Raw genomic sequence first — 41,803 nt, 5'->3', positions numbered from 1 at the left:
CCCGGGCCTGTCCGGCATCACCACGCTGAGCTTCAACTACAACTCCGCCGGTGTCCGCGTGATCGAGGCCATCAAGAACAACCAGCTGCACGAGGTGTACAGCGCCTCCGACGGCTGGCACGACGGCGTGATCCCCGGTGTCGGCGGCAACATCACCGCCCTCTCGGGCAAGATCGCCCCGGGCGGTGACCGCGTGATCCAGGCCATCGAGGACGGCAAGCTGCACGAGGTGCACAGCGCCGACGGCAACTGGTTCGACGGCCTGCTGCCGGTCAACAGCACTAACGTGACGGCCCTGTCGCTGGCGCTCCACTAGGACGACGCGCTCAGGAACCCGTGAAAGGGGCCTCCCGGCCGCTCGCACCGCGAGCGGCCGGGAGGCCTCCGGCGTTTCCGGGCACCGGCGCGCCCCGACGAAGACGAAGGGGCCCTACGGGTGCGGGCGGGTGCGCTGCGCCGGGAGGCTGGGGGCCTCGGTGCGGCGGGCGAGGTCCGCGAGGGTGTGGAAGAGGACGTCACCGAGCAGGACCGGGTCGCGCGAGGTGTCGGGCGCGTCCGGGCCGCAGGGGCCGGGACGGACGGTCGGGGGCGGCTGGTCACGGAGCTGGCGAGTGGGCATGGCTCTTCCTGCCGACGGGGTGGCCGTGGGCAGTGCCTGCCCGCCGTACGGTGCCGGGACACCCCGGGCGGGGGCGGATCGGCCGGAAACGGCGTACGAAGGGCCGGATCGGGCCGCGCCCGGCCCCCTGGGCACCTCGGGCCCCGGCCCCGACCGCGGCGGTGACCGGGCGGCGCCGATGGGCGAAGATGGACCGGTGACCGAACCCCGTAGCGCTCCGCGCCTCATCGCCACCGACCTGGACGGCACGCTGCTCTGCTCCGGCGGCACCGTCACCGACCGCACCGCCGCGGCGCTGGCGGCGGCCGAGGCGGCCGGGGTGCAGGTGGTGTTCGTGACCGGGCGGCCGCCGCGCTGGATGCAGCAGGTGAGCCCGCACATCGGCGGCCACGGGGTGGCGATCTGCTCGAACGGCGGCGCGGTGGTGGACGTGCGGCGCGGCGAGCTGCTGGAGTCCTTCCCGCTGCCGGTGGAGACCACGCTGGCGGTGGTCGAGGTGCTGCGGGCCAAGCTGCCCGGCACCGCGTTCGCCTTCGAGTACCCGGGCGGCTGGGCCCGCGAGGCCGACTACGCGGTGCCGATGTGGGGCGACGACCTGGGGCAGGCGGTCGGCTCGGCGGAGGAGCTGCTGGGGGCCGACGGGCCGGTCCGGGGCCTGTTCAAGCTGCTCGCCAAGCACCCGGAACTCGACCCGGACACCTTCCTCACCCAGGCCCGGTCGGCGGCCGGGCACCTGGCCGAGATCACCCGCTCGGCGCCGATCCCGCTGCTGGAGATCAGCGCACCCGGCGTCACCAAGGCCAGCACGCTGGCCCGTTGGTGCGCCGGACACGGGATCGACCGGAGCGAGGTGGTGGCCTTCGGCGACATGCCGAACGACCTGGAGATGCTGGCCTGGGCCGGCACCGCGTACGCCGTCGCCAACGCCCACCCGCAGGTACTGGCGGCGGTGCCGCTGCACACGGTGAGCAACGAGCAGGACGGCGTCGCGGCGGTGCTGGAGGAGCTGCTCGGACTCGGCCGGCCGAGCAGCCCCACGCGATAACGCCGTCCGCACGCCGACGCCGAGCGGTCTGCCGTTGGCGGCGCGCAGCACCCAGCCGACGCAGCGGTCGGCCGCCGGCACGATCAGCAGCCGCGGACCGCGCCGCTCAGCGGCCATCGGTGCGTCTCGGCGGCACTGCGCGCTCGGGAAGGTCGCGCGGTGGCTGCTTGGCGAGCAGCACCACGAACCGCCGGAAGGCGTTCTGGCAGGTCGCGTACCGTTCGTACGCGCGGCTGGAACGCACCTCGGGGAGGTTGCGCGACCCGGGGATGACCCAGACCCAGCCGATGCCGTCCCGGACGTGGGTGATGCGGGCGGTCAGTTCGGCCGCCCCGACCCGCAGGCCGTCGAACCCGCGCTCGGCCTCGCCGGCCGTCTCGAACGCGGCAGGGGTGATCGCGACCACCCGGCCGTTGGGCGCCTTCAGTTGCCAGCGGTAGCGCCCGTCCGCGGCCCGTTCGGCGCGGAACCCCCCTCGAATTGCCCCTGCTGCGGTGTGACCGCGGCCGGAAGCGTCCACTGCCCCTCCGTCCGGTTACCTTCCGGTTTCCCCTCCGAGACGGAGCAAAGCTATGTGTGCACACAGAGCCGCCGAAAGCCCAGAACGTTCACAACTTGCGCTGTTGGTCGGGAAGTTCTCTCTCGTTTAACTTTCACTTGTCTTTGCCGAACGGCCCGGAGGGCGCGTTCAGAGCCGGGCCGTCCAGCGCACCCTGGCGCCCTTCCGGTGGGGCCCGCTCTCGTGCCAGGCGTCGCCGCCGAGCGCCTCGGCGCGCCGGGTGAGGTTGAGCAGTCCGCTGCGCCGGCCGCCCCTGGGGATGCCCACGCCGTCGTCGGTCACGGTGAGCAGCACGCCGGGCCGTCCGGTCCGGTCCAGCGACTCCGGGTCGCCGCCGACCGGACGGCCGTCGTCGCCCAGGTGGACGGTCGCCTCGACCTCGACGCCGACCCGGGAGGCCCGGGCGTGCCGCGCCGTGTTGGAGAGCATCTCTCGCAGTGCCGCCAGCAGTTGACGGCCGGTCTGCTCGCCGACCAGGCTCTCCACCGGCCCGACGAAGCTCACCGAGGGCTTGAAGCCGAGTGCCGCCGCGGCCTGGCTGGCCTCCCGCAGCACCCGGGTGCGCAGGGTGTCGGGCGCGTCGCCGTGGTTGTCGTGCTGCAGGGCGTAGATGGTGGTGCGGACCTCCTGGATGGTGGCGTCCAGTTCGTCGACCGCCTTGCCGATGCCGGTCCTCACCTCGGGGACGACCGCCCGGCGGGCCGCGCTCTCCAGCATCATCCCGGTGGCGAACAGCCGTTGGATCACCAGGTCGTGGAGGTCGCGGGCGATCCGGTCGCGGTCCTGGAAGACGGCCAGCCGCTGCTGGTCGCGCTGGCCCTCGGCGAGCCGCAGGGCGAGGGCGGCCTGCGAGGCGAAGGTCTCGGCAAGCTGCTTCTCGCTGTCGGTGAACGGCAGCGCGCCGCACGGCCGCCAGACGCAGAGCCCGCCGAGCACCCGCCCGGCGGCGACCATCGGCACGGCCATGGACGGGCCGAAGCGGCGGGCGAGGCGCATCACCACGGTCGGATCGCTGGACATGTCGTCCAGGTAGACGCTCTCCCCCGCCAGCAGCCGGGCCGCGAAGCTCTCCTTGGGCAGCAGCTCGCCGCGGACGAACTCGGCCACCTCGCCGGAGGCGTGGGCGACCCGCATCTGCCCGTCCCCCTCGCCCTCCGGACCGGTCGGCAGCAGGATCATGCCGAGCGCGGCGTTCGCCAACTCCCTTACCTGCTCGGCCGCGACGGTCAGCGCCGTCTCGGCCTGCTCGGCGGAGAGCAGCGCGGTGGTGACGGCGGCGGCGCCGGCGATCCAGCGTTCGCGGCGGCGGCCCTCCTCGTACAGCCGGGAGTTCTCGATCGCCACGCCGGCCGCCGCGGCGAGCGCGTGCACGACCTGTTCGTCCTCGGGGGTGAAGGCGCCGCCGCCCTTCTTCTCGGTGAGGTAGAGGTTGCCGAACACCTCTTCGCGGACCCGGATCGGCACGCCCAGGAAGGTCTTCATCTGCGGGTGGTGCGACGGGAAGCCGGAGGAGCGCGGGTCCGCGCCGAGGTCGGCGAGCCGCAGTGGTTCGGGCCGGTCGATGAGTGCGCCGAGGATGCCGCGCCCGGCGGGCAGTTCGCCGATCGCGGCGGCGGTCCCGTCGTCGACGCCGACGTGGATGAAGTCGGCCAGGCCGGTGCCGCCGGGGGCGATCACGCCGAGCGCCGCGTAGCGGGCGTCGACCAGTTCGGCGGCGCCGGTGGCGATCCGGTGCAGGGTGGCGTGCAGGTCCAGTCCGGCGCCGATGGAGACCACCGCCTCCAGCAGCCGCTGCATCCGGTCGGTGACGGCGGCGGCCGACTGCAGGCGCTCGGCGACCTCGGTGACCAGGGTGTCCAGGCCGAGCGAGGCGATCTCGGGCACCCGATGGGGTGTCGGCTCGGAGGCGGCCTCGGGGAAGTCCGGCGTGGGGTCCATGAAGAAAGCCTAGTTTGTACGGTTTTCGGACGAAGGGCGGCACGACCGGCGACGTGACGGGACCGGCACGTCGGGTGCCAGTACGACGGGCACCGGCACGTCGGGCACCGGCACGCCGCTCAGCGCCCCACCGGCTCCAGCAGCCCGTCCGCCTCCCGCTCCCGCCGCCACATCGCGTGCAGCCGCCCGTCCGGGTCGGCGACCAGCTCCGACCAGCGGCCCCGCTCGGCCACCCGGCCGCCGTCCAGCACCAGCACCTCGTCCACCGTGGCGTCGTCCAGCCCGGCCAGCCGGTGGGTGATCAGCACGGTGGTGCGGCCCTCGGTGGCGGCCAGCAGGTCGGCGGTGAGGGCGTCGGCGGTGGGCAGGTCGAGGTGTTCGGCGGGCTCGTCCAGGACCAGGACGGGGAAGTCCGCGAGCAGCGCCCGGGCGAGCGCGAGCCGCCGGCGCTGGCCGCCGGAGAGCCGGGCGCCGTGCTCGCCGACCATGGTGTCCAGGCCGTCCGGCAGGCCCTCGGTCCAGTCCAGCAGCCGGGCGGCGGCCAGTGCGGCGCGCAGTTCGTCCTCCGCCGCGCCGGGCCGGGCGAGGCGCAGGTTCTCCCGCAGCGAGCTGTCGAAGACGTGCGCGTCCTGCGCGCAGAGCCCGATCACCCGGCGGACGTCCTCGCCCGCGAGCGCGCGGCTGTCCACAGCCTGTGGACGGCCGTCGGCGAAGGTGACGGTGCCGGCGCTCGGCTCCAGGAAGCGCAGCAGCGCCTGGGCGAGGGTGGTCTTGCCGGAACCGGACGGGCCGACCACCGCGATCCGGCGCCCGGGGGCGAGGTCGAGGTCCACCCCAGCGAGCGCGTCCACCGCCTGCCCGGGGTGCCGTACGGTCAGCCCGCGCACGGCGACGGGCAGCGGCTGCTCGGGCAGCTCCACCGGTTCCGCGGGCTCGGCGACGGGCGCCGGGGCGTTCAGCACCTCGTCCAGCCGGGCCTGCGCGGCGCGGCTGCGCTGGCGGGCCTGGACGGCGAGCGGCATCCCGGTGACGGCCTCGAAGGCGGCCAGCGGGGTCAGCACCACGACGGCCAGGCAGACCGGCGCCAGCACCCCGGCGCGCACCCCCTGGACGCCGACGGCCGCCGCCGCCGTCACGGTCAGCCCGGTGAGCAGCGCGATCAGCCCGGTGCCGAGCGCCGTGGTGGCCGCCGAACGGGCGGCCAGGCGGGTCAGCGCGGCGTCGGCGGCGCGGACGGCGGCCAGCCGGCCGGGCAGCGCGCCGGCCACGGTGAGTTCGGCGGTGCCGGTGAAGGCGTCCACCACGGCGGTGGCCAGGCGTCCGCGCGCCGGGGCCTGCCGCCGCTCGGCCCCGGCCGACCAGCGGGCGGCCAGCGCGGGCACCACCGCGCCCGCGAGCAGCAGCCCGAGGCCGAGCACCGCGCCGGCGGCGGGCAGGAAGGCGCCCAGTGCCACCGTCGAGGCCAGCGCGACCACGCCCGCGACGGCGGCGGGCAGCCGCCAGCGCAGGTAGTGGTCCTGGATCGCGTCCACGTCGGCGACCAGCCGGGAGAGCAGGTCGCCGCGCCGGAAGGCGGGCAGTCCGGCCGGGGCGAGCACGCTCAGCCGCCGGTAGACGGCGGCCCGCAGGGTGCCGAGGGCGCGCAGCACCGCGTCGTGCGAGACCAGCCGTTCGGCGTAGCGGAAGACGCTGCGGCCGATGCCGAAGGCCCGCACCGAGGTGACGGCCATCATCAGGTAGAGCACCGGCGGCATCTGGGAGGCCCGGGAGATGAGGTAGCCGGAGGTGGCCATCAGCGCGACGGCGCAGCCGAGGGCGAGGGCGCCGAGCAGGATGGACAGGGCCAGCCGGGGCGTGCTGCCGGTCTCGGCCCCGGGCTCCTCGGCCTCCTGGGACACGGCCGGGGCGGGGGCGGGCGTCGGCTTGCCGCTGTGGGCGAGCGGAGCCACCGGGCCGGTGGCCACGACGGAAAGGGGCGGGGCGAGCCGGACCCGCTGGTCCGCGACGGCGAGCAGCGCGGGTCGGTGCGCGACGATCAGCACGGTGCGCGCCGGGTCCTCGGCGAGCGTCCGCACGGCGTCCACGACGGCGGCCTCGGAGGCGCCGTCCAGGTTGGCGGTCGGCTCGTCCAGCAGCACCAGCGGCCGGTCGTCGGCGAGCAGCACCCGGGCGAGCGCGAGGCGCTGGCGCTGTCCGGCGGAGAGCCCGGCGCCGTCCTCGCCGAGCAGCGCGGCCAGGTCGGTGACGAAGTCGAGCGCGTGCGCGGCCCGCAGGGCCGTCCACAGCTGCTCGTCGGTGGCGTCGGGCCGGTAGAGCCGCAGGTTGTCGGCGACCGTCCCGGCGAACAGGTGCGGGTGCTGCGGCACCCAGGCGATCTGCCGCCGCAGGCTCTCCGGCTCCAGCTCGGCCGGGTCGTACGACCGGCCGTCGGCGGCGGTGATCCGGACGGTGCCGGTCTCGGGGGTGGTGAGGCCGAGCAGGACGGCCAGCAGGGTGGACTTCCCGGCGCCGCTCGGGCCGGTGAGGGCGGTGGTGGTGCCCGGGCGCAGGGTCAGCGCGGCATCGTCCAGCGCGGGTACGGCGCGCCCGGGGTGCCGTACGGTCAGGCCCTCGACGGAGATCACGGCGCCGGTCAGGGCGGGGGCAGGGACGGTCCCGGCGGCGGGCAGCGGGGTCTCCAGTACCCGGAAGAGTTCGTCGGCGGCGGTCAGTCCCTCGACGCTGGAGTGGTAGAGCGCGCCGACCTGGCGGATCGGGGCGTACACCTCGGGGGCGAGGACCAGGATCAGCAGCCCGGTCTCCAGGTCGAGGGTGCCGTCCACCAGCCGGAAGCCGACGGTGACCGCGACCAGCGCGACGGAGAGGGTGGAGAGCAGTTCCAGGGTGAAGGAGGAGACGAAGGCGATCCGCAGGGTGCGCAGGGTGGCCCGGCGGTAGTCGGCGGTGATCCGGGCGATGGTGGTGGCCTGGGTGCGGGCCCGGTTGAACACCTTGAGGGTGGGCAGGCCGGCGACCACGTCGAGGAAGTGGTGCGAGAGCCGGGCCAGGGTGTCCCACTGCCGGTCCATCCGGGTCTGGGTGGCCATCCCGACCAGCGCCATGAACAGCGGGATCAGCGGCAGCGTCCCGGCGATGATCGCGGCCGAGGTGAAGTCCGTGCCGACGATCCGCAGCAGCACGATCACCGGGACGACCACGGCCAGCGCCAGCTGCGGCAGGTACCGGGCGAAGTAGTCGTCCAGCGCGTCGACGCCGCGGGTGGCGAGGGTGGTGAGTTCGCCGGTGCGCCGGCCCGCCAGGTAGGCCGGGCCGAGCGCGGTGGCGTGGTCGAGCAGCCGGCGCCGCAGGGTGGACTTCACCCGGGCGACGGACCGGTGCGCGGTGAGTTCGGTGAGCCAGCCGACCAGCCCCCGCCCGACAGCGGTCAGGGCGAGCAGCAGCAGCGGCGTGGTCAACTCGCCGAGCGTCGCGCCGCGCTGGAAGGCGCGGACGACGATCTCGGCGATCAGACTCGCCTGGGCGACCACCAGGGCCGCGCCGGCCGCGCCGAGGAGCACGGATCCGGCGAGGAAGACCCGGGTGGTGCGGGCGTACCCGAGGAGGCGGGGGTCGACCGGCTTCATCGCGTCAGGCCCGGTCGAGCGGGGCGGCCGGGGCGGCGGGGGCGTGCCCGGGGATGTGCTGGACGCCGATCCGCTTGCGGAACACCCAGTACGTCCAGCCCTGGTAGAGCAGCACCAGCGGGGTGAACACCGCCGCCACGATGGTCATCAGCTTCAGCGTGTACGGCGAGGAGGCCGCGTTGCTGACGGTCAGGCTCCAGCCGTCGTTCAGGGTGGACGGCATGACGTTCGGGAAGAGCGCCAGGAAGAGCATCGCGACGGCGGCCACGACGGTCGCCCCGGAGAAGACGAACGCCCATCCCTCGCGGCCGAGCTGGTTGGCGACCAGGGCGGCGGCCAGGGTGGCCACGGCGATCACCAGGGCGGCGAGGCTGCGGCCGTTGCCGCTGTCGTGCTGGGTCCAGACCAGGAAGACCAGGGCCAGGACGGCGGTGGCCAGTCCGGCCCGCAGGGCGGCCCTGCGGGCCCGCTCGCGGATCTCGCCGACGGTCTTGAGCGCGGCGAACACCGAGCCGTGGAAGGTGAACAGGGCGAGCGTCACCAGCCCGCCGAGCAGCGCGTACGGGTTCAGCAGGTCCGCGAGGCCGCCGACGTAGTTCTTCTGCGCGTCGATGTCCACGCCGCGCACGATGTCGGCGAAGACCACGCCCCAGAGGAAGGCCGGGAGGAGCGAGGTCCAGAAGATGGCCTCCTCCCAGTTCCGCTGCCAGCGGGCGCCGTCGCGCTTGGCCCGGTACTCGAAGGCCACGCCGCGGATGATCAGGCAGACCAGGATCACCAGCAGCGGGATGTAGAAGCCGCTGAAGAGCGTCGCGTACCAGTCCGGGAAGGCGGCGAAGGTGGCGCCGGCGGCGGTGAGCAGCCAGACCTCGTTGCCGTCCCAGACCGGGCCGATGGTGTTGATCAGCACCCGCCGCTCGGCGGTGTCGCGGGCCAGCGGCTTGGTCAGGATGCCGATCCCGAAGTCGAAGCCCTCCAGGAAGAAGTAGCCGATCCACAGGACCGCGATCAGCACGAACCAGACGTCGTGGAGTTGCATGTCAGATCCTCAGTTCCGCAGTGGTCCTCGGTCGTCCGGTGCCTCAGTACGCGAAGGCGAGCGGCTTGTCGGCGTCCTCGTCCGAGGACGGTCCGCGCAGCGAGGGGTCCTTGGTGGGCGGCTGCTCGGTCACCACCGGGCCGGCCTTGGCGTACTTGACCAGCAGCCGGACCTCGACGACCGCGAGGATCGCGTACAGCGTGGTGAAGGTGGCCAGCGCGCCGATCTGGGTGCCGAGGCCGACGTTGGGGGAGACCGCGCTGGAGGTGGTCATCAGGCCGAAGACGGCCCAGGGCTGACGGCCCATCTCGGTGAAGACCCAGCCGAAGCTGTTGGCGATCAGCGGGAAGCCCATGGTCAGGATGCCGATCCGCCAGCTCCACTTGGTCAGCTGCGGGCTGAGCTCGCGCTTGGGGGTGAGCATCAGCCGGGGCACCTCGGTCTCGCCGGTGCGGAACTCGGGGCGCAGGAACAGCTTCTTCCGGGTGGTCCAGAGGCCGATCAGGCCGGCCAGGAAGGAGGTCATCCCGAAGCCGATCATGAGGCGGAAGCCCCAGTAGGTGACGAAGATGCTCGGGATGTAGTCCTTGGGGTTGCCGCCGTGCTGGGCGGCCTCGGCGGCGGCGGTGTCGTTGATGCCGGGGACGGAGGAGCTGAAGTCGCTGTGGGCGAGGAAGGACAGCACCCCGGGGACTTCGAGCGCCACCGAGTTGTGGCCCTTGCTGACGTCGCCGACCGCGAAGATCGAGAACGGCGCGGGCGACTGGGTGTCCCACAGCGCCTCGGCGGCGGCCATCTTCATCGGCTGCTGCTCGAACATGACCTTGCCCAGCTCGTCGCCACTGAGCGCGGTGCCGGCGCCGAAGACGACCGCGAGCACCAGGCCGAGCCGCAGCGAGGTGCGCATCGTGGCGGTCTTCTTGGCGTCGGCGGTCTCCGGCCTGCGCTTGGCCTTCCAGAGGTGGAAGGAGGAGATGCCGACCATGAAGGCGGCGCCGGTGAGGAAGGCGGCGGTCAGGGTGTGGGCAACGACCGTGAGGGTGGTGTTCTGGAACAGCACCTTGGTGATGTCGGTCAGCTGGGCCTTGCCGGTGGCCGGGTCGATCGCGTAGCCGACCGGGTGCTGCATCCAGGAGTTGGCGGCCAGGATGAAGTAGGAGGAGAGCACGGTGCCCAGCGCGACCATCCACATGCAGGCGCAGTGGATCTTCCTCGGCAGCTTGTCCCAGCCGAAGATCCACAGGCCGATGAAGGTGGACTCGAAGAAGAAGGCGATCAGCGCCTCCATCGCGAGCGGGGCGCCGAAGACGTCTCCGACGAAGCGGGAGTAGTCGGACCAGTTCATCCCGAACTGGAATTCCTGGACGATTCCGGTGACCACGCCCATCGCGATGTTGATGAGGAAGAGCTTTCCCCAGAACTTCGTCGCGTGGAAGTACTTCTCCTTCTTCGTCCGCACCCAGGCGGTCTCCAGGCCGGCCACGACCGCGGCCAGGCTGATCGTGAGCGGAACGAAGAGGAAGTGGTAGACGGTGGTGATGCCGAATTGCCATCGCGCGATGGTCTCGTGAGCGATTGCCAGTTCCACGTCGCCCTCTCTCCCAACCTGCCCGTGTGATGACGGGCGCATTCCGGACAGACTTCTTCTCCAGCCGTGGACCGTTGCCGGACCACGCAGGCTTGTCCGCTTGTGAACGTGAACACGTTCACAAGCATCAGTATCCACCATCCTTACGGGGGAACTGCAGGTGGGGTGGGGTTGACAGTCCTGTGCGATGCGTCACGGTTTGCGGTGCGGTCCGCACAGTCTGCGGATCCGCCGGGCCACGGGCAACGAACGACCGGGCGGATGACACCGGGTTCTTGGCCGAACCGGCGCTTGACAGGCCGACGCCCCGCTCGCCACAGCGAACGGGGCGTGCTACGGACGGGTCGTTCGATGCCGTCCCACCTGCGGCTGCGGTCAGGCGCCGCCGTCCTGCGTGCGGCAGCGGTCAGGCGCGGCCGTCCTGCGTGCGACTGCGGTCAGGCGCGGCCGAGGAGCTGGGCGCCCGAGGTGGAGTCGGCGCGGGCCGTGAAGAACTCGGTGAAGCCGTGCAGGAACTCCTCCCGGGTGATCCGCCCGTCCCCGTCCGTGTCCAGCTGGCGGAAACCGTGCGACAGCTCGGCCGGATGCACCCGCTCGCCGCCGAACACCACGCGGTACTCGTCGAACTCCAGGAACCCGCTGCCGTCCGTGTCGGCCGCGGTGAACACCGCCCGCAGCGCCGGCAGCAGCCCCTCCTCCAGGTACGCCCCGTCCCGGTCGCAACCGGCCACCGTGGCGGCCACGAACTCCTCCCGGCTGACCTTCCCGTCGCCGTTGGCGTCCATCACCGCGCGCAGCTGCTCCCACCAGCCCTCGAAGGCCTCGTACACCCGGGCCTCGGCCGCCTCGTCCAACTCCAGCTGCCAGCACACGTTGTGCGCCATCGCCCGCAGGTCGTGCGCGGTGATGAAGCCGTCGCCGGTCTGGTCCAGCACCTCCCGGAAGAACCGGTCCACCCGGGGCCCGCGGGCGTCGCGCCGCGGACGGTAACGGCGCTTGCCCGGGTCGGCCCGCTCCGGCTCCGGGGAGCGGTAGCGCAGCCGGTCCGGCAGGCGCGGCACCAGCGCCCCGACACCGCGGTGCAGCACGACGGACAGCACCGCGCCGCGCCGGGTCGCGGCCAGCCCGAACCGCTCCCGCACCACCGGCGGCAGGTCCGCCACCGTCAGCTCGGTGATCGCCCGGGCCACGAGACGGCGCACCACCCGCCAGCCGGCATCCCCGAGGAACCACAGCCGGCGCGGCCGGGGCGCCTCCCGCAGCAGGCCACCCATCAAGTAGCGGGCCGCCTCGGTGAACTCCAGCTTCTCCCGGGCGTACCGGGCGAAGTAGGCGGGCAAGTCCTCGGCCGTGGCGGGCAGTTCGCCCTCCGGCAGGCCGAAGGCGGCGACCGCCTCCCGGAACTCGCCGTACACCTGCTCCAGTTGGGCCGCGTCGTACGGATCGCCACCGAGGCGCCGCATCGCCACCACGCACTCGAAGAGCGTCAGAAGCACCCACGCCCTGGTCGCCGCGTCCCGCGCGTCGTACGACCGCCCGTCCGGCGTCGTCCCCCGGATCCGCTTGTGCGCCCGGTCCAGCCGCGCGATCTCCCGCCGCAGCGCCTCCGCGTCCTGGTAGAACAGCCGCCGCCCGCTCTCCAGCGTGTGCTCCACCCGCCGCCACGGATGCGCCCGGTACGTCGAGTGCTCCGCCATCCCGGCCCCCACCACCGGATCCGCCGCCTGCAACGCCAACAACCGCCACGTCACCAGCCCGATCCGCCACTCGGACAGGTCCCGCCTGAACGACACCCCCCGATCAGCCACGACGCTCACCGGTGGTCCCGGGGCCGATCACGAACCCCTTGGCAGGGCCCTCCGGAATCACGGCCTCCTTGCCGTAGGGGATACGAGTCGCGGAGGTGTACTCACGGCATTCCGAGTCGGGGCCATGGCGGCTGCCGCCGGTGGGTGACACCGTGAGGTTCTCCTCGATGATCTCCACGCGATAGCCCTCGGGAACGTCCGAGGACTTCCACATGTCCCACAGCACCTGGTCCAGGTTCACGACGGTCCCCTCAGCAACGAGCGCGCTCATTGAGACACCTCTTTTCCCGTCCAGCCTGATCAGCCCGTGCGAGTCCGCACAAGCAACGGCTGCACGGTCGCATACGACCGGGGGGGCTGACCGGGTGAATGGGGCGGGTTCACTCGATCGAGGAGTTTCGGGGCCGGAAACGCCGAACCGCAGGGCGGGCCCGGGGCCTGTCCCTGCGGTTCGGGTGGGGTGCTGTGGTGGTTCGCGGCCTCCTCCCGAACGGGCGCGAACCGGGTGGGTCAGGAGGTCGAGCGGGCGGCCGGCTTGCGGCGGGAGACGTAGAGGGCGGCGGCGCCGAGGCTGATGGCGAGGCCCGAGCCCAGGGCGAGGTACGGGGTGGCCGGGTTGGAGCCGGTCGCGGCGAGCTCGGTGGTCGACCCGGTGGTGGTGACCGCCTGCGACGTGGTCACGGCCTGCGAGGTGGTCGCGGCGAGCTCGGTGGTCGATGTGGTCGACCCGGTCGAGACGGTGGTGGCGGTCGAGGCCTTGGTGGTGTCCGCGGCCGGGGTGACGGTGGTCGGCTGCTCGACCGGCTTCTCGACGGGCTGCTCCACCGGCTTCTCCACCGGCTTCTCGACGGGCTGCTCCACCGGCTTCTCCACCGGCTTCTCGGCAGCCGCCTTCGCGTCCGCGAGCGCCTTGTCGGCGGCGGCCTTGGCGGTGGCCGCGGCCTCGGTGGCGTCCTGGGCGGCGATGACCTTGCGGAGCTCGGCGATGCGGTCGTCGTCCAGTGCCCTCTTGGCCGCCTCCACGGCGGCCTTGGCCTCGGTCTCCGCGGTGTGGGAGGCGTTGGCGGCGTCGAACGCCTTCAGCATCGTCTCCCTGGCCTTGGCCAGGTCCTCTTCCTTGGCCCGGCCGTACGCGTCGGCGGCTTCCCCGGCAGCCTTGTCGAGGGCCTCCCTGGTCGCGGTGGCCTTCGCGGCGGCGGCCTTGGCCTTCTCGTAGTCGGCGCGGAGGGCCTCCGGGAAGGTGTAGGCGTCGAACTTGGCCTTGAGGTCGGCCTCGTGGGCCTTCGCCGCCTCGTAGGCCTTGGCGGCGTCGGCGGCGGCCTTCTCCAGTTCGGCGATGGAGCCGCTGCCGTTCTGGGACTGCGCCGTCGGAGCCGACTCCGCGAAGGCGGGTGCCGCGGAGAGCATGGCTGCGGGCGAGATCACGGCGGCGATGACGGCGGCCGAGACCAGCGAACGGCGGAGTTTCACAATGACCTCTTTCGGGTCGGAAAGAAAGCAAAAGCCTTGGTCCGGACAGGTTGTGACGGCCAGGCAGGGCTGATCATAGGCACACGCTTTCTTTACGCTCCATGCCGGTTTCCGGCAATGAACGCGCCGCCGAATTGCCTGGTCCACCGGAGAATTGACGTGTCGACAAAGAACCCGAAATCCGGGCTCAGAAGGACCGGTCGCCGTTGTCGGGCAGTTCGACCCGGAATGTCGCGCCCGCGCCCGGCGCGGTCTCCAGGCTGAGGGTTCCGCCGTGGGCGTGGGTGAGGGCGGTGGCGATGGCGAGGCCGAGTCCGGCGCCACCGCCGTTGTCGCGGCTGCGGGAGGCGTCGACGCGGAAGAAGCGGTCGAAGACCCGCTGGGCCTGCTCCGCGGTCAGGCCGGGGCCCGCGTCGGCGACCTCGAGCAGGCAGGTCCCGTCGGGCCTGGCGCCCACGCCGATCCGTACCGGGGTGCCGGCCGGGGTGTGCTTGACCGCGTTGCCGACGAGGTTGGTCACCACCTGTCGCAGCCGTGCCTCGTCGCCGAGGACGGGCGCGGCGCCGGGCGCGCCCGTGCCGGCGGGACCGGTGAGTGCGACGGGGCGGCTGGGGTCGAGCGCGGTGAGGTCGTGCAGGGCGTCGGCGGCGAGGGTGCGCAGGTCCATCGGGGCGAGGTCGAGGGGGCGTTCCTCGTCCAGCCGGGCCAGCACCAGCAGGTCCTCGACCAGGGCGCCCATCCGGTCGGCTTCGCTCTCGATGCGGGTCATGGTGCGTTTGACGTCGGCCTCGGTGGGCAGGGCGCCCATCCGGTACAGCTCGGCGAAGCCGCGGATTCCGGCGAGCGGGGTGCGCAGTTCGTGCGAGGCGTCGGCGACGAAGCGCCGCATGCGGGCCTCGGACTCGGCGCGGGCGGCGAAGGCCGCCTCGATCTGGGTGAGCATCCCGTTGAGGGCGATCGACAGTCGTCCGACTTCGGTGCCCGGGGAGAGTTCGGGCATCCGGTGGGACAGTTCGCCGGCCGCGATCAGTTCGGCGCCGGCTTCGATCCGCTGCAGCGGCCGCAGTCCGGCCCGTACCGCGAAGAAGCCGAGGGCGGCGATCAGGAGCAGGACGGCGCCGCCGATGGCCAGGAAGGAGGTGCGCAGTTTGCCGAGGGTGGCGTCGGTGTCCTCGCGGGAGACGGCCACCATGACGTGGGTCGGGGTGACGGCCGGCGAGGCGAAGGTGCTGGGGCCGGCGGTCTGCCCGCGGGGGGTCTGGAGCGGCAGCACGAGGACCCGCCAGCGGTGGTGGCCGCGCTGGTCGGGCAGGTCGAAGGGGGTGTCGGGGGCGGTCCGGGCCGGGTCCAGGCCGACGAGTTGGGGCGCCGGGTCGGTGTCGGAGACGGGCTGGCGCATGACCGCCTGGACCTTGCCGTCCGAGGACAGGAACTGGACCAGGTACTGGCTGGGCAGGCTGGTGCGTCGGCCGGTGGGGGCGGGCCGGCCGGGCGTCGGCGCGGTCACCTGGGCCGGGGGCTTGCGGGACAGCGGCAGCCCGTACCGCTGGAGCTGTTCGTCGAGTTGCTCCACCAACTGGGCCCGGACGGTGCCGAGCACGAAGGTGTCGCTGACCGCGAGGCCGGTGGTGACCAGGACGAGGGCGAGGACCAGGAGCCGGGCGCGCAGCGACAGCCGGGAGGAGAAGCGGGCGAACACGTTCGTCGGTACCGGGTCAGCCCTGCGGGGGGCGGCGCAGGGCGTAGCCGATGCCGCGCACGGTGTGGATCAGCTTGGGGCCGTGCGCGGGGCCGGAGTCGAGTTTGCGGCGCAGGTAGGAGATGTACGACTCGACGATGGAGAGGTCGCCGCCGAAGTCGTAGGCCCAGACGTGGTCGAGGATCTGCGCCTTGGAGACCACCCGGCCGACGTTGGCCATCAGGTAGTGGAGCAGTTTGAACTCGGTCGGGGAGAGCGCGACCGGGGTGCCGGCGCGGGTGACCTCGTGGGCGACCGGGTCGAGGCTGAGGTCGGCGACGACCAGCCGGCCGTCCTCGGCGGGTCCGCCGGCCCGGCGCAGGATGGCGCGGATCCGGGCGATCAGCTCCTCCAGGCTGAAGGGCTTGGTGACGTAGTCGTCCGCGCCCGCGGCGAGGCCCTGGACCTTGTCGCCGACGCCGTCCTTGGCGGTGAGGAAGAGCACCGGCAGGTGGTCGCCGGGGTGCCCGTGGGCCGGTCCGGCTATCTGGCCGCGGCTGGTGCGCTCGCGCAGCTTCTCGACGACGGTGAAGCCGTCGAGGTCGGGGAGCATCACGTCGAGCACGACGAGGTCGGGGCGCTCGGCGGCGATGAGGTCGAGCGCTTCGGTGCCGCTCGCGGCCGAGGCGACCCGGAAGCCGGAGAAGCGCAGCGAGGCGGCGAGCAGTTCGCGGATGTTGGGCTCGTCGTCCACGACGAGCAGGAACGCCTCGCCCTGGCTCCCGGCCGCCGAAGGGGCGCCTGGTGTGGTGACAGTGCCTTGCACGGGGCTTTCGCCTCCCGGTCGGACGATGACGTTCAGCATGAGGCTAGCCCCCGGAGGCTACGCGGCATGGATGAATGTTGGATTAACACCTTATCGGTCGGTTTTACGACGACAAGCCCATAGACGGGCGCTCGGTGGTGTGCGCACGGGCGTGAACACGCCCAGTGCGCCCCCGGCAAACAGTGCCCGCTCCCGCGCCACCACCGGTATGACCCACCTCACTTCCGCGCGGACGGGACTCCGTCCACCCGGTGCGGATCCGTCCACGGCCGGAGCTTCTCCGGGTTGCGCACCACCCAGATGTGGGTGATCCGGGCCTCGACGATCCGGAACGCGATCACGGTGTCGGTGACGCCGCCCCGCTGGGCGACCAGTCCGGGCCGGCCGTTGACGGTGCACTCCAGCAGCGTCGTCTCCGGCGCGACGCGCGAGGAGTCCAGGTAGGCGCGGGCGATCCGCTCGCTCCCGGTCAGCGGCTTCAGCAGGGCGCCCGCCAGGCCGCCGCCGTCGGCGACCACGATGGCATCGGGATCGAGCACGCCCATCAGCGACTTGAGGTCCCGCGCCTCCCAGGCCCGCTTGAACTCCCGGACCACACCCGCCTGCGCGCTCGTCGGCGCCACCGGGGCCTGCGCGGCACGGACCCGGCGGCGGGCGGAGGAGGCCAACTGCCGGCAGGCCGCCGGCGACCGGCCGACGATCGCGGCCACCTCGGCGAACGGGTACCGGAAGACGTCGTGCAGGATGAACGCGACCCGCTCGGCCGGCGTCATGGCCTCCAGGACGACCAGGAAGGCCATGCTGACCGACTCGTCCAGGATGATCCGGTCCGCCGGGTCCGCCGCCGTCGCCGTCGCGGAGGACGACCACTCCCGGTGCTCGGGCAGCGGCTCGGGAATCCACTCGCCCACGTAGCGCTCCCGCCGCATCCGGGCCGAGCCGAGGACGTTGAGGCAGATGCGGCTGGCGACCGTCGTCAGCCAGCCGCCGGGCGAGCCGATCGTCTCCCGTTCCCGCCGGGGCATCGCGTACCAGCGGGCGTAGGTCTCCTGCACCACGTCCTCGGCGTCCGCCAGCGAACCGAGCAGCCGGTACGCCAGATTGATCAACTGGCGCCGCTCGCCCATGATCGCGCCCGGCCCCGGATCGGGCCGCTCCACCGCTTCGTCGTCTCGCATCCGTCCCCGCCCCTTCGGATCGTCGGTCCCGCTCACTCTTACGACAGCACAGGACAGCGGATCGTGACGGCCGATGGATGTGACGTTCGACCCGCCGTCTCGCGTTCCGACCCGGCGCCTCACATTCCGACCCGCCGCTTTGTCGTACCGGTCAGAGGGAAACCAGGAACACACCAGAGACCGAGGAACCTGATGAACGACTTCCAGACGATCGCCGACCGGGTCGAGATCCAGGCCCTGCAGAGCGAGTTCACCGACGCCGTGACGATGCGCGACGGCGACCGCCTCGCCGGGCTGTTCACTCCGGACGGCGCGCTGCGGATGCCCAACGTCCCCATCGAGCTGGTCGGCCCGGAGCAGATCCGGGCGGGTCGCCAGAAGCTGCAGGAGCAGTGGGACTTCTTCATCCAGAACACCCACCCCGGAGCGATCCGGATCGACGGCGACACCGCCACCGGCCGCGCCCACATGTACGAGCTGGCGCGCCTGAAGAACGGTTTCCAGGGCTTCAACCACGCCATGTACCACGACAGCTACCGGCGCACGGCGGACGGCTGGCGGTTCACCGAGCGGGTCTACGAGCTGCTGTACCTCGACACCACCCCGCTGACGGGCTCCGCGCCCCGGTCGGCCCGGGCCTCGTTCACCGACCCGGCGCCCGCCGAGTGCCTGGAGCGGGTGGCCGCGGCCCTGACGGCGAACGGCTTCACCGTCGAGATCCTCGACGGCACCGCCGCCGCGCGCGCCCGGGTCGAGGAGCTGATCCCGGCGGACGCCACCGTCTTCACCTCGGCCAGCGAGACCCTGCGGCTGTCCGGCATCGAGGAGGCCGTCAACGGCGGGGACCGCTACCGGGCGGTCAAGCCGCGTGTGTCGACCATGGACCGGGTCACCGAGGCCGACGACCTCCGGCGGATGATCGCCGTTCCGGACGTCGTGGTGGGCAGCGTCACCGCCGTCACCGAGACCGGCTCGCTCGTGGTCGCCTCCGCCAGCGGCAGCCAGCTGCCGTCCTTCGTCGGGGGCGCCGGCCGGGCGATCTGGGTGGTCGGCGCGCAGAAGGTGGTCCCCGATCTGCCCACCGCCCTGCGGCGGGTGGAGGAGCACGCGCTCCCCTTGGAGACGGTCCGCTCCGAGGCCGCCTATGGACAGCCCAGCGCCGTCAACCAGTTGCTGGTCCTCACCGCCCCGGCCCGGATGACCCCGGGAACCGTCCTGCTGCTGCGCGAGGCCGTCGGCTACTGAGGAACCCCTCGGCGCAGGAAGTCGACCGGGCCGACTTCCTGCGCCGTGGGGCGCCTCGGGTGCTCCACGTTCCCAGCTACGGTTCGAGGCGGTGCGGCCCCCGGAACAGGAAGGTCGCCTCGCGGATCGAGGGCAGCCCGAGCGCGAGCATCAGCAGCCGGCCGAGCCCGAGGCCCAGGCCGCCGTGCGGCGGGGTGCCGTAGCGGAAGCAGTCCAGGTAGCCGGAGAGGGGCCCGGTGTCCATGCCCTTCTCGCGGGCCTGGGCGACCAGCCGGTCGTACCGGTGCTCGCGCTGGGCGCCGGTGGTGATCTCCACGCCCTTCCACAGCAGGTCGAAGGACTCGGTGACGGTCGGGTCGTCCTCCGGCCGCAGGTGGTAGAACGGCCTTACGGAGGCGGGGAATCGGGTGACGAAGACGAACTCGTGCCCGGTCTCCTGCTCGATCAGCGCGCACAGCGCACGCTCGCCCTCGGGGTCGAGGTCGTCCTTCACGCCCTCCGGGTCCCAGCCGGTGGCGCGCAGCCGGGCCAGGGCGTCGGCCATCGTGATGCGGGGGAACGGCAGCTCCGGGACGACGACCGGCGTCCCGAAGTGCTCGGCGATCGCCTCGCCGTGGCGCTCGGCCACCGCGGCGAGGACGCGGTGCAGCATCCGTTCCTCGAAGGCCATCACGTCCTCGACGCCGTCGATCCAGGCGATCTCGACGTCGACGCCGGTGAACTCGGTGGCGTGCCGGGAGGTGAAGGACGGCTCGGCCCGGAACACCGGCCCGATCTCGAAGACCCGGTCGATGCCGCCGGCGATCGCCATCTGCTTGTAGAACTGCGGCGATTGGGCGAGGTAGGCGGTGCGGCCGAAGTAGCCGACCTCGAACACCTCCGCGCCGGACTCCGACGCGGTCCCCATGAGCTTGGGCGTGTGCAGCTCGGTGAACCCCTCCTCGACGGTCAGCTCGCGCATCGCCCGCTCGACGGTGGTCTGGACGTCGAAGACGAGGTGCTGGGCGGGGCGCCGGATGTCGAGGAAGCGCCAGTCCAGGCGCTGGTCGATGCCGGTCTTCTCGTCGATCGGCAGCTTCGGCTCGGCGAGCGAGACGATCTCCACCTGCGACGGGACGATCTCCAGACCACCCAGCTTGACCTGCGGGTTCGCGACCACCTTGCCGGTGACCTTCACGGCGGACTCGACCGTCACCCGTTCGAAGGAGGCCTCGATGACGTCGTCCTCACCACCGCGCGGATGGGTGACCTGGACGAGGCCGGTGTGGTCCCGGACCAGGACGAACTGGAGGCGCCGCTGCAGCCGGAGCGTGTTCACCCAGCCGTAGACGGTGACCGTCTCGCCGATCCGTGCGTGGAGGTCTGCGACAAGGGTGCGCGTCATGGCGGCAACTCCCTGGGTTGCGGGCGCGTTGGTCGCGCCGACGACGGGCGGTAAACGGCCGCCCGGGGGACGCGCTCACCGTAGAGGATCACGCTCCACCGCGTCGCGCACATTTCTCCCTGTCGGCTCCTTGCGGGGAGCAAGGAGCCGACCGAGCGGATCGCCGGGGGGGAGCTACCGAGGCTGCTGCTGTTCCCAGACCGACTTGAGGAGTTCGTACTCGACCTCGCCGTGTTCCGATCCCGGGATGGACTCCGGCCAGTCGCCGTGGAAGCTCCGGAGGAAGGACAGGCCGCACTTCTCTATCACGCGCCGGGAGGGGGTGTTCACGGCCATGGTGTTCGCGGTGATCCGCCGGACCGCCAGGTCGGTGAATCCCTTGTCGATCAGGGCGCGCGATCCCTCGGTGGCGTAGCCCTTGCCCCAGGCCGCCCGGTTCAGGCGGTAGCCGAGTTCGACCACGGCGGGGTCGTGGTCGTCGAGGGGGCGGAGTTCGAACCAGCCCAGGAAGGTTCCGGTGGCCTTCTCCTCGGTGGCCCAGAAGCCCCGGGTCCCCGAACAGGGGTGGTCGTGGAGGAGCCGGGGAAGGGTCCGCGTCCGGATCGCCTCGGGGTCGGCCGGCTTGCCGCCGTTGATGAAGCGCATGACCTCGGGGTCGTTGTCCAGCGCGAAGAGGTGGTCGGCGTCGGCCTCGGTGAACGGGCGCAGCACGAGCCGTTCGGTCTGCAAGAAGGGATCCGGGAAGGGATGCATCCTGCGATCCTCACCAGGTGCCGCCGGGCCCGCCATCGAATATCCGGGGCGGGCCGCCGCCGGGTCTCAGCCCATGCCGAACCAGTCGTGGACCGGCCGCACCTCGACCGCTACGACGTGGAAGTCGAGGACGCGTGCGGCGATCTCCCGGGCCCGTTCCGGGGTCGCGCAGTCGATCACGTAGTACGCGGTCAGGTGTTCGGCCGCCTCCTTGAGCGGCCCGTCCGCCGTGGTGGTCCCGTCGCTGTGCCACCGGAGGGTGGTCGTGTCCTTCGGGTAGGCCAGCCCGGCTCCGTTGAGCATCTCGCCGGTGCCTTCGAGGTCCTGGTGGAGTGCTTCGTGCCGGCGGAACACGTCGGCGCGCTGCTCGTCGGACATCGCCGCGGTCGCTGCGGGATCGGCGTACATCAGCACCATGTACTTCATGCCGCGATCCTGCCCCGGAACCCGGTGGCCGTCGGTGATTGCCGCGCAGGAAGTCGGACGGGCCGACTTCCCGCGCGGACAATTCGCCGGGTCCGCGCTCGATATCGAGGCCAAGTCGACTCTTGCGCACAGGAGTTGCTCGTCGCTGTGGAGAACGTTCGCCATGCCCGATCTGCCCTTTCCCGGCTGGTCACAGGCATCGGGGCAGACCGGTCGCCTACGCGGTGAACGCACCAAGGACCGTCCGGTCGTCTTATTTCCCCCCGCGACCGGCGCCCCCGATGCTCCCGAAAGGTGTGAACACACGGTCAAGGCTTGTGAATCGATGACGTGGGAAATTCGTGGGGACCCCGCTGAGGGTTCACCCCTCCTCGGGGAAGGCGGCGCTCAGCGGGGAGGTGCGGGCGAGGACGGCGGCAGAAACCAGGGCGAGGGCGGAGAGGCCCTGGAGGACGGCGTACCAGGTGGGGCAGAGGCCGGGGATCAGATCCACACCGACGATGGCGATCGGCATGATCGTGACGAGGGTGCGGACGCGGTCGAAGGCCTTGGCCGAGCCGGCGGCGGCCCGGCTCACCAGCCGGTGGATCAGCGGGGCGGCCCCGAGGAGGACGGCGCCACGGATCCACATGAACGGGGTCGCCTCGTGGCCGGTGAACGCCATCACGGCGACCGTGCCGAGAACGATCGCGCTGACGACGCCGAAGAGCATGATGCACGTCTTCACCGTGGTGAAGCCGTCCCGGGTGGTCGTGGTCGCCATGGTCCTTCTCCTCCGTGTCGTGGTGGAAACGACGCTACGGAGCGCGAGCCGGGCCACCTACGGGTCCAGCCGTACGGGTGGGTGGGTCTGGGCCCACCCTCGCCGCCGGAACGGCGTGTTGCTGTCGGCCATCAGGGTTAACGGCCGTCCCGCCTTGCCCACCCGCTGGCGTGCCTGGTGAGGCGGCAGGCTCCTTCAGGCTGAAGTGGTGGCACCCATTCCCACCCTGGCCGGAGAGACAATCCCATGAGAACTTCCCGCACGGTGACCGCCCTGGCCGCCGCCGCCCTGATCACCGTGCTGTGCAGCGGCTGCTCCAGCAGCAAGAGCACGACGTCTGCCGCCGGCTCCTCACCTGCGACGACGACCATGGCGGGCTCCTCCGGAAGCCCGACCGCTGCGGCGACGTCGACGGAGAGCGCGAGCCCCTCCGCCGGAGCAACCGGCGGCGGCACCGTGGTCGCGGCGGCCACCATCGGCAAGTACCAGAACATCCTGGTCGACTCCCAGGGCAAGACGCTCTACCTGTTCGAGGCGGACACCTCGCCCACCCCGACCTGCTACGACGCGTGCGCCGCCGCCTGGCCGCCCGTCCTGACCACCGGCGCCCCCACCGCCGCGAACGGCGCCGACCAGGCCAAGATCACCACCGCCACCCGCAAGGACGGCAAGACCCAGATCGTCTACAACGGCCACCCGCTCTACTACTTCGAGGGCGACAAGGCGCAGGGCGACACCAACGGCGAGGAGTCCAGCGCCTTCGGTGCCAAGTGGTACGTGGTCAACGCCGCAGGGGACAAGGTCGAGGGCAGCTGATCCGATGCACGCCGTCGAACGGCCGCCCCGCCCCCGGCGGGCCACCGGCCTCCTGTGGGCACTCCTGCCGGTGGCGGTGACGGCCGGCCTCTTCTGGTACGGCCGGGCACACACCCCCGACTACGCGAGCAGCCTCTTCGGCCACCGCTTCGACGACGCCAACCAGCTCAAGGCCCAGCTCGGCACCGCCCTGCTTGGCCTCGCGCTGGTCCAGCTCCTGCTGGCGCTGTGGATGTACGGCCGGCTGCCCGGTCTACGCGCCGCGCCCCGGTCGGTCCGGACCGGGCACCGGCTGGTCGGCCTGGGCGCGCTCCTGCTCTCCCTCCCGATCGCCTACCACTGCCTCACCGCCTACGGCGTGCAGCTGACGGACAGCCGGATCGCGCTGCACTCGCTCGCCGGGTGCTTCCTCTACGGCGCGTTCGTCGCGAAGGTCATCGTGGTCCGGCACCGCCGGCTGCCCGGCTGGGCCCTGCCCGCCGCCGGGGGAGCACTGATCGTCCTGATCGCCCTGCTCTGGTACAGCGCCGCGCTCTGGCGCCTCAACGACTACCACGTGCCCGGCCTGTGAGCTTCTGACCGGGCAACGCCGACGGCCCCTTGCGTGTCTGCAAGGGGCCGTCTGCCTGTCTGCAAGCGATTGCTCAGTGTGCGGCGACTGCCCGGCCGGACCACAGCACCGAACCGAGCAGGAGCGCGCCGGGAACGATTCCGGCGACCACCGCGATCACGGCGGTGGAGGCACCGAGGGCGGCCAGCACCAGGCCGCCCACACCGCAGGCCGCCATCGACCCGGCGAGGACGTGCAGGTCGGGCCGCTTCCACACGACTGCGAGACCGAAGAAGTGCACGCCGACCACGAAGGTGATCCAGGCGACAGTCCCGGTGTGCAGCACCTTGTTGACCACCATCAGGCCGACCGCGACCGCGACCACTTCGGCTGCCACCACGTACCAGTAGCCCCGCCCGAAGCCCATGCTGCTCGGCGCGGCCGTGCCGTTGGTCGCGGGAGCGGCGGCCCCTCGACCGGCGAACAGGACCCGGAGGAACGCGAGGAGGGCGAGCACCCGCAGGGGAGCACCGAGGGCGGTCGGCAAGGCCCCGGCATTCGCCTGGACGAAGACGAGCCCGAAGCTGGCGCCGATGAGTCTGCCGACCTGGTCTTTTTTCATGATCGTCAGATGTACAGCATGACGACCTCCCAGCAAAGCGGGTGCGCTAGGAGGTGGTGGTGAGGCAATCGAAGGAGAACTCACTGTCTAGGTGCCGGCGGCCTCTTGCTGGAAGCAAGAGGCCGCCGGCACGATTTGCTAGACAGAGGTGACGAGGTGGTCGAACTCGCCGGCCTTCACACCCTGGAGGAAGGCCGCGAACTTGAGGGAGGAAGTGCGGACGATGACGTCGCCCTCGTCCGACTCCCGGAGTTCGATCGCCCCCTCAACGACGCGCACCTCGACGCACTCGGAGTTCGCGCCTGAGTAACTTGACTTCTGCCAGGAGGAGTTACGCATACTTGCTTTCCATATCCTTCATAATGGATCGAATGAACTCTCGGGATTCGTCCTCTGAGAGGGCCGCCGCGTCGATCCGGGCGATTAGGGTGCGGAACCGCGCCATGTGGGCCGGTGCATCGAAGAGCACGTTGCCGAGTCCTGAATCCAACTGCGCCGTGTCCAGTTCAGGGATCGGACCTTCGGCGTACGTGAAGTTCTCGTGCGTGAGTGGAAGCGTGTCGACATCGAACAGCACGGCTCGGATCGAGATGGTCGGCCGCTCTGAATCCTCGATGAGGCTGCCGAGTTGTTCAGCTTGAACCTTGGGACCGCTGAACTGCATGCGCAGCGCCGCCTCATGGATGTACGCAACGTACGGCGTTTCACCAGATCGTACGACGCGCTGCCGCTGCATGCGGAAAGCCGTCCTCAAGTCGACCTCATGGTGCGGGAGAGGCGGAAGGTTTCGCGCGAAGATGGCGGAGGCGTAGGCGCCGGTCTGGAGCAATCCAGGAATGAAGGCCATCGTGTACGTCGAGAGTCCACTCGCACGCCCCTCGATCTCAGCCACCTCAAGGAAGTCCGATGAGAGGCTTCCTCGATACTCCTCCCACCAGCCGCCTCGATCGCGATCCGTGATGATGTCCGCCAGCGCATCGATCAGGGGCTCGTTGACGCACATGCACAGCGCGGCGATCGTGCGGAGGCGTTCGACGCTGATGCCGGTCTTCCCGCTCTCCATCTGGGTCACGTGGGCGGGGTTGATGCCCAGCGCACGGGCGAGCTGGCTGCCGCCGAGGCCGGCCTGCTCCCGCATCCTGCGCAGTTCGGCACCCAACCGCAGCTGGCGGAGAGTTGGGTTCGATCGAAGAGCCATGGGGACCAGTCTGCCTCAGTGCTGCCACCACGTTCGGGGGAACTTCTCGCTGTCTGCCACAAATCTGTGGCGGGCCGCGCTATGGTCACTCTCAGATGAATCCTACGGATCGTCAGCAATGCCTTCGTTCCGGGCAGTAGGCGCCTGCTGCCCGTACGCCGAAGAGCAACCGGCAACCGGCCTGGCTCACGGCTTTCCCTCTCCCCACACCACAGCCTCGCGGAGGTTCCCGTGTGCACCCGTAACACCCCCTCGCTCACCCTCAGCCGGCAGGCTCTCCGGGACGCCCTGACCCGGTCCGACTGGGACCCGGAGACCATCTTCAACGCCGAACTCGCCCTCGCCGAACTCATCGTCAACGCCTGGCGGCACGGCGCGACCCCCGCGCCCGTCGTCTGGTTCTCCCTCCTGAACTGCACCCTCCGGGTCTGCGTCTCGGACGAGAGCGACGCGCTCCCCCAAGAGCAGTCCCTCGACCGTCTCGCCGAGACCGGGCGCGGCCTCCAGCTGGTCTCCGGCCTCACCCACCGGTGGGGTGTCGATCCGCAGAAGCGTGGCAAAACGGTCTGGTACGAGCTGGACTCCGCCGCATGACCCGCCCGCCCGTCGCCCCGGACGACCCCCGGATGCTCGACTACACCACGCCGCAGATCACGGCGCTCCTCGGCGAGTTGCACCGGCGGGGGCTTCCGTACGGGCTCCTCTGGGGTTCCGCCTCGGCCGGGGAGGCCACCCTCGACGGGCGTCTCCTGGTCGACTTCGGCAACGCGCCGGTGAGTACTCTCCTGAACCTCCTCCACCTCCTCCGCGATCTGGACCGGAACGAAGCGTGGGAGCGGTGAGGTTCTTCGTCGGCGCCGTGCTCGTCGCCCTTCTGGCCCTCGCGCTCGCCACCGTGGCCCCCGGTGTCGTCGCGACCCCGAGGATGCCGCGTCCCGACGACCGCGAACCGCGCTGAGCACACGCGAAGGCCCTCGCCCAGGGAAGGGGCGAGGGCCTCGCGGTCGTCCGACTCGTGCCGGGTCAGCCGCCGGACGGGTTCCGGTTACCGCCGCCGACTCCGCCGCCGAAGCCGCCTGCTGCGGCTCCTTCGACGAGCTGGTTCGCGGTGTAGCCACCGTTGGCGTCGGGGGTGCCGACGACGGTCACGCTCTGGCCGGGCTGCAGGTCGGTGACCTTGCCCTCCTTGTTGAGCTGGACCTTCGTCGCGTCGCCGGTGGTGACCTTGACCGTGTTGCCATTGGAGTCTGTCAGGTACACGACGTTGCCGTCCACGGCCTTTACGGTGCCACGGGCGAAACCGGGCTGTCCGCCCTGCCCGCCGCCCTGCCCCTGACCGGCGCCCTGGCCGGCTCCCTGGCCCCCACGGCGGGAGCCGTTCTGGCCGCCCCCGCCCTGGCCGCCGCCGTTCTGCCCGTAGCCACCGGCGCCACCGGCGCCACGCTGCTGACCGGCGGAGGCACCCGCAGCGGCCGCAGGCCGGGCGGACTTGCCGTTGGAGGAGCCGTTGTTCTGCTGGTACCAGACCCCGCCCGCGAAGGCACCGGTGGCGATCACGCCACCTGCCAGCACCAGGCTGATCCAGGGCAGCTTCCGACGCGGCGGCGCGGCCAGCTCGGCCGAAACGTCGCGGGCGTCCGGCGGGGTGGAGAGCAGGGCGACCTGCTCGGCCGGGGTACTGCTGACCGTGGCGATCTCTTTGCTCATGGGTGGAGTCCTACTCGTGGCGGAGGGCGTCGATCGGCCGCAGCGAGGCGGCCCGGTTGGCGGGGTAGCTGCCGAAGAACAGCCCGATGGCGACGGCGATGCCGAACGCGCCGAGCACCGATTCGGGGATCACCACCGGCTTGATGCCGACGATGCTGAAGTGCGAGCCGGCCATCCCGGCCGCGACGCCCAACCCCGCGCCGATCACCGACAGCAGCGTCGACTCGGTCAGGAACTGCCCGAGGATCACCGCACGCGGCGCGCCGAGCGCCTTGCGGATGCCGATCTCCCGGGTTCGCTCGGTGACCGTCACCAGCATGATGTTGGTGATCCCGATCCCGCCGACCAGCAGCGAGATCGCCGCCACCGCGCCGAGCAGGACCGTGAAGGTCTTCGTCGTGCTCTCCCTCGCCGTGAGCAGCGAGGCCTGGTTGGTGATCCGGAAGTCGGCCTTGGTCGGGTCGGCGATCGCGTGGGTGCCGAGCAGCACCCGGGTGATCTCGGCCTGGGCCGCCGTGGTGGTGTCCGCCGAGGCGGCCTGCACCAGGATCTGGTTGACGGGGCCGAATCCCGTGAAGGCGTTCTGCACCGTCGGCAGCGGGGCGATCACGACGTCGTCCGGGTCGGTGAAGCCGGTGCCGCCCTTGGCCTGCAGCACACCGACCACCGTGAACGGCGTGCCGCCGAGGACGATCTGCTTGCCGACCGGGTCCACCGTGTCGAACAGCTGCTTCGCCGTCGTGGCGCCGAGCACCACGACCTTGCGCGAGCCGAGCACGTCGTCGTTGGTGAAGTACTCGCCGTGCGCGACCTTCTGGTTGGAGGTCTCGAAGTACGCCGGGTAGGTGCCGACGACCGAGCCCGGGCTGTACGAGATGTTCCCGTACAGCGCCGTGCCGCTGGTCGTGACGATCGGGGCCACCGACTTGATCACGGCGGAGGCGCCGGCGTCGCTCGCGAGCGCCTTGGCGTCCGCCACCGTCAGCTTCTTCACCGAGGAGGCCGCCCGCGCGCCACCGGCCGCCGAACCGGCGCTGACGGTGAGCGAGTTGGTGCCGAGCGAGGTGATCGAGTCCTTGACCGCGACCGACGAGCCGTTGCCGACCGCCAGCAGCAGGATCACCGAGGCGACCCCGATCAGCACGCCGAGCATGGTCAGCGCCGAGCGCACCTTGTTGGCGGCGAGGCCGCCGACCGCGAAGCGGAGCGTCTGCCAGAGGATCATGCCAGTACCTCGAGGTCTCGCAGGGCCGGCGGCGGTCCGTCGACCGGGGCCTGCCGGACGTCGCTCACGATCTGGCCGTCGACCAGCCGCAGCACCCGCTTGGCGTGCCGGGCGACCTCGTCCTCGTGGGTGATCAGCACGACCGTGCGGCCGGTGGCGTTGAGCCCGTCGATCAGGGCCAACACCTCCTCCGTCGACCGGCTGTCCAGGTTCCCGGTCGGCTCGTCGGCGAGCAGCATCGCCGGCGCGGTGACCAGCGCCCGCGCCACCGCGACGCGCTGCTGCTGGCCGCCGGAGAGCTGGTTGGGCTTGTGCCCGGACCGCTCGCCGAGGCCGACCAGGGAGAGCGCGGCCAGCGCCCGGCGCCGCCGCTCCGCCGCCCCGACGCCCGCGTAGGCGAGCGGCAGCTCGACCTGGGCGAGGGCGGTGGTGCGTGGGATCAGGTTGAAGGACTGGAAGACGAAGCCGATCTTGCGGTTGCGCACCAGCGAGAGCTGCCCCTCGTCCAGGTGGCCGACGTCGACGCCGTCCAGCAGGTAGCGGCCGGCGGTCGGGACGTCGAGGCAGCCGAGGATGTTCATCAGGGTGGACTTGCCGGAGCCCGAGCTGCCCATCACGGCGACGAAGTCGCCCTGCTCGATGTCCAGGCTGACGCCCTGCGGTTCGCCGGTCTCCGGGTCGTCCGGGCCGCGCAGCGCGTGCACGGTGGCGTCGCCGTGCCCGTACGCCTTGGTGAGCCGGCGGATCCGGATCACCGGCACGGGCGTCGCGGGGACGCGCTTGTCGATGACGTGACGCACGATCAGCCCCTGCCGCCGCGGCCGCCGCCACCGCCGCCACCGGCACCGCCGGCACCGCCGCCCGGGAAGACCGCACCGCCCGCGCCGCCGCTGCCGCCCCGGCCGCCGCTCGCACCCGGGAAGGAGCCGTTCGGGAAGCCGTTGCTGCCGCTGGTGGTGGGGAGTTCGACCTTGTCGCCCTCCTTCAGCCCGGAGACGACCTGCACCGTGCTGTCACCCTCGACGCCGACCGCGACGGTGACCCGCTCGGTGGCACCGTCCTCGTGCACCACGGACGCGGTCCGGGAGGTGCCGGTGCCCGACAGGGCGGAGGTGGGCAGCGAGAGCGCGTTGTCGGCCTCGCCGGTGATCACCTGGACGGTGGCGCTGAGGCCGGTGCGCAGCGTGCTGGTGTCGCCGGACAGCTGCAGCGTGGCCGCGTACTGGACGGCGGAGGAGCCGGCCGCACCACCGGAGCCGCTGCTGCTCGGCAGCGAACTGACCGACAGGACGGTCGCGTTGAGCTTGGTGTCGGACTGAGCGTTCAGCGTGACGGTGGCCGCCTCGCCCTTCTTCAGCTTGAGCGAGTCGAGCTCGGAGAAGTTCGCGGTGACCTGCATGCCGGACGGGTTGGTGAGCACGATGAAGCCGCTCGGGGTGCCCGAACTCGCGCTCGTGGCGGAGGTCTTGCCGGCCGAGGAGGAGGTCGAGGAGCCCGCGGCGCTCGCCCCCACGGTGTCGCCGACCTTGCCCGTGATCGAGGCGACCGTCCCGTCCACCGAGGCGGTCAGGGTGGTCCCGGCCAGCGCCGCCTGGGCGTTGGAGAGGGTGGTCTGCGCGGTGGAGACCTGCTGCTGGGCCTGGGCCACGGCCGCGTCGTCGACCTTGGTGGTGGTGATGGTGGTGGTCTGCGGGGCGGGCGTACTGCTCTCGCCCGCCCCGCGTCCACCACTGCCGCTACCGGTACCTCCGCCGGACCCCCCGGCGGTCGCACCGGGCAGCGGCTCGGTGGTCGTGGTGGTGACCCCGGCCTGCGCCTTGGTGAGGTTGGCGTTGGCCGTGGTGAGGGCCACCCGGGCCGCGTCCACCTGCTGCTGGGCCGCCGTGGTGTCGACGGTGGCGAGCACCTGGCCCTTCTTCACGGCGTCCCCGACCGCGACCTTGACCGCGGTGAGTCGGCCGCCCGTGGTGAAATCCTGGGCCGCGTCGGTGGGAGACACCAGCGTGCCGGTTCCGGACACGGTGGCCAGGACCGTGCCCTTGGCGACCGTCGCGGTCCGGGCCGCCGGCTTGGCCGCGGCCGGGCCGGAGCTGCCACTGACCGTGGTGTACACCAGGGCCACGCCGCCCAGCAGGGCCACACCGAGCGCGGAGTTGAGGAGGACGGCACCGCGCCGCCGTGGTAGCACCTTCATGCCGGACAGCTTCGCGGGGAGCTCTTGCGGAGCCCTGAGCGCCCGCTGGGAGAAGCCTGACCGGTCGGATCCGGGCATTGCGGACAGAACAGCCGCCCTGCGCGTCCTGCTTGGCCGGTCCGTGGCCAAGCGTTGGCCGAACTCCCAGCGCACTCCCAGCGATCCACAGCCATCCGGGAGCGAGCCGGGAACAGGCCGGGAACGGGCCGGGAACAGGGCTGGAACTGACGGAGGCCGGCCCGGAACGCCGCAGGGGCGCGCCGACGACCGGCGCACCCCTGCGGCTGCGGTGAAAGGCAGAGCGTCGGAACGTCAGAGCGACTTGCGGAACGCCTCCGCCACCGCCAAGAAGATCGAGTTGCCCTCGGCCTCCCCGATCGACACCCGCACGCCCTCCGGGAACGGCCGGACGATCACGCCCGCCTCGGTGCAGGCCGCGGCGAACTCCGCCGAGCGCTCGCCGAGCCACAGCCAGACGAAGTTGGCCTGCGAGTCCGGGATCTCCCAGCCCTGGGCGCGCAGCCCGGCCACCACCCGGTTGCGCTCCTCGACCAGCGCGTCGACCCGCTCCAGCAGCGCCTCCTCGGCGCGCAGGGAGGCGACGGCGGCGTTCTGGGCGAGCTGGTTCACACCGAACGGGACGGCGGTCTTGCGCAGCGCGGCCGCGACCGGCTCGTGCGCGATCGCGAAGCCGACCCGCATGCCGGCCAGGCCGTACGCCTTGGAGAAGGTGCGCAGCACGCAGACGTTGGGGCGGTCGCGGTAGAGGTCGATGCCGTTGGGCACCTCGGCGTCGCGGATGAACTCGATGTAGGCCTCGTCGACGACCACCAGGACGTCGGCGGGGACGGCGTCCAGGAAGCGCTCCAGCTCGGCGCGGTGGATCACGTTGCCGGTGGGGTTGTTGGGGTTGCAGACGAAGATCAGCCGGGTGTTCGGGGTGATCGCGGCGAGCATCGCGTCCAGATCGTGGTCGCCGGTCGCGGTGATCGGCACCGGGACGGGCGTGGCGCCGGCGATCTGGGTGATGATCGGGTAGGCCTCGAAGGAGCGCCAGGCGAAGATCACCTCGTCGCCCGGGCCGGCCGTGGCGAGGATCAGCGACTGGGCGACGCCGACCGAGCCGGTACCGGTGGCGATGTGCTCAGCGGGCACGCCGAAGCGCTCGGCGAGCACCTCGGTCAGCTCGCTGACCCCCATGTCGGGGTAGCGGTTGAGCGAGCCGGCCGCCTGGACCGCCGCCTCCAGCACGCCGGGCAGCGGGTCGTAGGGGTTCTCGTTCGAGGACAGCTTGTAGGCGTCGGCGCCGGCCGGCTTGCCGGGCTTGTAGGTGGGGATGCCGTCCAGGGTCGGCCGCAGCCGCGGGCCCTGCGCTGACGTACCACTGCTCACGGTCGTACTCCGTTTCCAGAAGTTGCAACACTGTCCGGTGCGCTCGCCCGCCACGGACGGGTTCGCCGCCGTGCCCGGGATCTCCTGACGCGCCCGGACCACCCCGGTCGGGTGCCTTGCACGATACCGACCGCCTCTCACCCGTAGGAGTGAGATGCCCGGTCGGGTTACAGGCGCAGATCAGCCATTCTGCCCGGTTCCTTTGGCACATGTCAGAGGTAAGAAGCCAGGTTTCGGGCGGGTATCGAAGGGGCGCACCCCGGCTCACTCTTGGAGAAACGTATCTCCGAAGGCTCCCGATGCGCCGGTCACAGCACCTTGTCAGGAGCCATACGATCGGTCCGCCATGACAGCAGCAGCCAACCAGAGCGGTCGGCGCCCCACCACCTCACGTCGCTTGGAGCGGGCCGGCATCCGGGACGTGGCGGCAGCCGCCGGAGTGTCGATCACCACCGTCTCCGACGCGCTGAACGGTAAGGGCCGCCTGCCCGACGAGACCCGCAGCCGGGTGCGCGAAGTCGCCGAGCGCCTCGGCTACCGCCCCTCGGCGGCCGCCCGCACCCTACGGACCGGACGCTCCGGCCTGATCGGGCTGACCGTCACGACCTACGGCGAAGAACCCTTCACCTTCACCGAGTTCGCGTACTTCGCCGAGATGGCCCGGGCCGCCACCAGCGCCGCCCTCGGCCGCGGCTACGCGCTGGTGGTCCTGCCCGCCTCCTCACGCCACGACGTCTGGGGCAACATCGCCCTGGACGGCACCGTGGTGATCGACCCGCCCGACCAGGACCCCCTGGTCAGCGAGCTGTACCGGTCCGGCGTCCCGGTGGTCAGCGACGGCAAACCGGGCAACTGCCCGGTCACCGCCTGGGTCGACAACGACCACGAGGCCGCCGTGCTCGGCATCCTCGACCACCTCTCCGAAGCCGGCGCCCGCCGGATCGGCCTGCTCACCGGCACCAGCACCGACACCTACACCCGGCTCTCCACCGAGGCCTACCTCGGCTGGTGCGCCAAGGTCGGACAGGAACCGGTGTACGAGACCTACCCGGCGCACGACCCGGCAGCCGGCGCGGTCGCCGCCGACCGGCTGCTCGCCCGCCCCGACCGGCCGGACGCCGTCTACGGACTGTTCGACCCCAACGGGACCGACCTGCTCGCCGCCGCCCGCCGGTACGGCCTGCGGGTCCCGGACGACCTGCTGCTGGTCTGCTGCAGCGAGAGCGACGTCTACGCGACCACCGAGCCGCCGATCACCACCCTCTCGCTCAAACCGCGCAAGATCGGCACCACCGTCGTCAACCTGCTCATCGACGCCATCGAGGGCGTGGACTCCGGCACGGGCGTCGACATCGCCCGGCTCTTCCCGCCCCGGTTCCGCACCGCCGGCACCGGACCGCCGCCGGGCACCCTGATGCCGACCGAACTGATCGTCCGCGCGTCCTCCCAACGCCGGAGTCCGCGCACCACCGTCAGCCCGCCCCGACCGCCGGGCGAGGTCTAGACCGCCGACACGATCGACGTCGGCGGGGCGTCGATCGGGGTGTCCGTCGGGGCGTCGATCAGGGCCTCGGTCGGGGCGTCCACAAGACGCCGCCCCGGCACGCCGAACAGCCCCCGAACGGGTACCGACCGGAGCCGGGCGAGCACGAAGGAAGCCCGGCCAGAGCTGATGAGACCATACCGAGCCAGGACAAAACGGACCCCCAGGGGCCGCCCGGCTGACGCTCCGGAGGATTGGATGCCCACCAGGTGACGACGGCGGGAGAGTGGTCTTCCTATGATGGGCGAATGACACCCGAGGACCGCTTCCCCGGGCCCGAGTACCCCCACTCGGGCCCCCGCCACCAGCCGGACCTCGACGTGCTGCCGTACGGCACCTATTACGAACCCGACCCCGCCCAGGGCTACCCGAGCACCCCGTACGACGCCGAGACCTACAGCGGCTACGGCGGCGCCCGCTACCTCGAACAGCACTGGACCACCGACGGCCAGGGCCACACCGTGCACGCCCAGAGCAACGCGGTGGACGCCCAGGGCAACGCGGTGGACCAGTCCGCGGCGTTCTCGCACCAGGACCACGCGGGCTACGACGACCGGCCCGGATACGAGGAACGAACCGGATACGAGGAGCGCCCGGCCTACGACGGCCAGGAGCACACGGCCTACGAAGGTCAGGAGCACGCCGCGTACGACAGCCAGGACAACAGCGGCTACGACGACCGCGCCGGCTACGAGCCGACCCTCCCCGACCAGCCCTCCCCGGCCCTCCAGCTCGCCGGCCGCGACGACCCGCCGACCATCGAACTCGGCCCGCCGCTGCCCGACCCCGCCGCCCCGACCTACCCGTACCCGGCCCCCGGCCCCGGCGAGCCCCCCGGCCCGGTGTACGTCGTCGGCGACGTGCACGGCTACCTCGAGGAGCTGCGCGCCGAGCTGCACCACCAGGGCCTGATCGACGCCGACGGCCACTGGTCGGCCGGCCGTGCCCGGATCTGGTTCCTCGGCGACTTCACCGACCGCGGCCCCGACGGCATCGGCGTCATCGACCTGGTCATGCAGCTCGCCGCCGAGGCCGCCGCGGCCGGCGGCTACTGCCGCGCCCTGATGGGCAATCACGAACTGCTCTTCCTCGGCGCCGCCAAGTACGGCGACGAGCCGGTCCAGTCCACCGCCGGCACCGCCTCCTTCCTGGCCGCCTGGCGGCTCAACGGCGGCCAGCAGAACGACCTGGACCGCCTGGAGGCGCACCACATCAGCTGGCTGTCCCGGCTCCCCGCCGTCGCGCTGGAGGACGACCACCTGCTGCTGCACTCCGACACCACCGCGTACCTGGAGTACGGCGAGTCCATCCCCGACGTCAACGACGCCGTGCACAGCCTGCTCGCCGACGGCAGCGTCGACGAGTGGTGGGACTGCTTCCGCCGCTTCACCAAGCGCTTCGCCTTCCGCGGCGACGCCGGGCCCACGGCCGTCCACGAACTGCTGGACACCTACGGCGGCACCCGGATCGTGCACGGGCACAGCCCCATCCCGTACCTCACCGGCGCGGTGCACGCGGACGACGGCCAGCCCCCGCACATCCCCGGACCGTACGTGTACGCGGACGACCTCGCGGTGGCGATGGACGGCGGCGTCACCATGGAGGGGCGCCTGCTGGTCGCCCGACTGCCCATCAACTGACGGCCTTCATCGAACAGTTGTTCCCAGCGCTCGGGCCGTCGCACGCGCGCGGCCCGGGGCGCGAAATTCCGGAAACCGACTGTCAGCCCGGGCACACCCGCCCCTACCATGAGGCACACCACACCCGGCCGCCCGTCCGGCGGCCCGCCTCCGCGCCCGTTTCGGCGTCCTGAGGGCGCCCGCGCCCCCGGGGCGGAGCGAACCGGAGTCCGCACGAACGGGGTCCCCATGTCCAACCCCCCGCCGCTGCTCGCCGAGGACCGCCCGGAGTACGAGCGCCTCCTCGCCGAAGCCCTGCGCGACCGCACCGTCCTCGCCGCCTTGCGCGCGCCCGGCGCGCACACCACCGACCAGCTGCGCATCCGCGCGCTGCGCGACGCCGACGGCATCAACGCCGCGGCCGCCACCGAATACGCGCACTACACCCGGCTGCGCGACAGCCTGCGCGCCACACCCCCACCCCCACCCGGCACCGAACCCACCGCCCCCGGCCTGCTCACCCAACTGCGCTCCGCGAACGGCGGCGCCGGACTCTTCCCCGTCCTCACCGTGCTCACCCCGATCCTCGCCTGGGCCGCCGCCCTCTTCCTGCTGCTGGTCGGCTACCTGCTGCGCGCCGCCGAGCCGGACCTCGCCCTCGCCCGGTCCCTCGTCACCGCCGGCTGGGTCGCCCTCGCCGCCGGGGTCGCCGCGATGGCCATCGGCATCGTCGGACTCCTCCTCACCGCCATACGCGACGGCACCGCCGCCCCGGCCGGCACCGACCCGGAACTCGCCGCCGAACTCGCCGCCGCCCGCACCGAATGGCGCACCGCCCTGCGCGACCGCGGCCTCCTGCCCTACCTGCACGCCGCACTCCCGCCGGTACCCGGGCGCGAACCCGCCTCCGAACCCGCTCCTGATCCCGGCACCGCCGAAGGACCCGACACCGGCGAAGGACCCGACTTCAGCAGCCCCGACTTCAGCAGCCCGGGCTACACCTCCCCCGCCTTCACCAGCCCCGGCCCCGACGGCCTCACCGACCCCGAGGGCCGCACGTCCCGCCCCGCCGCGTTCACCACCCCCGACTTCACCGGCCCCGGCTACACCCCGCCCGCCTTCACCGGCCCCGACGACGTCACCTGAGCCGTCGGCCGCCGAACTCCCCTCCGACGGCGCCACCCGGGCGACAACCTCGCCCGCCCGGTCCTCACACCGAGGAGCCGGATCCGCCGCCGCGCCCCGGCACTACGGCGTCGGCTCCGGCACGTCCGTCAGCACCCGCAACTGCGGTGGGCCGTCCAGCAGCTCCGCCGTGCGGTCCAGCGACCGCGCCAGATGCGGGCTGGCCAGGTGCGCGTCGAACGCCTCCCGGGACTCCCACTCCTCCACGACCACCAGCACCGCCGGATCCTCCGGGTCCACGTAGTTCCGGTACGACAGACAGCCCGGCTCCGCCAGGCTCGCCCCCACCATCGTCCCTGCCTGCTCCCGCATCTCCGCCTCGCGCCCGGCCTTCGCCCGCAGCCTCGCGATCGCCGTGATCCGCTCGGTCATTCCGCCCCCGTCCGTCGAGTCCTGCCCTGTCCCCGGCCCCAACCGCCGACACCGCCCCGATCTTCCCCAGGCTCACCCGTACGGCTCAACCATCCGGCCCTGTCCTGGGGACTCCTGCTGTCCTGACGGCGACTCAGGCGAGCGGGCGAGTCCCCGCCCAGGCTGCGCTCAGGCTGGCCCCAGCAGGGCCAGGCTCCGCGCCGCCACGCGACCTACGCTCGTCATATGGGCACACCACTGGGGGACTTCATCCGCGCCAAGCGCGACAGCATCCAGCCGGAGACACTGGGCCTGCCCGACCACGGCCGCCGCCGCTCACCCGGGCTGCGCCGCTCCGACCTCGCCATCCGCGCCGGCATCAGCGTCGAGTACCTGACGAGGCTGGAACAGGGCCGCGACCGCAACCCGTCCACCGCCGTCGTCAACGCGCTGGCCGACGCCCTCAGCCTCGACCACGCCGAACGCAACCACCTGCGCTACCTCACGAAGATCACCGGCGGCGCGTGCGCCGGACGCACCCGGCCCGCCCCCGCGCCCCGCGAGATCCGCTCCACCGTCCGCGAAACCCTGCGGCTGCTCGAACCCGGCATCGCCGCCGTCACCAACCGGCTCGGCGACGTCCTCGGCCACACCAGCGGCTACGCGGCCGTCCTCGGCGCGGCCGGCCTGCTCGACGACCCGGCCCCCAACCTCACCCGCTACGTCTTCACCGACCCGCGCGCCCACGACCTCTTCGCCGACTGGCACGACATCGCCGACGAGCAGGCCTTCGACCTCTGGCTCGGCCCCTCCGCCGAGGCCTCCGAATGGCTCAGCACCGAACTCGCCCCCGTCGCCGGCCCCGAGTTCACCCGCCGTCTCGGCAACCACCTCGTCCCCCGCCGCGGCCCACTCCGCCTCCACCACCCCGCCGGCCCCGAACTCCGCCTCCACCGGGAGACCCTGGACCTCCCCGCCGACTCCCAGCAGCTCCTGGTCCTCCTCCCCGCCGACGACGAGACCGCCGCCCACCTCGACCGCCTCCTCACCCCGGCCCCGCCCCGCCTGCGCGCCATCTCCTGAGGAGCGGCATCTCGTGAGGACCGGCATCTCCTGAGGGCCGGCGCACCCTCCGTCACCCGGCCCCCGCCACCCCGGCGGCGTCCGCCGCCGCCCGCACGAACGCCAGCACCCGCGCCGTCGTGTTCCCCTCCCGCCACACCGGGCCGCGCTCGATCGGGGGCGCGTCGTGGATCGGCACGTAGGCGACGTCCGGGCGGGGGTAGTAGCGGCGCGAGTGCTCGCCGACCGGCAGGACGCCGCGGCCCATGGCGACCAGGCTGAGCATCTCGGAGAACGTGCCGCCGGACGGTCCCTTGGGCACCGGGCGGCCGGCCGGGGTGTGGCCGGGGGTGCGGTCCCGCTTGAAGCCCACCGAGGTGACCGCCGGGTACTGCACCACGGGATGGTCGGCGAGCACCTCGATCGACACCGACCGTTCCCCGGCCAGCGGATGCCCGGCGGCCACCGCGAGGACCCGCTGCTCGGTCAGCAGGACCGGGCCGCGGGCCATGCCGTCGAACGGGTAGGAGGCGATCAGCACGTCCACCGAACCGTCCACCAGACTCGCCCGGGAGTTGGAGAGCTGGACCTCGCAGACGTCGACCCGGCAGTCGGGGTGCCGCTCGCCGAACAGCGCGGCCGCCTTGAGCAGCAGCGGCGCCGTCCACTCGCCGAGGAACGCCACCCGCAGCCGCCCGGTGACCCCCCGGCTGGCGTCCTCCGCCCGACGCAGGGCCGCCGCCGTCGCCTCCACCACCGGGACCAGGTCATCGACCAACTGCCGACCCACGGCGGTGAGTCGGACCGACCGACTGGTGCGCTCGAACAGCTGGCCGCCGATCCGGCGCTCCAGCTTCTTCACCACCTGACTGACCCGCCCGGTGGTCAGGTGCAAGCGCTCGGCGGTCCGGCCGAAGTGCAGCTCCTCGGCGAGCGCGAGGAGGACATCGATCTCCAACCGTTCCAGCATCCCGCGCCACCCCTCGATCGTTGAATCCGGCTCAACGATCGTACGTTCATCAGACATTGATGGCTGGTCCGGCCCGGAGGATCGTAGAACCCGTCACCAGCCGCGCCGAACCGCCCGCGGCAGTACCACCGCCGAACCCGAAGGCCCCCATGACCAGCACCGCCCCCAGCACCGCCCCCAGCACCCCCGCCGACACCGCCGACACCGCCGCCGCCACTGCCGCCACTGCCGCCACCGGCCGTCGGATCACCGCAGGCCTCTTCATGTCCCTCGACGGCGTCGTCGAGGCCCCCGAGACCTGGCACTTCCCCTATCTCAACGAGGAGATGGGCGCCGTCGTCGGCGGCCTCGCCGCCGCGGCCGACACCCTGCTGCTCGGCCGCCGCACCTACGAGGCCTTCGCCGCCACCTGGCCGCTCCAGAGCGGCGACATGGCGGACGCCCTCAACGCGATCCCCAAGCTGGTCGTCTCCACCACGCTCGGCAAGGCCGAGTGGAACAACTCCACCGTCCTCGGCGGCGACCTCGTCGCCGAACTGACCGAGCTCAAGCGGCAGCCGGGCCGTAACATCAGCCTCTCCGGCAGCATCATGCTCACCCGCACCCTGCTGCGCGCCGGGCTGATCGACGACCTCCACCTGCTCGTCCACCCGATCGTCCTGGGCCCCGGCATCCGCCTGTTCACCGAGCAGGACCGGATCCCCCTGCGACTCGCCCACTCGGCCACCTTCAGCACCGGCGTGGTCCACCTGCACTACCAGCAGGCCTGACCCCCACCCTCCCCTCCCCCACCCACCGAAGGAACCCACCCATGCGCGTCGTCGCCTTCGACCACCTCGTCCTCAACGTCTCGGACGTCGAACGCTCCCTGGCCTTCTACTCGGGCCTCCTGGGCCTGGAGCCCGTCCGCGTCGACGAATGGCGCGCCGGGAAGGCGCCCTTCCCGTCCGTCCGCGTCACCGCCGAGACCATCATCGACCTGACCAGCCGCCCCCGGAACGAGTCCAACGTCGACCACATCTGCCTCACCGTCGAACCCCTCGACTGGCAGGAGGTCATCGACTCCGGCACCTTCACCGTCCTCGAAGGACCCGTCTCCCGCTACGGCGCCCGCGGCACCGCCACCTCCGTCTACGTCCAGGACCCCGACGGCAACACCGTCGAACTCCGCTGGTACCCCCGGTGACGGGTGCCGCCCCGACCCCACAGGGGAGGGCCGGGGCGGCACTTCAACCCGCCAACAGCCGAACAGCCGTCAAGGGCAGATCAACCGAACGGTCGGGCTCAAAGCGTTCCAAGGCTGCATGGCATGGATCATCCCAGGCACGGCCCCAGGTCACCGAGCAGATTTCTGCGCAGCCGAAGCGCTGCTCCGGGAAGTCCTCCCGGAGCAGCGCCCGCGTTGGTGCGTCGTCAGTCCGCCGGCGGGAGGCAGATCCGGTTGCCCTGGGCCTTGAACCAGCACAGGGAAAGCCACAGGCAGCCGGCTCAACGCAGGAGTTCGGCCGCCGGGGTGTGGTTTCCGGTTGCCGAGGCACCTGCCATCGCCGAGGAAGCGTTCTCCGGATCGGTGCGGGGCGGTACCACCAGGAGGAGGAAGTGGTCCTGGAAGCCCCGGGTGACACTGATCGTCGCGTCACTGCCGGCGAACCAGTTGATCTTGACCATGAGGCCGTTCACCATGAGGGACCGGGGTACCTCGCCCCAGGCCGAGGTGTCGAGGCCGACCCGAACGATCGGCCCGAGGTGGGCGCCGAGCGCGGTGATCAGGTCCGGCAGCTCGGCCAGGATGTGGTTCGAGCGGGGCCACCACGCGCCGTCGAAGATCCCCTCCCGAGTCATCGTCGGCTCCAGCACCAGGCGTGGCAGGAGCGGAGCACCGGGCACGGACCACGGCCCGGGGGAGGAAGGCGTGGGGAGAGGGACCGGCATCATGTGAGGCCGCCCGTCTGGTCCACGAGGGACCAATCATGACCCAGGGCGACACCAGCGCGAATGCCGATATTCGGAATGTCCTCGGCTGTCTCCCACGGTACTCCGCGGAGGTCTCCCAGGTGCCGTCCGGCCCGCAGGAGTACGCTCGAAGGCATCCAGGGCATCGCGCATTCCGGTACCCGTTCCGGCTTCGTTCTGGGTGAAGGACGTTCCGGGCAGCCCCAGGCCGGCCCGGAGGCGGGACCGGTGTACGCCGTGACCACTCACTCCCCGCAGTCGGCACGGCCGGGCCACGGCCTCACGGTCGCCGACGCCATGGACCCCTGCGCCTACCAGATAGCCGACGACAGCACCGTCGCCCAGGCCGACGACATCCTCCACAGCGCCCGCATCGACTTCCTGCTCGTCCGCGACCACAACGGCCGGTGCGAGGGACTGGTCACCCGCGCCGGGCTTCACCCGTTCCTGACGCGCTCCCGGTGCACCGAGCGGACCGTGATCAGCGCCACCACGCACCAGCGCGGCCCGTTCACGTGGCCGACCATGGGCCTGACCCTGGCCGCGCTCGCGATGCGGATCAAGCGCCTGGCCATCTGGCCCGTGATCGACGAGGACGGTTACATCCTCGGCGTCCTCACCGCGGACCGAGCCAACCACCTGCTCGCCGCCAACCGCCTGCTCGCCGCCGAGCCCGCCTGAACGTCGCGCCGCCGGGGCGCCGCTCCGGGAGACCTGTCAGCCTCCCGGAGCACGCCGTCAACCAGGCATCACCGTCAGTCGGCCAGCGGGAGGTAGACCCGGCTGCCCTGGGCCTTGAACTCCTCGGACATGGCCTGCATGCCGGCTTCGGCGTCGTAGCCGGATGCCACCGCCGTCGCGCCGTCGCCGTGTTCGTCGCGGATCTTCTGGGAGATCTTCATCGAGCAGAACATGGGCTGACCCTGGATACCTGCGAGGGCTAGTGCCGGCGGCGGGCTGCGGCTCGTCCGCTACGCCTCACGAGGATGAGGACCGAGCCTCCGAGGGCGATGGCGGCCGCCGAGCCAACCGCGATGCCAATCGATTTGCCGGAGCCAGTGGCGGCCAGTGCTTGTCCCGCCCCCTTCGGGTGTTCGGCCGGTCCACCCTGCTCGTGACCGCCCTGGCCGTTGCCGTGATCACCTTGCTCGTGGCCGCCGTGCTCCTGACCGCCGTGACCACCTGGATGATGAGGCGGCCCAGCCGGACCAACGGGAGCGACGGGGCCGGTGGGCCCGGCGGGGCCAGGAGGGCCGGCAGGACCGGCAGGACCGGCAGGACCGGGCGAACCATTGGCGCCGGGCAAACCGTTGGCACCGGGCGAACCGTTGGCGCCAGGCGAACCATTGGCGCCAGGCGAACCATTGGCGCCGGGCAAACCATTGGCGCCAGGCGAACCATTGGCGCCGGGCAAACCATTGGCGCCAGGCGAACCATTGGCGCCGGGCAAACCATTGGCGCCAGGCGAACCATT

General features: G+C 72.0%; 42 protein-coding genes. 14 read left to right on the top strand and 28 right to left on the bottom strand.

The genetic code is table 11. The features are described 5' to 3' along the window. Positions 1–316 (top strand): hypothetical protein (locus ACZ52J_RS03880; RefSeq protein WP_465615578.1); only part of this gene is annotated, 316 nt, incomplete at its 5' end. A gap of 114 nt (positions 317–430) precedes the next feature. Here ACZ52J_RS03880 and ACZ52J_RS03875 read toward each other — a convergent pair. Continuing rightward, positions 431–619 (bottom strand): hypothetical protein, encoded by a 189-nt coding sequence (locus tag ACZ52J_RS03875; RefSeq protein WP_465615576.1) that lies wholly within the window; start codon positions 617–619, stop codon positions 431–433. A gap of 178 nt (positions 620–797) precedes the next feature. On the opposite strand from ACZ52J_RS03875, the gene ACZ52J_RS03870 reads away from it, so the two are divergent. Then, on the top strand, positions 798–1,664 hold the full coding sequence (locus ACZ52J_RS03870) for an HAD family hydrolase (RefSeq protein WP_396288980.1): 867 nt from the start codon (positions 798–800) through the stop codon (positions 1,662–1,664). Positions 1,665–1,770: 106 nt separating this feature from the next. On the opposite strand, the gene ACZ52J_RS03865 is transcribed toward ACZ52J_RS03870, so the two are convergent. The 11 genes from ACZ52J_RS03865 to sigJ form a co-directional block, all read right to left on the bottom strand. Then, entirely contained in the window at positions 1,771–2,184 is a 414-nt protein-coding gene (locus tag ACZ52J_RS03865; RefSeq protein ID WP_360498017.1) for a YegP family protein, read from the bottom strand. 168 nt (positions 2,185–2,352) lie between these two features. Then, positions 2,353–4,161, bottom strand: a complete 1,809-nt coding sequence (locus ACZ52J_RS03860; protein WP_465615573.1) for a sensor histidine kinase — start codon at positions 4,159–4,161, stop codon at positions 2,353–2,355. 119 nt (positions 4,162–4,280) lie between these two features. Beyond that, a complete protein-coding gene (gene cydD, locus ACZ52J_RS03855) occupies positions 4,281–7,784 on the bottom strand; it encodes a thiol reductant ABC exporter subunit CydD (RefSeq protein WP_465615571.1) in 3,504 nt (1,167 codons plus the stop codon). 4 nt (positions 7,785–7,788) lie between these two features. After that, a complete protein-coding gene (gene cydB, locus ACZ52J_RS03850) occupies positions 7,789–8,823 on the bottom strand; it encodes a cytochrome d ubiquinol oxidase subunit II (RefSeq protein ID WP_465615569.1) in 1,035 nt (344 codons plus the stop codon). A gap of 43 nt (positions 8,824–8,866) precedes the next feature. Then, entirely contained in the window at positions 8,867–10,411 is a 1,545-nt protein-coding gene (locus tag ACZ52J_RS03845; RefSeq protein ID WP_465615567.1) for a cytochrome ubiquinol oxidase subunit I, read from the bottom strand. Between the two features lie 437 nt (positions 10,412–10,848). Further along, complete coding sequence (locus ACZ52J_RS03840) at positions 10,849–12,204, bottom strand: oxygenase MpaB family protein (protein WP_465615565.1); 1,356 nt, start codon at positions 12,202–12,204, stop codon at positions 10,849–10,851. A 7-nt stretch (positions 12,205–12,211) separates the two neighbouring features. Continuing rightward, complete coding sequence (locus tag ACZ52J_RS03835) at positions 12,212–12,490, bottom strand: hypothetical protein (RefSeq protein WP_465615563.1); 279 nt, start codon at positions 12,488–12,490, stop codon at positions 12,212–12,214. Positions 12,491–12,729: 239 nt separating this feature from the next. Continuing rightward, positions 12,730–13,689, bottom strand: coding sequence for an LAETG motif-containing sortase-dependent surface protein (locus ACZ52J_RS03830; RefSeq protein WP_465615561.1), 960 nt, complete (start codon positions 13,687–13,689; stop codon positions 12,730–12,732). A 187-nt stretch (positions 13,690–13,876) separates the two neighbouring features. Beyond that, positions 13,877–15,388 carry a sensor histidine kinase gene (locus tag ACZ52J_RS03825; RefSeq protein ID WP_465615559.1) on the bottom strand — a complete coding sequence of 504 codons (1,512 nt, stop codon included), beginning with the start codon at positions 15,386–15,388 and terminating at the stop codon, positions 13,877–13,879. A 16-nt stretch (positions 15,389–15,404) separates the two neighbouring features. After that, positions 15,405–16,193, bottom strand: coding sequence for a response regulator transcription factor (locus ACZ52J_RS03820; protein ID WP_465615557.1), 789 nt, complete (start codon positions 16,191–16,193; stop codon positions 15,405–15,407). A gap of 218 nt (positions 16,194–16,411) precedes the next feature. Next, the gene (gene sigJ, locus ACZ52J_RS03815) at positions 16,412–17,371 is read right to left on the bottom strand and encodes an RNA polymerase sigma factor SigJ (RefSeq protein ID WP_465615555.1); all 960 of its coding nucleotides are present in this window, start codon (positions 17,369–17,371) and stop codon (positions 16,412–16,414) included. A 192-nt stretch (positions 17,372–17,563) separates the two neighbouring features. Between sigJ and ACZ52J_RS03810 the strand changes: the two genes are divergently transcribed. Continuing rightward, the gene (locus ACZ52J_RS03810) at positions 17,564–18,616 is read left to right on the top strand and encodes a nuclear transport factor 2 family protein (RefSeq protein ID WP_465615553.1); all 1,053 of its coding nucleotides are present in this window, start codon (positions 17,564–17,566) and stop codon (positions 18,614–18,616) included. A 76-nt stretch (positions 18,617–18,692) separates the two neighbouring features. Here the strand turns inward: ACZ52J_RS03810 and aspS are convergent, their stop codons facing one another. From aspS to ACZ52J_RS03790, 4 genes are all read right to left on the bottom strand, one after another. Next, positions 18,693–20,000 carry an aspartate--tRNA(Asn) ligase gene (gene aspS, locus ACZ52J_RS03805; protein ID WP_465615551.1) on the bottom strand — a complete coding sequence of 436 codons (1,308 nt, stop codon included), beginning with the start codon at positions 19,998–20,000 and terminating at the stop codon, positions 18,693–18,695. Positions 20,001–20,174: 174 nt separating this feature from the next. Continuing rightward, positions 20,175–20,753: a GNAT family N-acetyltransferase gene (locus ACZ52J_RS03800; RefSeq protein WP_465615549.1), complete on the bottom strand. Its 579-nt coding sequence runs from the start codon at positions 20,751–20,753 to the stop codon at positions 20,175–20,177. A gap of 66 nt (positions 20,754–20,819) precedes the next feature. Next, on the bottom strand, positions 20,820–21,179 hold the full coding sequence (locus tag ACZ52J_RS03795; protein WP_465615547.1) for a YciI family protein: 360 nt from the start codon (positions 21,177–21,179) through the stop codon (positions 20,820–20,822). Positions 21,180–21,540: 361 nt separating this feature from the next. Next, positions 21,541–21,942, bottom strand: coding sequence for a hypothetical protein (locus ACZ52J_RS03790; RefSeq protein ID WP_465615545.1), 402 nt, complete (start codon positions 21,940–21,942; stop codon positions 21,541–21,543). A 246-nt stretch (positions 21,943–22,188) separates the two neighbouring features. Here ACZ52J_RS03790 and ACZ52J_RS03785 point away from each other — a divergent pair, with 246 nt between their 5' ends. Together ACZ52J_RS03785 and ACZ52J_RS03780 are read left to right on the top strand one after the other, a co-directional pair. Continuing rightward, a complete protein-coding gene (locus ACZ52J_RS03785; protein ID WP_465615543.1) occupies positions 22,189–22,758 on the top strand; it encodes a COG4315 family predicted lipoprotein in 570 nt (189 codons plus the stop codon). A 4-nt stretch (positions 22,759–22,762) separates the two neighbouring features. Then, positions 22,763–23,329: a DUF6529 family protein gene (locus ACZ52J_RS03780; RefSeq protein WP_465615541.1), complete on the top strand. Its 567-nt coding sequence runs from the start codon at positions 22,763–22,765 to the stop codon at positions 23,327–23,329. Positions 23,330–23,402: 73 nt separating this feature from the next. Here ACZ52J_RS03780 and ACZ52J_RS03775 read toward each other — a convergent pair whose 3' ends face one another. The 3 genes from ACZ52J_RS03775 to ACZ52J_RS03765 form a co-directional block, all read right to left on the bottom strand. After that, positions 23,403–23,930 carry a hypothetical protein gene (locus ACZ52J_RS03775; protein ID WP_465615539.1) on the bottom strand — a complete coding sequence of 176 codons (528 nt, stop codon included), beginning with the start codon at positions 23,928–23,930 and terminating at the stop codon, positions 23,403–23,405. 138 nt (positions 23,931–24,068) lie between these two features. Next, positions 24,069–24,269, bottom strand: a complete 201-nt coding sequence (locus ACZ52J_RS03770) for a DUF397 domain-containing protein (RefSeq protein WP_465615537.1) — start codon at positions 24,267–24,269, stop codon at positions 24,069–24,071. Then, a complete protein-coding gene (locus ACZ52J_RS03765; RefSeq protein ID WP_465615535.1) occupies positions 24,262–25,128 on the bottom strand; it encodes a helix-turn-helix domain-containing protein in 867 nt (288 codons plus the stop codon). The genes ACZ52J_RS03770 and ACZ52J_RS03765 overlap by 8 nt, the downstream gene beginning before the upstream one ends. Before the next feature lie 231 nt (positions 25,129–25,359). On the opposite strand from ACZ52J_RS03765, the gene ACZ52J_RS03760 reads away from it, so the two are divergent. After that, entirely contained in the window at positions 25,360–25,722 is a 363-nt protein-coding gene (locus ACZ52J_RS03760) for an ATP-binding protein (RefSeq protein ID WP_465615533.1), read from the top strand. After that, on the top strand, positions 25,719–25,970 hold the full coding sequence (locus ACZ52J_RS03755) for a hypothetical protein (RefSeq protein ID WP_465615531.1): 252 nt from the start codon (positions 25,719–25,721) through the stop codon (positions 25,968–25,970). Before ACZ52J_RS03760 ends, ACZ52J_RS03755 begins: the two co-directional genes overlap by 4 nt. A 181-nt stretch (positions 25,971–26,151) precedes the next feature. Here ACZ52J_RS03755 and ACZ52J_RS03750 read toward each other — a convergent pair whose 3' ends face one another. The 5 genes from ACZ52J_RS03750 to hisC all read right to left on the bottom strand — a co-directional run bounded on the left by ACZ52J_RS03750 (position 26,152) and on the right by hisC (position 31,646). Then, positions 26,152–26,835: a hypothetical protein gene (locus tag ACZ52J_RS03750; RefSeq protein WP_465615529.1), complete on the bottom strand. Its 684-nt coding sequence runs from the start codon at positions 26,833–26,835 to the stop codon at positions 26,152–26,154. A 10-nt stretch (positions 26,836–26,845) separates the two neighbouring features. Next, positions 26,846–28,060 carry an ABC transporter permease gene (locus ACZ52J_RS03745; RefSeq protein ID WP_465615527.1) on the bottom strand — a complete coding sequence of 405 codons (1,215 nt, stop codon included), beginning with the start codon at positions 28,058–28,060 and terminating at the stop codon, positions 26,846–26,848. Next, complete coding sequence (locus ACZ52J_RS03740; protein WP_360498067.1) at positions 28,057–28,860, bottom strand: ABC transporter ATP-binding protein; 804 nt, start codon at positions 28,858–28,860, stop codon at positions 28,057–28,059. Before ACZ52J_RS03740 ends, ACZ52J_RS03745 begins: the two co-directional genes overlap by 4 nt. Positions 28,861–28,862: 2 nt before the next feature. Beyond that, positions 28,863–30,254: an efflux RND transporter periplasmic adaptor subunit gene (locus tag ACZ52J_RS03735; protein WP_465615525.1), complete on the bottom strand. Its 1,392-nt coding sequence runs from the start codon at positions 30,252–30,254 to the stop codon at positions 28,863–28,865. Between the two features lie 312 nt (positions 30,255–30,566). Then, a complete protein-coding gene (gene hisC, locus ACZ52J_RS03730; RefSeq protein ID WP_360498070.1) occupies positions 30,567–31,646 on the bottom strand; it encodes a histidinol-phosphate transaminase in 1,080 nt (359 codons plus the stop codon). Positions 31,647–31,992: 346 nt separating this feature from the next. Between hisC and ACZ52J_RS03725 the strand changes: the two genes are divergently transcribed. The 3 genes from ACZ52J_RS03725 to ACZ52J_RS03715 all read left to right on the top strand — a co-directional run bounded on the left by ACZ52J_RS03725 (position 31,993) and on the right by ACZ52J_RS03715 (position 35,954). Continuing rightward, positions 31,993–33,150, top strand: a complete 1,158-nt coding sequence (locus ACZ52J_RS03725; protein ID WP_188296553.1) for a LacI family DNA-binding transcriptional regulator — start codon at positions 31,993–31,995, stop codon at positions 33,148–33,150. A 542-nt stretch (positions 33,151–33,692) separates the two neighbouring features. Then, complete coding sequence (locus ACZ52J_RS03720) at positions 33,693–34,829, top strand: metallophosphoesterase (RefSeq protein ID WP_465615869.1); 1,137 nt, start codon at positions 33,693–33,695, stop codon at positions 34,827–34,829. A gap of 228 nt (positions 34,830–35,057) precedes the next feature. Further along, positions 35,058–35,954 (top strand): hypothetical protein, encoded by an 897-nt coding sequence (locus ACZ52J_RS03715; RefSeq protein ID WP_465615523.1) that lies wholly within the window; start codon positions 35,058–35,060, stop codon positions 35,952–35,954. A 102-nt stretch (positions 35,955–36,056) separates the two neighbouring features. Here the strand turns inward: ACZ52J_RS03715 and ACZ52J_RS03710 are convergent, their stop codons facing one another. Further along, on the bottom strand, positions 36,057–36,365 hold the full coding sequence (locus tag ACZ52J_RS03710) for a putative quinol monooxygenase (RefSeq protein WP_465615521.1): 309 nt from the start codon (positions 36,363–36,365) through the stop codon (positions 36,057–36,059). Positions 36,366–36,590: 225 nt separating this feature from the next. Here ACZ52J_RS03710 and ACZ52J_RS03705 point away from each other — a divergent pair, with 225 nt between their 5' ends. Further along, positions 36,591–37,427: a helix-turn-helix domain-containing protein gene (locus ACZ52J_RS03705; RefSeq protein WP_465615519.1), complete on the top strand. Its 837-nt coding sequence runs from the start codon at positions 36,591–36,593 to the stop codon at positions 37,425–37,427. 52 nt (positions 37,428–37,479) lie between these two features. On the opposite strand, the gene ACZ52J_RS03700 is transcribed toward ACZ52J_RS03705, so the two are convergent. Continuing rightward, on the bottom strand, positions 37,480–38,376 hold the full coding sequence (locus tag ACZ52J_RS03700) for a LysR family transcriptional regulator (RefSeq protein ID WP_465615517.1): 897 nt from the start codon (positions 38,374–38,376) through the stop codon (positions 37,480–37,482). Between the two features lie 149 nt (positions 38,377–38,525). On the opposite strand from ACZ52J_RS03700, the gene ACZ52J_RS03695 reads away from it, so the two are divergent. Both ACZ52J_RS03695 and ACZ52J_RS03690 read left to right on the top strand, forming a co-directional pair. Beyond that, positions 38,526–39,146, top strand: a complete 621-nt coding sequence (locus tag ACZ52J_RS03695; RefSeq protein WP_465615515.1) for a dihydrofolate reductase family protein — start codon at positions 38,526–38,528, stop codon at positions 39,144–39,146. A gap of 41 nt (positions 39,147–39,187) precedes the next feature. Further along, positions 39,188–39,562: a VOC family protein gene (locus ACZ52J_RS03690; protein ID WP_360498082.1), complete on the top strand. Its 375-nt coding sequence runs from the start codon at positions 39,188–39,190 to the stop codon at positions 39,560–39,562. 302 nt (positions 39,563–39,864) lie between these two features. Here ACZ52J_RS03690 and ACZ52J_RS03685 read toward each other — a convergent pair whose 3' ends face one another. Continuing rightward, entirely contained in the window at positions 39,865–40,308 is a 444-nt protein-coding gene (locus ACZ52J_RS03685) for a DUF5994 family protein (protein WP_465615867.1), read from the bottom strand. A gap of 258 nt (positions 40,309–40,566) precedes the next feature. Between ACZ52J_RS03685 and ACZ52J_RS03680 the strand changes: the two genes are divergently transcribed. Beyond that, the gene (locus ACZ52J_RS03680) at positions 40,567–41,010 is read left to right on the top strand and encodes a CBS domain-containing protein (RefSeq protein WP_465615513.1); all 444 of its coding nucleotides are present in this window, start codon (positions 40,567–40,569) and stop codon (positions 41,008–41,010) included. Positions 41,011–41,084: 74 nt separating this feature from the next. Here ACZ52J_RS03680 and ACZ52J_RS03675 read toward each other — a convergent pair whose 3' ends face one another. Further along, on the bottom strand, positions 41,085–41,231 hold the full coding sequence (locus tag ACZ52J_RS03675; protein ID WP_465615511.1) for a thiamine biosynthesis protein ThiC: 147 nt from the start codon (positions 41,229–41,231) through the stop codon (positions 41,085–41,087). Positions 41,232–41,803: the final 572 nt, after the last annotated feature.

Source organism: Kitasatospora sp. NPDC034035 (assembly GCF_055575755.1).
This window is presented reverse-complemented; position numbering and strand designations above follow the sequence as displayed.

Coding starts and splice junctions, on each gene's coding strand:
- ACZ52J_RS03755 (WP_465615531.1), top strand. CDS start 25,719: ATGACCCGCCCGCCCGTCGCCCCGGACGACCCCCGGATGCTCGACTAC.
- ACZ52J_RS03780 (WP_465615541.1), top strand. CDS start 22,763: ATGCACGCCGTCGAACGGCCGCCCCGCCCCCGGCGGGCCACCGGCCTC.
- ACZ52J_RS03800 (WP_465615549.1), bottom strand. CDS start 20,753: ATGCATCCCTTCCCGGATCCCTTCTTGCAGACCGAACGGCTCGTGCTG.
- ACZ52J_RS03690 (WP_360498082.1), top strand. CDS start 39,188: ATGCGCGTCGTCGCCTTCGACCACCTCGTCCTCAACGTCTCGGACGTC.
- ACZ52J_RS03675 (WP_465615511.1), bottom strand. CDS start 41,231: ATGAAGATCTCCCAGAAGATCCGCGACGAACACGGCGACGGCGCGACG.
- ACZ52J_RS03785 (WP_465615543.1), top strand. CDS start 22,189: ATGAGAACTTCCCGCACGGTGACCGCCCTGGCCGCCGCCGCCCTGATC.
- ACZ52J_RS03770 (WP_465615537.1), bottom strand. CDS start 24,269: ATGCGTAACTCCTCCTGGCAGAAGTCAAGTTACTCAGGCGCGAACTCC.
- ACZ52J_RS03700 (WP_465615517.1), bottom strand. CDS start 38,376: ATGCTGGAACGGTTGGAGATCGATGTCCTCCTCGCGCTCGCCGAGGAG.
- ACZ52J_RS03695 (WP_465615515.1), top strand. CDS start 38,526: ATGACCAGCACCGCCCCCAGCACCGCCCCCAGCACCCCCGCCGACACC.
- ACZ52J_RS03775 (WP_465615539.1), bottom strand. CDS start 23,930: ATGAAAAAAGACCAGGTCGGCAGACTCATCGGCGCCAGCTTCGGGCTC.
- ACZ52J_RS03790 (WP_465615545.1), bottom strand. CDS start 21,942: ATGGCGACCACGACCACCCGGGACGGCTTCACCACGGTGAAGACGTGC.
- ACZ52J_RS03710 (WP_465615521.1), bottom strand. CDS start 36,365: ATGACCGAGCGGATCACGGCGATCGCGAGGCTGCGGGCGAAGGCCGGG.
- ACZ52J_RS03870 (WP_396288980.1), top strand. CDS start 798: ATGGGCGAAGATGGACCGGTGACCGAACCCCGTAGCGCTCCGCGCCTC.
- sigJ (WP_465615555.1), bottom strand. CDS start 17,371: ATGCGAGACGACGAAGCGGTGGAGCGGCCCGATCCGGGGCCGGGCGCG.
- ACZ52J_RS03860 (WP_465615573.1), bottom strand. CDS start 4,161: ATGGACCCCACGCCGGACTTCCCCGAGGCCGCCTCCGAGCCGACACCC.
- ACZ52J_RS03765 (WP_465615535.1), bottom strand. CDS start 25,128: ATGGCTCTTCGATCGAACCCAACTCTCCGCCAGCTGCGGTTGGGTGCC.
- cydD (WP_465615571.1), bottom strand. CDS start 7,784: ATGAAGCCGGTCGACCCCCGCCTCCTCGGGTACGCCCGCACCACCCGG.
- aspS (WP_465615551.1), bottom strand. CDS start 20,000: ATGACGCGCACCCTTGTCGCAGACCTCCACGCACGGATCGGCGAGACG.
- ACZ52J_RS03795 (WP_465615547.1), bottom strand. CDS start 21,179: ATGAAGTACATGGTGCTGATGTACGCCGATCCCGCAGCGACCGCGGCG.
- ACZ52J_RS03705 (WP_465615519.1), top strand. CDS start 36,591: ATGGGCACACCACTGGGGGACTTCATCCGCGCCAAGCGCGACAGCATC.
- ACZ52J_RS03715 (WP_465615523.1), top strand. CDS start 35,058: ATGTCCAACCCCCCGCCGCTGCTCGCCGAGGACCGCCCGGAGTACGAG.
- ACZ52J_RS03875 (WP_465615576.1), bottom strand. CDS start 619: ATGCCCACTCGCCAGCTCCGTGACCAGCCGCCCCCGACCGTCCGTCCC.
- ACZ52J_RS03685 (WP_465615867.1), bottom strand. CDS start 40,308: ATGCCGGTCCCTCTCCCCACGCCTTCCTCCCCCGGGCCGTGGTCCGTG.
- ACZ52J_RS03735 (WP_465615525.1), bottom strand. CDS start 30,254: ATGAAGGTGCTACCACGGCGGCGCGGTGCCGTCCTCCTCAACTCCGCG.
- ACZ52J_RS03810 (WP_465615553.1), top strand. CDS start 17,564: ATGAACGACTTCCAGACGATCGCCGACCGGGTCGAGATCCAGGCCCTG.
- ACZ52J_RS03835 (WP_465615563.1), bottom strand. CDS start 12,490: ATGAGCGCGCTCGTTGCTGAGGGGACCGTCGTGAACCTGGACCAGGTG.
- ACZ52J_RS03725 (WP_188296553.1), top strand. CDS start 31,993: ATGACAGCAGCAGCCAACCAGAGCGGTCGGCGCCCCACCACCTCACGT.
- ACZ52J_RS03750 (WP_465615529.1), bottom strand. CDS start 26,835: ATGAGCAAAGAGATCGCCACGGTCAGCAGTACCCCGGCCGAGCAGGTC.
- cydB (WP_465615569.1), bottom strand. CDS start 8,823: ATGCAACTCCACGACGTCTGGTTCGTGCTGATCGCGGTCCTGTGGATC.
- ACZ52J_RS03745 (WP_465615527.1), bottom strand. CDS start 28,060: ATGATCCTCTGGCAGACGCTCCGCTTCGCGGTCGGCGGCCTCGCCGCC.